53 protein-coding genes (1 of these 53 cut by a window edge) are annotated in these 56761 nt (G+C 71.7%); 36 read left to right on the top strand and 17 right to left on the bottom strand.

Translation table 11 applies throughout. The features are described 5' to 3' along the window. The first annotated feature begins 156 nt into the window (after positions 1-156). The 5 genes from ACZ4M3_RS04455 to ACZ4M3_RS04475 all read left to right on the top strand — a co-directional run bounded on the left by ACZ4M3_RS04455 (position 157) and on the right by ACZ4M3_RS04475 (position 5551). The gene (locus ACZ4M3_RS04455; protein ID WP_467730156.1) at positions 157-1803 is read left to right on the top strand and encodes a serine/threonine-protein kinase; all 1647 of its coding nucleotides are present in this window, start codon (positions 157-159) and stop codon (positions 1801-1803) included. 102 nt (positions 1804-1905) lie between these two features. Beyond that, positions 1906-3105 carry a cyclic dehypoxanthinyl futalosine synthase gene (gene mqnC, locus ACZ4M3_RS04460; protein ID WP_467730158.1) on the top strand — a complete coding sequence of 400 codons (1200 nt, stop codon included), beginning with the start codon at positions 1906-1908 and terminating at the stop codon, positions 3103-3105. A 66-nt stretch (positions 3106-3171) separates the two neighbouring features. After that, on the top strand, positions 3172-3816 hold the full coding sequence (locus ACZ4M3_RS04465; RefSeq protein ID WP_467730160.1) for an imidazolonepropionase-like domain-containing protein: 645 nt from the start codon (positions 3172-3174) through the stop codon (positions 3814-3816). Between the two features lie 89 nt (positions 3817-3905). Then, the gene (locus tag ACZ4M3_RS04470; protein WP_467730165.1) at positions 3906-4598 is read left to right on the top strand and encodes a demethylmenaquinone methyltransferase; all 693 of its coding nucleotides are present in this window, start codon (positions 3906-3908) and stop codon (positions 4596-4598) included. Positions 4599-4651: 53 nt separating this feature from the next. Further along, entirely contained in the window at positions 4652-5551 is a 900-nt protein-coding gene (locus ACZ4M3_RS04475; protein WP_467730793.1) for a glutaminase, read from the top strand. A gap of 79 nt (positions 5552-5630) precedes the next feature. Here ACZ4M3_RS04475 and ACZ4M3_RS04480 read toward each other — a convergent pair whose 3' ends face one another. Next, positions 5631-6170, bottom strand: coding sequence for a GNAT family N-acetyltransferase (locus ACZ4M3_RS04480; RefSeq protein ID WP_467730167.1), 540 nt, complete (start codon positions 6168-6170; stop codon positions 5631-5633). 109 nt (positions 6171-6279) lie between these two features. On the opposite strand from ACZ4M3_RS04480, the gene ACZ4M3_RS04485 reads away from it, so the two are divergent. Continuing rightward, the gene (locus tag ACZ4M3_RS04485) at positions 6280-7563 is read left to right on the top strand and encodes a geranylgeranyl reductase family protein (protein ID WP_467730794.1); all 1284 of its coding nucleotides are present in this window, start codon (positions 6280-6282) and stop codon (positions 7561-7563) included. Here the strand turns inward: ACZ4M3_RS04485 and ACZ4M3_RS04490 are convergent. Genes ACZ4M3_RS04490 through ACZ4M3_RS04510 form a run of 5 tightly spaced genes read right to left on the bottom strand, consistent with a single transcriptional unit; the run spans position 7560 to position 11902 of the window. Next, on the bottom strand, positions 7560-7877 hold the full coding sequence (locus ACZ4M3_RS04490) for a hypothetical protein (protein ID WP_467730168.1): 318 nt from the start codon (positions 7875-7877) through the stop codon (positions 7560-7562). The two genes, ACZ4M3_RS04485 and ACZ4M3_RS04490, sit on opposite strands and share 4 nt — an antisense overlap. 41 nt (positions 7878-7918) lie before the next feature. Next, positions 7919-9175, bottom strand: a complete 1257-nt coding sequence (locus ACZ4M3_RS04495; RefSeq protein ID WP_467730170.1) for an ABC transporter permease — start codon at positions 9173-9175, stop codon at positions 7919-7921. Continuing rightward, complete coding sequence (locus tag ACZ4M3_RS04500; RefSeq protein WP_467730172.1) at positions 9172-9900, bottom strand: ABC transporter ATP-binding protein; 729 nt, start codon at positions 9898-9900, stop codon at positions 9172-9174. Before ACZ4M3_RS04500 ends, ACZ4M3_RS04495 begins: the two co-directional genes overlap by 4 nt. Further along, positions 9897-11390, bottom strand: coding sequence for a peptidoglycan-binding protein (locus ACZ4M3_RS04505; protein WP_467730174.1), 1494 nt, complete (start codon positions 11388-11390; stop codon positions 9897-9899). Before ACZ4M3_RS04505 ends, ACZ4M3_RS04500 begins: the two co-directional genes overlap by 4 nt. A 26-nt stretch (positions 11391-11416) precedes the next feature. Further along, positions 11417-11902 carry a hypothetical protein gene (locus tag ACZ4M3_RS04510; protein ID WP_467730176.1) on the bottom strand — a complete coding sequence of 162 codons (486 nt, stop codon included), beginning with the start codon at positions 11900-11902 and terminating at the stop codon, positions 11417-11419. Between the two features lie 244 nt (positions 11903-12146). On the opposite strand from ACZ4M3_RS04510, the gene ACZ4M3_RS04515 reads away from it, so the two are divergent. Together ACZ4M3_RS04515 and ACZ4M3_RS04520 are read left to right on the top strand one after the other, a co-directional pair. Next, positions 12147-12554 (top strand): peptidase inhibitor family I36 protein, encoded by a 408-nt coding sequence (locus ACZ4M3_RS04515; protein ID WP_467730178.1) that lies wholly within the window; start codon positions 12147-12149, stop codon positions 12552-12554. Between the two features lie 77 nt (positions 12555-12631). After that, entirely contained in the window at positions 12632-13564 is a 933-nt protein-coding gene (locus ACZ4M3_RS04520) for a hypothetical protein (protein ID WP_467730180.1), read from the top strand. Between the two features lie 172 nt (positions 13565-13736). Here ACZ4M3_RS04520 and ACZ4M3_RS04525 read toward each other — a convergent pair whose 3' ends face one another. Next, positions 13737-14588 carry a C40 family peptidase gene (locus ACZ4M3_RS04525; protein ID WP_467730182.1) on the bottom strand — a complete coding sequence of 284 codons (852 nt, stop codon included), beginning with the start codon at positions 14586-14588 and terminating at the stop codon, positions 13737-13739. Positions 14589-15410: 822 nt separating this feature from the next. Between ACZ4M3_RS04525 and ACZ4M3_RS04530 the strand changes: the two genes are divergently transcribed. Genes ACZ4M3_RS04530 through nuoN form a run of 14 tightly spaced genes read left to right on the top strand, consistent with a single transcriptional unit; the run spans position 15411 to position 31336 of the window. After that, a complete protein-coding gene (locus ACZ4M3_RS04530) occupies positions 15411-15770 on the top strand; it encodes an NADH-quinone oxidoreductase subunit A (RefSeq protein WP_190182942.1) in 360 nt (119 codons plus the stop codon). Positions 15771-15785: 15 nt separating this feature from the next. Then, positions 15786-16340 carry a NuoB/complex I 20 kDa subunit family protein gene (locus ACZ4M3_RS04535; protein ID WP_007265818.1) on the top strand — a complete coding sequence of 185 codons (555 nt, stop codon included), beginning with the start codon at positions 15786-15788 and terminating at the stop codon, positions 16338-16340. Beyond that, positions 16337-17059 carry an NADH-quinone oxidoreductase subunit C gene (locus ACZ4M3_RS04540; protein WP_467730184.1) on the top strand — a complete coding sequence of 241 codons (723 nt, stop codon included), beginning with the start codon at positions 16337-16339 and terminating at the stop codon, positions 17057-17059. The genes ACZ4M3_RS04535 and ACZ4M3_RS04540 overlap by 4 nt, the downstream gene beginning before the upstream one ends. Next, positions 17059-18393 (top strand): NADH-quinone oxidoreductase subunit D, encoded by a 1335-nt coding sequence (locus ACZ4M3_RS04545; protein WP_467730186.1) that lies wholly within the window; start codon positions 17059-17061, stop codon positions 18391-18393. Before ACZ4M3_RS04540 ends, ACZ4M3_RS04545 begins: the two co-directional genes overlap by 1 nt. After that, complete coding sequence (gene nuoE, locus ACZ4M3_RS04550) at positions 18390-19127, top strand: NADH-quinone oxidoreductase subunit NuoE (RefSeq protein WP_467730188.1); 738 nt, start codon at positions 18390-18392, stop codon at positions 19125-19127. The genes ACZ4M3_RS04545 and nuoE overlap by 4 nt, the downstream gene beginning before the upstream one ends. Then, entirely contained in the window at positions 19127-20503 is a 1377-nt protein-coding gene (gene nuoF / locus ACZ4M3_RS04555) for an NADH-quinone oxidoreductase subunit NuoF (RefSeq protein WP_467730190.1), read from the top strand. The genes nuoE and nuoF overlap by 1 nt, the downstream gene beginning before the upstream one ends. Then, positions 20500-23007, top strand: a complete 2508-nt coding sequence (locus ACZ4M3_RS04560; protein ID WP_467730192.1) for an NADH-quinone oxidoreductase subunit G — start codon at positions 20500-20502, stop codon at positions 23005-23007. The genes nuoF and ACZ4M3_RS04560 overlap by 4 nt, the downstream gene beginning before the upstream one ends. Continuing rightward, entirely contained in the window at positions 23004-24368 is a 1365-nt protein-coding gene (gene nuoH, locus ACZ4M3_RS04565; RefSeq protein ID WP_467730194.1) for an NADH-quinone oxidoreductase subunit NuoH, read from the top strand. The genes ACZ4M3_RS04560 and nuoH overlap by 4 nt, the downstream gene beginning before the upstream one ends. After that, positions 24361-24993: an NADH-quinone oxidoreductase subunit NuoI gene (gene nuoI, locus ACZ4M3_RS04570; RefSeq protein WP_467730196.1), complete on the top strand. Its 633-nt coding sequence runs from the start codon at positions 24361-24363 to the stop codon at positions 24991-24993. The genes nuoH and nuoI overlap by 8 nt, the downstream gene beginning before the upstream one ends. Beyond that, positions 24990-25799: an NADH-quinone oxidoreductase subunit J gene (locus tag ACZ4M3_RS04575; protein WP_467730197.1), complete on the top strand. Its 810-nt coding sequence runs from the start codon at positions 24990-24992 to the stop codon at positions 25797-25799. The genes nuoI and ACZ4M3_RS04575 overlap by 4 nt, the downstream gene beginning before the upstream one ends. Beyond that, positions 25796-26095: an NADH-quinone oxidoreductase subunit NuoK gene (gene nuoK, locus ACZ4M3_RS04580; protein WP_112449176.1), complete on the top strand. Its 300-nt coding sequence runs from the start codon at positions 25796-25798 to the stop codon at positions 26093-26095. Before ACZ4M3_RS04575 ends, nuoK (ACZ4M3_RS04580) begins: the two co-directional genes overlap by 4 nt. Positions 26096-26107: 12 nt before the next feature. Then, positions 26108-28048, top strand: a complete 1941-nt coding sequence (nuoL, locus tag ACZ4M3_RS04585; RefSeq protein ID WP_467730199.1) for an NADH-quinone oxidoreductase subunit L — start codon at positions 26108-26110, stop codon at positions 28046-28048. A 1-nt stretch (position 28049) separates the two neighbouring features. Then, positions 28050-29684 carry an NADH-quinone oxidoreductase subunit M gene (locus ACZ4M3_RS04590; RefSeq protein ID WP_467730201.1) on the top strand — a complete coding sequence of 545 codons (1635 nt, stop codon included), beginning with the start codon at positions 28050-28052 and terminating at the stop codon, positions 29682-29684. A 26-nt stretch (positions 29685-29710) separates the two neighbouring features. After that, complete coding sequence (gene nuoN / locus ACZ4M3_RS04595; protein ID WP_467730795.1) at positions 29711-31336, top strand: NADH-quinone oxidoreductase subunit NuoN; 1626 nt, start codon at positions 29711-29713, stop codon at positions 31334-31336. Between the two features lie 94 nt (positions 31337-31430). On the opposite strand, the gene fahA is transcribed toward nuoN, so the two are convergent. Continuing rightward, complete coding sequence (gene fahA, locus ACZ4M3_RS04600; RefSeq protein WP_467730203.1) at positions 31431-32654, bottom strand: fumarylacetoacetase; 1224 nt, start codon at positions 32652-32654, stop codon at positions 31431-31433. A gap of 140 nt (positions 32655-32794) precedes the next feature. Here fahA and ACZ4M3_RS04605 point away from each other — a divergent pair, with 140 nt between their 5' ends. Further along, entirely contained in the window at positions 32795-33613 is an 819-nt protein-coding gene (locus tag ACZ4M3_RS04605) for an HAD family hydrolase (RefSeq protein ID WP_467730205.1), read from the top strand. A gap of 118 nt (positions 33614-33731) precedes the next feature. Here ACZ4M3_RS04605 and ACZ4M3_RS04610 read toward each other — a convergent pair whose 3' ends face one another. After that, the gene (locus ACZ4M3_RS04610) at positions 33732-35765 is read right to left on the bottom strand and encodes a CocE/NonD family hydrolase (RefSeq protein WP_467730207.1); all 2034 of its coding nucleotides are present in this window, start codon (positions 35763-35765) and stop codon (positions 33732-33734) included. A gap of 281 nt (positions 35766-36046) precedes the next feature. Here ACZ4M3_RS04610 and ACZ4M3_RS04615 point away from each other — a divergent pair, with 281 nt between their 5' ends. The 4 genes from ACZ4M3_RS04615 (at position 36047) to ACZ4M3_RS04630 (ending at position 39260) form a co-directional block, all read left to right on the top strand. Then, complete coding sequence (locus tag ACZ4M3_RS04615; protein WP_453355031.1) at positions 36047-37057, top strand: polyprenyl synthetase family protein; 1011 nt, start codon at positions 36047-36049, stop codon at positions 37055-37057. A 227-nt stretch (positions 37058-37284) separates the two neighbouring features. Then, the gene (locus ACZ4M3_RS04620) at positions 37285-38532 is read left to right on the top strand and encodes a LolA family protein (RefSeq protein ID WP_467730209.1); all 1248 of its coding nucleotides are present in this window, start codon (positions 37285-37287) and stop codon (positions 38530-38532) included. 111 nt (positions 38533-38643) lie between these two features. After that, positions 38644-38847 (top strand): hypothetical protein, encoded by a 204-nt coding sequence (locus ACZ4M3_RS04625; protein WP_229873387.1) that lies wholly within the window; start codon positions 38644-38646, stop codon positions 38845-38847. Further along, on the top strand, positions 38844-39260 hold the full coding sequence (locus ACZ4M3_RS04630) for a hypothetical protein (protein WP_467730211.1): 417 nt from the start codon (positions 38844-38846) through the stop codon (positions 39258-39260). Before ACZ4M3_RS04625 ends, ACZ4M3_RS04630 begins: the two co-directional genes overlap by 4 nt. Before the next feature lie 39 nt (positions 39261-39299). Here ACZ4M3_RS04630 and ACZ4M3_RS04635 read toward each other — a convergent pair whose 3' ends face one another. From ACZ4M3_RS04635 to ACZ4M3_RS04645, 3 genes are all read right to left on the bottom strand, one after another. Continuing rightward, positions 39300-40634 carry a M28 family metallopeptidase gene (locus ACZ4M3_RS04635; RefSeq protein ID WP_467730213.1) on the bottom strand — a complete coding sequence of 445 codons (1335 nt, stop codon included), beginning with the start codon at positions 40632-40634 and terminating at the stop codon, positions 39300-39302. 206 nt (positions 40635-40840) lie between these two features. Next, on the bottom strand, positions 40841-41914 hold the full coding sequence (gene rarD, locus ACZ4M3_RS04640; RefSeq protein ID WP_467730215.1) for an EamA family transporter RarD: 1074 nt from the start codon (positions 41912-41914) through the stop codon (positions 40841-40843). A gap of 133 nt (positions 41915-42047) precedes the next feature. Next, the gene (locus ACZ4M3_RS04645) at positions 42048-42905 is read right to left on the bottom strand and encodes an SDR family oxidoreductase (protein WP_467730217.1); all 858 of its coding nucleotides are present in this window, start codon (positions 42903-42905) and stop codon (positions 42048-42050) included. Between the two features lie 94 nt (positions 42906-42999). On the opposite strand from ACZ4M3_RS04645, the gene ACZ4M3_RS04650 reads away from it, so the two are divergent. Next, entirely contained in the window at positions 43000-43374 is a 375-nt protein-coding gene (locus tag ACZ4M3_RS04650) for a winged helix-turn-helix transcriptional regulator (RefSeq protein ID WP_467730219.1), read from the top strand. A gap of 32 nt (positions 43375-43406) precedes the next feature. Here the strand turns inward: ACZ4M3_RS04650 and ACZ4M3_RS04655 are convergent, their stop codons facing one another. The 5 genes from ACZ4M3_RS04655 to ACZ4M3_RS04675 form a co-directional block, all read right to left on the bottom strand. Then, entirely contained in the window at positions 43407-44480 is a 1074-nt protein-coding gene (locus ACZ4M3_RS04655) for a 2-oxoacid:ferredoxin oxidoreductase subunit beta (RefSeq protein WP_467730221.1), read from the bottom strand. Further along, positions 44473-46422 carry a 2-oxoacid:acceptor oxidoreductase subunit alpha gene (locus ACZ4M3_RS04660; protein ID WP_467730223.1) on the bottom strand — a complete coding sequence of 650 codons (1950 nt, stop codon included), beginning with the start codon at positions 46420-46422 and terminating at the stop codon, positions 44473-44475. Before ACZ4M3_RS04660 ends, ACZ4M3_RS04655 begins: the two co-directional genes overlap by 8 nt. A gap of 232 nt (positions 46423-46654) precedes the next feature. Next, complete coding sequence (locus ACZ4M3_RS04665) at positions 46655-47314, bottom strand: response regulator transcription factor (RefSeq protein WP_467730796.1); 660 nt, start codon at positions 47312-47314, stop codon at positions 46655-46657. A 167-nt stretch (positions 47315-47481) separates the two neighbouring features. Further along, positions 47482-48771 (bottom strand): sensor histidine kinase, encoded by a 1290-nt coding sequence (locus ACZ4M3_RS04670; RefSeq protein WP_467730225.1) that lies wholly within the window; start codon positions 48769-48771, stop codon positions 47482-47484. A 335-nt stretch (positions 48772-49106) separates the two neighbouring features. Beyond that, positions 49107-50309 (bottom strand): sensor histidine kinase, encoded by a 1203-nt coding sequence (locus ACZ4M3_RS04675; RefSeq protein WP_467730227.1) that lies wholly within the window; start codon positions 50307-50309, stop codon positions 49107-49109. Positions 50310-50465: 156 nt separating this feature from the next. On the opposite strand from ACZ4M3_RS04675, the gene ACZ4M3_RS04680 reads away from it, so the two are divergent. The 8 genes in view from ACZ4M3_RS04680 to ACZ4M3_RS04715 are tightly spaced (each overlapping or abutting the next) and all read left to right on the top strand, a layout consistent with a single transcriptional unit that may run on beyond the window. Beyond that, positions 50466-50873 carry an NADH-quinone oxidoreductase subunit A gene (locus tag ACZ4M3_RS04680; RefSeq protein ID WP_453356936.1) on the top strand — a complete coding sequence of 136 codons (408 nt, stop codon included), beginning with the start codon at positions 50466-50468 and terminating at the stop codon, positions 50871-50873. Further along, the gene (locus ACZ4M3_RS04685) at positions 50864-51487 is read left to right on the top strand and encodes an NADH-quinone oxidoreductase subunit B (RefSeq protein ID WP_467730229.1); all 624 of its coding nucleotides are present in this window, start codon (positions 50864-50866) and stop codon (positions 51485-51487) included. Before ACZ4M3_RS04680 ends, ACZ4M3_RS04685 begins: the two co-directional genes overlap by 10 nt. Further along, positions 51484-52533: an NADH-quinone oxidoreductase subunit C gene (locus tag ACZ4M3_RS04690; RefSeq protein WP_467730231.1), complete on the top strand. Its 1050-nt coding sequence runs from the start codon at positions 51484-51486 to the stop codon at positions 52531-52533. The genes ACZ4M3_RS04685 and ACZ4M3_RS04690 overlap by 4 nt, the downstream gene beginning before the upstream one ends. Next, positions 52530-53498, top strand: coding sequence for a complex I subunit 1/NuoH family protein (locus tag ACZ4M3_RS04695; protein WP_467730233.1), 969 nt, complete (start codon positions 52530-52532; stop codon positions 53496-53498). The genes ACZ4M3_RS04690 and ACZ4M3_RS04695 overlap by 4 nt, the downstream gene beginning before the upstream one ends. Further along, complete coding sequence (locus ACZ4M3_RS04700; RefSeq protein ID WP_467730235.1) at positions 53498-54103, top strand: NuoI/complex I 23 kDa subunit family protein; 606 nt, start codon at positions 53498-53500, stop codon at positions 54101-54103. Before ACZ4M3_RS04695 ends, ACZ4M3_RS04700 begins: the two co-directional genes overlap by 1 nt. Further along, positions 54100-54735 carry an NADH-quinone oxidoreductase subunit J family protein gene (locus ACZ4M3_RS04705; protein WP_467730237.1) on the top strand — a complete coding sequence of 212 codons (636 nt, stop codon included), beginning with the start codon at positions 54100-54102 and terminating at the stop codon, positions 54733-54735. Before ACZ4M3_RS04700 ends, ACZ4M3_RS04705 begins: the two co-directional genes overlap by 4 nt. Continuing rightward, positions 54735-55109: an NADH-quinone oxidoreductase subunit NuoK gene (gene nuoK, locus ACZ4M3_RS04710; RefSeq protein WP_190182971.1), complete on the top strand. Its 375-nt coding sequence runs from the start codon at positions 54735-54737 to the stop codon at positions 55107-55109. The genes ACZ4M3_RS04705 and nuoK (ACZ4M3_RS04710) overlap by 1 nt, the downstream gene beginning before the upstream one ends. Next, positions 55106-56761: the 5' portion of an NADH-quinone oxidoreductase subunit 5 family protein gene (locus ACZ4M3_RS04715; RefSeq protein WP_467730239.1), read on the top strand. Its footprint extends 351 nt past the window's final position; only the first 1656 of its 2007 coding nucleotides appear in the window; its start codon is at positions 55106-55108; the stop codon falls past the right edge of the window. The genes nuoK (ACZ4M3_RS04710) and ACZ4M3_RS04715 overlap by 4 nt, the downstream gene beginning before the upstream one ends.

Here is a 56761-nt window from a genome sequence, read left to right on the forward strand (position 1 = left end):
GCTGGAACAACACCCACAACTCATCCGGCACCAGCCGCTCAACAATCCCCACCACAGCCGACAGCTTACCCAATTCGCCAAATGAGATGGCTTCTAAGGTGCTCCTTGGCCACGCCGTAGGGGAACAGGCGAACACAGGGGACGGGGAGGGACGCGATGCAGCCGCTCGAAGCCGGTGACCCGCGGACCATCGGCGCGTACCGGCTGCTCGGCCGGCTGGGCGCGGGCGGGATGGGCCGGGTGTACCTCGGGCGGAGCGCGGGAGGCCGGACCGTCGCCGTCAAGGTCGTGCACCCGCAGTTCGCCGCCGACCCGGAGTTCCGCGCCCGGTTCCGCCGCGAGGTGGCGGCCGCGCGGCGGGTGGGCGGGGAGTGGACGGCGCCCGTGCTGGACGCCGACCCGGATGCGCAAGTGCCCTGGGTGGCGGCCGGTTACGTGGCGGGCCCCTCCCTGGACCGGGCGGTGGCCGCGCACGGCGCGCTGCCCGAGCCCTCGGTACGGGCCCTCGGCGAAGGGCTGGCCCGGGCCCTGGTGGCGGTGCACGCGCTGGGCCTCGTACACCGGGACGTGAAGCCGTCGAACGTGATGCTGACGTTGGAGGGGCCCGGACCGCGGCTGATCGACTTCGGGATCGCCCGGGCCACCGCCGGCACGGCGTCCCTCACCTCCACCGGGGTCTCCGTCGGCTCGCCGGGCTACATGGCGCCGGAACAGATCATCGGCGAGGGGATCACCGGCGCGGCGGACGTGTTCTCGCTCGGCGCGGTTCTGGCCTTCGCGGCGAGCGGGCGCCCGCCGTTCACCGGGGACCACTCGGCGGCGCTGCTCTACAAGGTGGTGCACGAGCCGCCGGAGCTCGACGGGGTCCCGCCCGGGGAGTTGCGCGAGCTCATCGAGGCCTGCCTGGCCAAGGCGCCCGCCGACCGCCCGGCCCCGGCGGCCGTCGCGGCGGCGCTGGACGGCGCCCTGCGCACGCCGGGCTGGCTGCCCGCGCCCCTGGTGGAGGAGGCGAGCCGGGCGGCGGTGGCGCTGCTGAACCTGGACTCCGAGGTGGAGGGCGGCGCGGTCTCGTACGGGCCCTACGGGCCGCCCGACGGCGGGGGTTCCCTCGACCACGCCGCGACCCGGACGGGCGGAGTCGGCGGCGGTGGCGCGCGCCGCGCCGCGGAACCCGCAGACGGCGGTGACGGTGACCACGGGCACGGGCACGGGCACGGTCACGGTCACGGGCAGCCCGGCCGTGGCCGCCGGGTCAGCTGCACGGTGGTCGTCACGGTGGCGGCCGTACTGGCGGCGCTGTCCGGCGGCCTGTACGGGCTGGGGCTGCTGCCCGGCGGGGGCGGGGAAGCCCACCGGCCGCCCGCCGGAAGCAAGCCGTCCGCCTCGCCGAGCCCGTCCGGCAGTCCGTCCGCAAGCCCGTCCGCGAGTCCGTCCGCCCGTACCCGCGACACGGTGCCGAAGGAGCTGATCGGCACGTGGAAGGGGGCGACCACCACCAACCTCGGGGCTCCCGGACAGTTCGAGATCACCATCAAGGGCGGCAAGACCGGCGAGGTGGTGGCCCGGGACAAGTCCGTCATCCCGCTCTTCGACACCGACTGCAGCGGCGACTGGAAGCTGGCCTCAGCCACCGACCGCTCCCTCGTCCTCGATACGGCGGGCGGCCCCAACCCCGCCCCCGGCATCTGCTCCAACGGCTCGGCCGACGAGCGCTTCACCCTCAACCCGAACGGAACCCTCCACTACAGGTCCGGCGACCGGGCGGCCGGAAACCCGGAGGGCGACCTCACCCGCAGCCCGTGACCCCGCGCCCCGGCGCCCCGGCCCTGGAGGCCGCCCGCGGACGGCCCTGGCGTAGGCTGGCTCGGTCCGGACCTTGACACACCGCCGAAAGGTGAAGCACCGGTGACCGACCAGGCCGCTCTCCAGTCTGTCCTCGACCGTGCCGCCGCAGGGGGCCGGATCACCAAGGAAGAGGCGCTCGACCTCTACCGGCACGCCCCGCTGCACGCGCTCGGCCAGGCCGCCGACGCCGCGCGCCGGCTGCGCTACGCGGGTACCGAGCACATCGCGACGTACATCATCGAGCGCAACATCAACTACACCAACGTGTGTGTCACCGCCTGCAAGTTCTGCGCCTTCTACGCGGCCCCCAAGGACACGAAGAAGGGCTGGTCCCGCGACCTCGACGACATCCTGCGCCGCTGCGCGGAGACCGTGGAACTCGGCGGCACCCAGATCATGTTCCAGGGCGGCCACCACCCGGACTACGGCGTCGAGTACTACGAGCACCACTTCTCCGCCATCAAGAAGGCGTTCCCGCAGCTGGTCATCCACTCCCTCGGCGCGTCCGAGGTCGACCACATGGCCCGGATCTCCGGGGTGAGCGCCGAAGAGGCCATCCGCCGCATCCACGCGGCCGGGCTCGACTCGTTCGCCGGCGCCGGCGCCGAGCTGCTGCCGGAGCGGCCGCGCACGGCGATCGCCCCGCTCAAGGAGTCCGGCGAGCGCTGGCTGGAGATCATGGAGATCGCCCACAAGCTGGGCGTCGAGTCCACCTCCACCATGCTGATGGGCACGGGCGAGACCAACGCCGAGCGCATCGAGCACATCGCGATGATCCGTGACACGCAGGACCGCACGGGCGGCTTCCGCGCGTTCATCCCGTACACGTACCAGCCCGAGAACAACCACCTCAAGGGCCGGACGCAGGCGACGGTCTTCGAGTACCTGCGGATGATCGCGATCGCGCGGCTCTTCCTCGACAACATCGCCCACATCCAGGGCTCCTGGCTGACCGTCGGCAAGGAGGCGGGCCAGCTGTCCCTGCACTACGGTGCGGACGACCTCGGCTCGATCATGCTGGAGGAGAACGTGGTCTCCTCGGCCGGTGCCAAGCACCGCTCGAACCGCCAGGAGATCATCGACCTGATCCGCAAGGCGGGCCGGGTCCCGGCGCAGCGCGCGACGACGTACGAGCACCTCCTCGTGCACGACGACCCGGCGAACGACCCGGTCGACGACCGAGTGGTGTCGCACATCTCCTCCACCGCCATCGCGGGCGGTACGGCGCACCCCGAGCTGAAGCTCATCTCCTCGAACTGACCGCCCGCCGGCCGCCTGCCAGCCGGCTGCCGACCGCCCACCACCGGACCGACGAACTGACCGCCCGTGCTGACGCTCCACACCGCCGAACTCCTCGTCCCCGGACCGGGCCGCGCCGCGCTGCCCGGCGGGGCGGTCCTCGTCGAGGGCGACCGGATCGCCCGCATCGGACCGTACGAGGAACTCGGCGCGGCCTTCGCGCACGCGCGGGTCCGCCGCTGGCCCGGGGTGCTGACCCCGGGGCTGCTGGTGCGCGGGGCGGACGAGCTGCTGGAGCGGACGTACTACCCGGACGACCCGTACGAGACCACGGAGCTCGGCACCGGCCCCATCAGCGGGGCCGAGGCGCTCGCCGGCCTGAAGATGACCGAGTCCCGCTGGGGCAACAGCGCCCGGCGGGCCACGCAGAAGCTGCTGGCCCGCGGGGTGGTGGCGGTGGCCGGGCGGCTGACGGTGCCGGCGGTGCGGACGGCGGTGGTGCGGTCGGGGCTGACGGTCCTGGCGCCGCTGCCGTACGGGGCTCCGCCGTCCCTGGACCCGCTGGCCGGACTCGCCGCCGCCGAGGAGGCGTTCCACGGGGTGCTGGAGGCGGACGCCCCCGCCCGGTTCGCGGTGTTCGCGGCGGCCGACGCGCGGGACCTGCTGGAGCAGGGCGCGACCAGCTGTGTGGCCACCGTCATCGGCGGCCGGCTGTTGCACCGCCGGCGCTGAGCCGGGCGCGGCGGCGCCGGGGCCGCCTGCGAGAATGGCCCGGTATCGACCGACCCGAGCCACACCGCACCCCCGAGGGGCCTACGCCAGTGACCCGCGCTTCCCTGGACAAGCAGCCGCACGAAGTCGCCTCCATGTTCGACGGTGTCGCGGCGAACTACGACCTCACCAACGACGTGCTCTCCCTCGGCCAGGCCCGGCTGTGGCGCAAGGAGGTCGCCAAGGCGGTCGCCGCGCGCCCCGGGCACAAGGTCCTCGACCTGGCCGCCGGTACGGCGACGTCCTCGCTGCCCTTCGCGGCGACCGGTGCGTACGTCGTCCCCTGCGACTTCTCCCTCGGGATGCTGCGCGAGGGCAAGAAGCGGCACGCCTGGCTGCCGCTGACCGCTGGTGACGCGACGCAGCTGCCGTTCCAGGACGACGTCTTCGACACCGTGACGATCTCCTTCGGGCTGCGCAACGTCCAGGACACCGATGCGGCGCTGCGCGAGCTGTACCGGGTGACGAAGCCGGGCGGCCAGGTGGTCATCTGCGAGTTCTCCCAGCCGACGTGGGCGCCGTTCCGCACGCTCTACACGGAGTACCTGATGCGCGCCCTGCCGCCGGTGGCCCGTGCGGTGTCCTCCAACCCCGACGCGTACGTGTACCTCGCCGAGTCGATCCGCGAGTGGCCGGACCAGCCCGCGCTCGCCGCGCTGCTGCAGAAGGCCGGCTGGTCGAAGGTGGCCTGGCGGAACCTGAGCGGCGGCATCGTGGCGCTGCACCGCGGTACCAAGGCGTAGCGGCGTACGGAGGAACGAACCCGGTGGACCCTGCACCTTTCGACTACCAGGCGGTGCTCGACCAGATCGCCCGGGACGTCGCGCCGCTGGTGGGCAGCGGCACCCCGGCCGAGTACATTCCGGCCCTCGCCTCGGTGGACCCGGCGCAGTTCGGGATGGCGCTGGTCACGATGGGCGGCAAGGTCTTCGGGGTGGGGGACTGGGAGCAGCCCTTCTCCACCCAGTCGATCACCAAGGTGTTCACGCTGGCCCTGGCGCTGGCGGCCGAGGGCGGCGACAGCCTGTGGGAGCGGGTGGGGCGGGAGCCGTCCGGCAACCCGTTCAACTCCCTCGTGCAACTGGAGTACGAGAACGGCATCCCGCGCAACCCGTTCATCAACGCCGGCGCCCTGGTCGTCACCGACCGGCTCCAGACGCTGACGGGCGACGCGAGCAGCGAACTGCTGAAGTTCCTGCGCGAGGAGAGCGGCAACCCGGACGTCGCCTTCGACGCCGAGGTGGCGGCCTCCGAGCACGAGCACGGCGACCGCAACGCGGCGCTGGCCCACTTCATGGCTTCGTACGGGAACATCGACAACCCCGTACCGACGCTGCTGGACCACTACTTCTGGCAGTGCTCCATCGAGATGAGCTGCGCCGACCTGGCCCGCGCCGGGCGGCTCCTGGCCCGGCACGGGCTGCGTGCGGACGGCTCGCGGCTGCTGACGCGCAGCGGGGCGAAGCAGATCAACGCGGTGATGCTGACCTGCGGGACGTACGACGCGGCGGGCGAGTTCGCCTACCGCGTCGGCCTGCCCGGCAAGAGCGGTGTCGGCGGGGGCATCGTCGCGGTCGTGCCCGGCCGGTGTTCCCTGGCGGTGTGGAGCCCGGGGCTGGACGCGCACGGCAACTCGGTGGCGGGGGTGGCGGCCCTCGACCGGTTCACCACCCTGACCGGCATGTCCGTCTTCTGACGCGGCCTTCACGCCGCCCGGCGCCGGGGGCCCGGCAGCTCAACCGGCCCGGGGGCCGGAAGGGGCCGCCCGCCTCCTCTCACTCCGCCCCGAGCGTCAGCTCGTAGCGGAGCCGCCGACGGGCTCGGTCCGGGACGTCGAAGGTCCCGGCCAGGGTCATGCCCAGGCGCTCCGCCACCGCCACGGACCGCGCGTTGTCCTCGTCGATCACCGCCACCACCCGCGGCAGGCCCACCTCCCGGAGCCGGTCCACGGTGGCCAGCGCGGCGGCGTAGGCGTACCCCTGGCCCCAGTGGGCGCGGCCCAGCCGCCAGCCGATCTCCGTCTCGCCGACCGGTCCCCACGGCTTCGTCTCGGGCCACGGCTGCGCCCCGGTGAAGCCGATCACCGCGCCGTCCGCGTCCAGCAGGGTCCACAGGCAGTAGCCGAGCCGGGCGTCGTGCATGCGCTGGCGGGCCGTGAACTCCTCGTACAGCGACAGCTCGGCGGGGCCGCCCAGGTACTCCATGACCTCCGGGTCGTCGAAGACGCCGTGCCAGCCGCGCGCGTCCTCGTCGGTCGGCACGCGCAGCCGTACGACGGGAAGTGGCCGGGTGGGCGAGGTGGTCGAGCCAGTCAACGGAGTAGCCCTTCTGATCGCGGTCTTTCCTGCTGCATAGACTGCACGTGTCCTGTGCCGTTGGGCACCCTTTATCGAGCCTTCGGGAGACCCCGCAGTGACCGAGGCAGTGACCGAGCCCCTCTCCGAACACTCCGCTGATGTGATCGTCGTCGGGGCCGGGCCCGCCGGCTCCACCACCGCCTACTACCTCGCCAAGGCGGGACTGGACGTCCTGCTGCTGGAGAAGACGGCCTTCCCGCGCGAGAAGGTGTGCGGCGACGGGCTGACCCCGCGCGCCACCAAGCAGCTGGTCTCCATGGGCATCGACATCTCCGAAGAGGCCGGCTGGCTGCGCAACAAGGGCCTGCGGATCATCGGCGGCGGGCAGCGGCTCCAGCTGGACTGGCCGGAACTCGCCTCCTTCCCGGACTACGGACTCGTCCGCAAGCGCGACGACTTCGACGAGACCCTGGCCCGGCAGGCACAGAAGGCGGGCGCGCGGCTGTACGAGCGCTGCAACGTCGGCGAGCCCGTCCGGGACCCGCGCACCGGCCACATCACCGGTGTGCAGGCGAAGCTGGGCGAGGAGAAGACGCCGGTCACCTTCAAGGCGCCGCTGGTCGTCGCGGCCGACGGCAACTCCTCGCGGCTGTCGCTGGCGATGGGCCTGCACCGGCGCGAGGACCGCCCGATGGGCGTGGCGGTGCGTACCTACTTCACCTCGCCGCGGCACGACGACGACTACCTGGAGTCCTGGCTGGAGCTGTGGGACCGGCGCGGCACGCAGGACCGGCTGCTGCCCGGCTACGGCTGGATCTTCGGCATGGGCGACGGCACGTCCAACGTGGGCCTCGGCATCCTCAACTCGTCCTCCGCGTTCAAGGAGCTGGACTGGCGCGAGGTCCTCAAGGCCTGGTGCGCGTCCATGCCGGAGGACTGGGGGTACACCCCGGAGAACATGACGCAGCCGATCCGCGGCGCGGCCCTGCCGATGGCCTTCAACCGGCAGCCGCACTACACCAAGGGCCTGCTGCTGGTCGGTGACGCGGGCGGGCTCGTCAACCCGTTCAACGGCGAGGGCATCGCCTATGCGATGGAGTCGGGCCAGATCGCGGCGGAGGTCATCGTCCAGGCCCACGCCCGCGCCACCCCGGCGCAGCGCGAGCTGGCCCTGCACAGCTACCCGAAGGTGCTCAAGGAGACGTACGGCGGCTACTACACGCTGGGCCGCGCGTTCGTGAAGCTGATCGGCAACCCGAAGGTGATGAAGGTCGCCGCGCAGCGCGGTCTGAGCCACCCGGTGCTGATGAGGTTCACCCTCAAGATGCTGGCCAACCTGACCGACCCGACGGGCGGCGACGCGATGGACCGCATCATCAACGGCCTCTCGAAGGTGGCTCCGAAGGCCTAGTCCGCGGAACCGGCGGGCCGGGCCGGAGGGTTTCCGGGGCGGCCCGCTTCGCGGTGGGCGAGGGCGGGGAGGTCCTCGTACGGGCTCGCGTGCACCGTGCGGACGCAGCGGGCCAGCAGGACCAGGGCCCACAGCAGCAGTACCCCGGAGGCCGTCCAGTCGAGGCCGAGCGTCACGGGGTGGCCCGGCTTCGCCCAGGGGCGGGTGGTGGTCAGCAACCAGCCGCCGAGGGCGAGGAGGGCGAGCCCGCCTGCGGCGGGGAGGGCGGTGGGATCGCCGCCGGGGCCGTGGCGTTCGTACGGCTCGGTGATCACGGACCACACCTCCTGGGGCGAATCGGGCGCTGCACCCCCCGCTATCTTCGCAGGGCTTCGGCCGGTTCGACACGGGCCGCCCGCCAGGCGGGATAGAGCCCGGCCAGCAGTCCGGTGACCAGCCCGGCGACCGGGGCGGCGACGACCGTGGCCGGGTGGATCACCGGGGTCCAGTCGCGGGCCAGCGAGACGGCGACCACGGTCAGTTCACCCGACGAGGTGCCCACCAGGCCGCCGAGTCCCCCGAGGGCGGCGGACTCGGTGAGGAACTGGGCCGAGACGTGCCGGCCCCGGGCGCCGAGCGCGCGGCGCAGCCCGATCTCCGCGGTCCGCTCCAGGACCGCGACGAGCGTGGTGTTGGCGATCCCGACGGCGCCGATGACCAGGCAGATCCCGGCGAGCAGCAGGAACAGCGTGCTCAGGTCCGAGGTGACGCCCGAGCGCAGCATCCGCGGGTCCGGGGGCGGTACGGCCTTCAGGTACTCGGGGTGGTCGGGGCGCAGCGCGAGCGGGGCCAGGCCGGCGACTTGGCGGGCGGCGCCGAGTTCGGTGGCGATGAGCATGCTCGCGCCGCCGGGTGCGGGCGGCCCCCACAGCTCCTCGGCGGTGGTCCGGGGCACGAGGACGGACAGCAGGTTCTCCGGCTTGCGCTCGACATCGGCGACGATGCCCGCCACGGTGAAGGGCTCCTGCCCGATGTAGAGCGCGGGGCGGGTGGCCAGGGTGGTGATCCCCAGGCGCTCGGCGACGCCACGGCCGATCAGCACCACGCGCTGGTGGCTCCGCTCGGCGAACTCGTCGTAGAGGCGCCCCTCCTGGAGGGTGGGCACCAGGGCGGCGACGGCCCCCGGCGATGCGGCGACGACGGGCACGGCGGCACCCGGACCGCCGGCGCCGGCGCCGGAAGGGAGGGCGCCGATGGCGGTGGCCGAGTCCAGCCGTACGGTCCACAGCAGCCCGGCACTGCGGATTCCCGCGACCTCGCGCAGCCGGTGCTCGGCGTCGGCGGGGAAGCCGGATCCGGCGAACTCGTCCTGCCGGGCGGCGACGTCCTCGACGGTCACCTCGGTGGCGGTGAGGACGTTGAACCGGCCGTCGATCTGCGAGGAGATGGTGGCGGTGAGTCCGAGGACGGCCACGAAACTGCCGACGCCGAGCACTGTCCCGAGCGCGGTGAGCACCGCCCGGCCGGGGCGGCGCAGCATGCCGGCGACGGCTTCGGACAGGGCGTCCCGGACGGCCAGCCGGGTCGGTTCGACGTGGGCTGTGGCTCGGGTGCCCGTGCGCTTCCCTCTCACGAGGTCACCCGCTCGCGCAGTGCACCGTCGCGTACGGTGACCGTCCGGCGGCCCCGGGCGGCCACCTCGCCGTCGTGGGTGATCACCATGACGGTCATCCCCGCCGTGTGCAGTTCGTCCAGCAGGGAGAGTACGGAGGCGGCGTTGACCGAGTCCAGATTGCCGGTCGGCTCGTCGCACAGCAGCAGCGAGGGCCGCCCGACGAGGGCGCGGGCGATCGCCACCCGCTGGCGCTCACCGCCGGACAGCCGGCCCGGCAGCGCGTCGGCCCGCTGCCCCAGGCCCACCTGCCGCAGGGCCTCTCGGGCCCGGGTGAGGCGCTCCGCACGGGGGACGGAGGTGTAGAGCATGGCCAGGGTGACGTTCTCCAGGGCGCTGCGGTGGGGCAGCAGGTGGAACGCCTGGAAGACGAAGCCGATGCGGCGTCCGCGCAGGGCGGTACGGGCACGGTCGGGCAGTCGGCCGGTATCGATCCCGTCGAGGAGGTAGCGGCCGGAGGTGGGGGTGTCGAGGAGTCCCGCGACGTTGAGGAAGGTGGACTTCCCCGACCCGGAGGGGCCGACGATGGTGAGGAACTCGCCGCGCCGCACGGTCAGGTCGCAGGACTTGAGGGCCTCCACGGGCGGCGGCCCGGGGTAGGTGAGCGCGACCTCGCGGAACTCGATGACGGGGGTGTCGGCGGAAGGCGTGTCGTGGCCGGGGCGGCGGGCGAACGGGAACCTCACCTGACGTTCTCCTCCCGGCCCTTGGGGGCGGCGCCGATGACGACCCTGGTTCCGGCGGCGAGGGCGTCGGCCCGCACCGGAGTCACGGCAACGTAGCCGTCGCCGCTGGTACCCGCCCGGACCTCGATACGGCGCTGCGTGCCGTCGGCGGCCACGGCGGTGACGACCGTACGGCCGTCCGCGCCGCCGGAGACGGCGGTGACGGGGACCACGAGGGCCGCCCCGTCGGTCGAGGCGGACTCGATGGTCAGCCGCACGTCCTGCCCGGTGAGACCGGCGGGCAGCGGCTGGTCGGCGCGGACCACCATCCGGTAGCCGAGGTCGCCGCCGCTGTTCTTGCCGCCGACTCCTCCCTGTGCGCCGCCCTGGCCGCCCGGATCCGGCTGCCGTCCCGCCGGTTGGCCCGTCGACCGCTCCGTGGCGACCAGCACCACCCTGCCCCGGACATCGGTGCCGGTGGTCTCGGAGGAGATCACCACGGCCATTCCGGCGCGCAGTAGCTGCTTCCTGTCGTCCTTGAGGTAGGTCTCGACGACGAGTTCCCCGGCAGAGAGCGTGAGCACCGGTCCGGACACCGGCGAGCCGATTCGGGCGCCGACGGCGCTGACGCGGGCCGGGAAGGTACTCAGGAACACGGTCTCGGCGGCGGGCAGCATCGGCCCGTCCGCCGCTTCGGCCGCGGCCAGCCCGGCGCGCGCGTCGGTGAGGGCCTGGCGGGCGCGCGCGAGGGCCCGGCCGGTGTCGCCACCCGCGCCGGGAGCCGGGGTTGCGGAGCGATCCGCTTTGCCGCCCGCTCCCGCGACCGGATCCCGGGCGTCCTCCAGGGCCCACTCGGCGGACCGTACGGCCTCCCGCGCGGCCTTGAGCCCTTCGCCGCGGTCGGCCACGGCGGGCAGCGGGTCGTAGCCGATCGCCCGGTAGCGGGCGGCGAGCGCGGCCTTCGTGCCCGCGCCGAAGACTCCCTTCGGGTCGGAGCCGGTGCCGTGCCCGAGGTCGCGCAGCGCCTGCTGCAACTGGGCGACGTCGTCGCCGGTGGCGCCCGGCTTGAGGTCGCGGTAGACGGGCAGGGCCCCCTTGAGGGCGAACACGGGCCGTCCGGACACCTCGGTCAGCAGTTGCCCGGCGGTGACCGCGTCCCCGGCCCGGAGCGGCAGTTTCGTCACGACGGGCGCTCCGGCGCCCTCGCCGGAGCGGGGCTGGGGGGTCACGTCGACGCTCTGGCCGGCAACGACGGCCCCCCGCACCACCACGGTCTGGGCCAGCACCCGCCGCTCGACCTCCGCGGTCAGCGGCCCCTGCGCGGGCGGCCCGGTCTCCGCGGCCACCTGCGCAGGGGACTTCACCAGCACGGTGGCCAGCAGCCCCCCGACCGCCATCAGCGCCGCCCCGCCGATGACCCCGAGCACGACCCGCCGCCCCCGCCCGATCCCGCCGGAGCCCGGTACGTCCTGTTCGGCCGGGGCCGCGCCGCCCCGGTCGTCTGCGATCACGTCCCACACGGCTTCCCCCCGCGCGCTCACCCGCCGAGCACGCCGTCGCCGCCGGAGCCCTTGGGGCGCCTGCACTTGCCGACCGCGTCGGAGTACTTGGTCCGCAGCTCGGCCGCCTGTTCCGGGCTCACTGCCCGGTCGTCGTACGTACCCGTCACCGGATCCGGGTCCGGGTACCAGGAGACGCCCTCGGCGCGCAGGCACCTGGCCTCCTCCCGCGCGGCGGCAAGGGTTTCGGCGCTGACGGGCGGGGCCGGAACCCTGGGCGGGACCTTGTCCTCGCAGGCCTTCTCGGCGGCCGGGAGGTTGTCGTGCGGCTTGGCCTTGTCCACGCGCGGTGCACCGGAGTCGGTGCGGACGATCTGCACGCCGTGGTCCTTGAGGCAGTCGTAGTACGCGACCTCCTCTTTGGTGGGCGGGGGGCTGTCGCTCGCCGAGGGTTCTTTTCCACTGGAACAGGCGCTGAGCGCGAGAGCCAGGGTGAGGACTATGACGGGCACGTGCTTGCGCATGAAGGGCGCTTCCCTCGGGATGGGGACGTGGAAGAAGGCGCTGCAGACAGAAATGACATGCGAACGCGATTCGTGATCATAGGGAGGGTTCCGGCAATGAACAAGGCCCGTCCGAAAAGAGGGAGATGACTGTCCGTCGGCTGGAATTCGGCTTGTGTCCGAGAGCTGCCTGCACTTAACTCTCGCTGGCCACAAGACCGTTTCCGATCGAGTGTTGTCTCTTCCTACGGTGAGGAATGTACGAATGACTGAATACCGGAGAGTACTGCGTTTCGCGGCCGCACCCGCCGTGATTGCGGGCGCCCTGCTGGTCGCGACGGCCTCGCCCGCCTCGGCGTGGGTGCACGACGGATACCTGGAGCAGTTCGAGTTCGGGCTGTACTGGGACGCGGGCAGCCGGGGATGTGTCTTCGACAGCAACAACGACGATCCCAGCCTCACCAATGACTACTTCACCGGCCCGTCGGGCTGTGGTGGCCGCGGTAAGAACGTGAACGACAACACGTACTCCTACAAAAACCTGGACATCAACGGATTCCACGTCTACACGGACATCAACTACAGCGGAATTGTGGGTTCCATTCCGGCCGGTTACACCGGCGACGCGTCCGCGAACTTCAAGAACTCGATCAGCTCCCTCAGCTGGTACTGAGCGGCTGGTTTCCGGAGGAATGGCTGATGTCTCCCGCCACGCGCCGCACAGCGCAAGCCGCCGCTGCGCTGACGGCAGTGATCGCACTTCTGGGAGGATGTGCGGACGACGGTGGGGCCAGGGGAAAGGACGGCGGCGAACCCGCTTTGGGTCCGGTCGCCGCGAACCCCGCCACCTCTTCGATCTCCCTTCCGCTGGACGCCTACACCGACTCGGCCGCGGAGACCGGCCGGATGGACGGCGTGCAGGACCGGCTGACCGCACAGTGCATGGCCCGGTACGGATTCGCGTACCAGGCATCGCCGAGGCCGACGGCAGCCGGAGCTGAGGCGGGGGCGGCGGATCAGGACCGGCACCGGAGCCTGTTCGGCGTGACGGATCCGGCGCAGGCGGCAGCCCACGGCTATGACGGCGCCTCGGGAGCAGTACGCCCGGCGAAGCCGGATCCGCCGCAGCTCAGCGAGAGCGGATCCGCCGTGTTCTTCGGAACCAGGCCGGGCGAGAAGGCTCCGGCCGGCCCGGACCCGAAGACCCAGGAGGAGGCCGACCACGCGGACAGCGGGGTCACGGTCGGCGGGCAGCGGGTCCCTGCGGGCGGCTGCCTGCGCGAGGGGTACCGCAAGCTGTACGCACCGACGAGGGACAGCGTCGACCTGCTCTTCGCCTTCGGGCTGGCCTCCGAGGCGCACACCCGGTCGCAGAAGGACACCCGGGTGGTCGCCGCGCTCAAGGGCTGGTCCGACTGCATGGGGAAGGCCGGCTACGGCGCAGTCGCGACGCCGTACGAGGTGATCGGCAAACTGGGCCTGGAGAGCGACCCGGCGGGGCCCAGGGCGGTCGCGGTCGCCAACGCGGACGTCGCCTGCAAGCGCCAGGTGAATCTCGTCGGGATCTGGGCCGCGGTCGAGAAGGCCTATCAGGAGCGGCTCGCCGAGGAGCACGCCGAGACGCTCGCGCTGTACAAGCGGCAGCGCGACGCCCGCTTCAAGCTCGCGGCCTCGCTCGTCTGACGTCCCCTCGGCGGGAGTTCGGACGAAAGCGGACAACGTATGCGAAAGGGCCGGTACTCCACCCCCGAGCGGGGGAGTACCGGCCCTTCCGTACGACGCGGGGCGCCGCGGAGGGCCCGCGGAGGCCGCTGAGGGCGGCTCAGGAGGCCTGCGGGGTCCCTCGGGGCCCGCGTCAGAGCACGCGGACGGCGCCGGTCGGCATGTCGTAGCTCAGGCTGCGCTCGACGATGCCCGTGCTCGGGTTCTGCGCGCCGATGAACTTGCCGCCGCCGACGTACAGGGCGACGTGGTACGCGTCGCCGCGCGGGCCCCAGTACAGGATGTCGCCCGGCTGGAGGTTGCTCAGCGACACCGAGGTGCCCTCGGCGGACTGGTCCTGGGACATGCGCGGCAGGGAGATGCCGGCCTGGCGGTAGGCGGCCTGCACGAGGCCGGAGCAGTCGTACGAGGACGGGCCGGTGCCGCCCATGACGTACGCCTTGCCGACCTGCTTGCGGGCGAAGTTGAGGATGGCGGAGGCGGATCCGGTGGCCGGTGCGGTGACCGTGCCCTCGCCGTCGTCGGCGGAGGTGCCGGCGGACGCGGAGGCGGTCTGCAGGGTCGAGCGGGAGGAGCTGCGGGTGGCGCGCTCGGCCTCGGCCTTGCGGTCCGCCTCCTCCTTCGCCGTCTTCTCGGCCTTCTGCTGGGCCTCTTCCTTGGCCTGCTTGGCCTCGGCGGCGGCGCCGCTGCGGGCGCTCTCCTCCTGGGCGTTCAGCTCGCCGGTGACGGCCGCTTCGACGGCCGCGACCCGGGTGGTCTCTGCTGCGGTGGTGACCGCGGAGGCGACGTCGGCGGTCAGGTCCAGGCTCAGGACCGGCATTTCGAGCGTCGTCTCGGCCACGGGCTCGGCGGACGGGGACGCGCTCGCGGTGCCGGCCATGGCGAGGGTGCTGAGGACGCCACCGGCAACTCCGGCGCGGACCGCGAGCTTCGAGGCGCTGCGGCGGGGCTTCCGGTGGCTGGGTATGTGAGCGGTGTGGGACATGGGACAACCGCTATCAGGGCGCAGCGGTTGGCTTCAAGAAACGTGGTGTGCGCCACAGTTGCCCGAGAAGCGGCTTAACCGGGCGCGTCGCGCGGCATATTGACGCCGTAACGGGCGAATCGGACACGCCCTCACAAGCCTGTGATCATGGGGTTTCTCTAATAAGTCCGAATTGAACCGCGCCTACCATCCCGCCCGACAGATGGCCAAGCCCTCTTTCGGCGGGGCGGATTCCGAGTGGCGCAGGTCACAGTTGCCTACCGCTGTGCGGGCGCTGTGGCCGGTCCGTGACCGAGCCGTGAGGTTCCCGTGGGGTTCGTGAACGGATGCACACCCGCCGGGTTCCGGTGATCTTCCCCCGTTTCGCCCGGTGTCCGCTCGTGCACCCCGCGTGTACACCTCGCCGCCGCCCTCGACTGCCCCTCGCGTCCACTCCGGTCCGCGGCGCCTCCCCCGGGTGGGCGACGCGGATTCCTTTATCACCGGGTCCGCTCAGTGGCCAATTTGCCTGCAATGGCCATCATTTGATAATGCAACCCGGCCCCGACCTGCGGTAACAGGGGCGGATGTCACCTTTGGTAGTCATCTGGATGCCTTGCGTATGAAGATCACCGCTCATCGGACTTCATGATCGTTCGTCGGGTGGTGGAGATCACAAACTCGTTGTTGCATCCCGTGTCGCAGATCACAGATCAGCAGGCATAAGATGCGCAGCAGTCCGGCTTGTGAACTGCCTCACATGAGCAAGATCTTCGCGAGGCGGGGCTCTTGGCGCCGGCACAGCGGTCCAACGGTCAAGGACGACTGGAAGGAGCGAGGAGCGTGAATGCGTACGCACCCATCCTCGTGCTCGGCGCCCTCGGCGCAGGGTTTGCGATCTTCTCCGTGGTCATGGCCACGCTGATCGGCCCAAAACGGTACAACCGGGCGAAGCTCGAAGCGTACGAGTGCGGCATCGAGCCCACTCCGATGCCGGCCGGCGGCGGCCGCTTCCCGATCAAGTACTACCTGACGGCGATGCTCTTCATCGTCTTCGACATCGAGATCGTCTTCCTCTACCCCTGGGCCGTCACCTTCGACTCCCTGGGGATCTTCGGGCTCGTCGAGATGCTGCTCTTCGTGCTCACCGTCTTCGTCGCCTACGCCTACGTCTGGCGCCGCGGCGGCCTGGAATGGGACTGAGGGGCTGAATTTTCCATGGGACTGGAAGAGAAGCTGCCGAGCGGCTTCCTGCTGACCACCGTCGAACAGGCCGCGGGCTGGGTGCGCAAGTCATCCGTCTTCCCGGCCACCTTCGGCCTGGCCTGCTGCGCCATCGAGATGATGACCACCGGAGCGGGCCGCTACGACCTCGCCCGCTTCGGCATGGAGGTCTTCCGCGGCTCCCCGCGCCAGGCCGACCTGATGATCGTGGCCGGCCGGGTCAGCCAGAAGATGGCGCCGGTGCTGCGGCAGGTGTACGACCAGATGCCCGCCCCGAAGTGGGTCATCTCCATGGGCGTCTGCGCCTCCTCGGGCGGCATGTTCAACAACTACGCGATCGTCCAGGGCGTCGACCACATCGTGCCCGTGGACATCTACCTGCCCGGCTGCCCGCCGCGCCCCGAGATGCTGATGGACGCGATCCTCAAGCTCCACCAGAAGATCCAGGGCTCGAAGCTCGGCGTGAACCGGGAAGAGGCGGCGCGCGAGGCGGAGGAGGCGGCCCTCAAGGCCCTCCCCACCATCGAGATGAAGGGGCTCCTGCGGTGAGCGACGACCCCGCCGTGGACAACGGCAACAACGTTCCCGCCCCCCGGGGCTCGGCCGGCCCCGAGGCGATCGGCGTCCGCAAGGGCATGTTCGGCGCGAACAACGGCGGCGACACCACCGGCTACGGCGGCCTGGTGCGCACCGTCGCGCTGCCCGGGGCGGCGAGCCGCCCCTACGGTTCGTACTTCGACGAGGTCGCCGACGAACTCGAAGGCGCCCTGGAGGAACAGGACCTGGTCCCCGAGAACGCCATCGAGAAGACGGTGGTCGACCGGGGCGAGCTGACCTTCCACATCGCCCGCGAGCACCTCGTCCGGGTGGCCGCCACCCTGCGCGACGACCCGGCGCTGCGCTTCGAGCTGTGCACCGGGGTCTCCGGCGTGCACTTCCCGCACGACAAGGGACGCGAGCTGCACGCCGTCTACCACCTGCGGTCGATCACCCACGGCCGGGTCCTGCGGCTGGAGGTCTCGGTCCCGGAGAGCGACCCGCACGTCCCGTCGCTCGTCTCCGTCTACCCGACCAACGACTGGCACGAGCGCGAGACGTACGACTTCTTCGGCCTGGTCTTCGACGGGCACCCCGCCCTCACGCGGATCATGATGCCGGACGACTGGCAGGGGTTCCCGCAGCGCAAGGACTACCCGCTCGGCGGCATCCCCGTCGAGTACAAGGGCGCCCAGATCCCGGCTCCCGACCAGCGGAGGTCGTACAGCTGATGAACACGCCGAACGCATCGCAGCACGCGTCCGCCCGCGAGACCACCGAGGGCACCGTCTACACCGTCACCGGCGGCGACTGGGACGAGGTCGTCCAGTCGGCGGCCCGCGCGGACGACGAGCGGATCGTCGTCAACATGGGCCCGCAGCACCCGTCGACCCACGGCGTGCTCCGGCTGATCCTGGAGATCGACGGCGAGACGGTCACCGAGGCCCGCTGCGGCATCGGGTACCTGCACACCGGCATCGAGAAGAACCTCGAATTCCGGAACTGGACGCAGGGCACCACCTTCGTTACGCGCATGGACTACCTGACGCCGTTCTTCAACGAGACGGCGTACTGCCTGGGCGTCGAGAAGCTGCTCGGCATCACCGACCAGGTCCCGGACCGCGCCACCGTCATCCGCGTCCTGCTGATGGAACTCAACCGGCTCTCCTCCCACCTGGTGTGCATCGCCACCGGCGGCATGGAGCTGGGCGCGACCACGATCATGATCTACGGCTTCCGCGACCGCGAGCTGATCCTCGACATCTTCGAGCTGATCACCGGCCTGCGCATGAACCACGCGTTCATCCGCCCCGGCGGCCTCGCCCAGGACCTGCCCCCCGGCGCCGTCGACCAGCTGCGCGACTTCGTGAAGACGATGAGGAAGAACCTGCCGGAGTACGACAAGCTCGCCACCGGCAACCCCATCTTCAAGGCCCGCATGCAGGACGTCGGCTACCTCGACCTGACCGGCTGCATGGCCCTGGGCGCCACCGGCCCGATCCTGCGCTCGGCCGGCCTGCCCCACGACCTGCGCAAGTCGGACCCGTACTGCGGCTACGAGGACTACGAGTTCGACGTGCCGACCGCCGAGAGCTGCGACTCCTACGGGCGGTTCCTGATCCGCCTGGAGGAGATGCGCCAGTCGCTGCGGATCGTCGAGCAGTGCCTGGAGCGGCTGGAGCCGGGCCCGGTGATGGTCGCCGACAAGAAGATCGCCTGGCCGGCCCAGCTCGCGATGGGCCCCGACGGCCTCGGCAACTCGCTCGACCACATCCGCACCATCATGGGCACCTCGATGGAGGCCCTCATCCACCACTTCAAGCTGGTGACCGAGGGCTTCCGCGTCCCCGCCGGGCAGGCGTACGCGGCCGTCGAGTCGCCCAAGGGCGAACTCGGCGTGCACGTCGTCTCCGACGGCGGGACCCGCCCCTACCGGGTCCACTTCCGCGACCCGTCCTTCACCAACCTCCAGGCCATGGCGGCGATGTGCGAGGGCGGCCAGGTCGCCGACGTCATCGTCGCCGTCGCCTCCATCGACCCCGTGATGGGAGGCGTCGACCGATGACAGACGTGTCGTTGGGCATGCCCCAGCTCCCGGCCCCCGACTACCCGGCGGAGGTCCGCGAGAGGCTGGCGGCCGACGCCGCCCGGATCATCGCCCGCTACCCCGACAGCCGCTCCGCGCTGCTTCCGCTGCTGCACCTGGTGCAGTCGGAGGAGGGCCACGTCACGCGCACCGGCATGCGGTTCTGCGCCGAGACGCTGGGCCTGACCACCGCCGAGGTGACGGCCGTCGCCACCTTCTACACGATGTACCGGCGCAAGCCGTCCGGCGACTACCAGGTGGGCGTCTGTACGAACACCCTGTGCGCGGTGATGGGCGGCGACGCCATCTTCGACGAGCTCAAGGAGCACCTGGGCGTCGGGAACGACGAGACCACCCCCGACGGCAAGGTCACCCTCGAACACATCGAGTGCAACGCTGCCTGCGACTACGCGCCCGTGGTGATGGTCAACTGGGAGTTCTTCGACAACCAGACCCCCGAGTCCGCGAAGGCGCTGGTGGACGACCTGCTGGCCGGCCGGCAGGTCGTGCCGACGCGGGGCGCGCCGCTGTGCACGTACAAGGAGACCGCCCGGATCCTGGCCGGGTTCCCGGACGAGCGCGAAGGCGCGGTGGAGGCGGGCGGCGGCGCCGGCCCCGCCTCGCTGATCGGCCTGCGCATCGCCCGCGGCGAATCCCCGCACACCCCGATCGTGCACCCGCGCGGCGAAGCGACCACCGAGGGAGGGGAGTGATGTCCGTGTCTTTCGAACTGAGCAACGGCGGCGGCTCCCGGCCGGAGTCCGGGGGAGGCACCAGCCCCGAGAAGCTCCTCGCGCCCGTCCTGTCGGCGTTCTGGGACGAGCCCGAATCATGGACGCTGGAGACCTACCGGCGCCACGAGGGGTACGAGGGCCTGCGCAAGGCGCTCGCGATGACGCCGGACGACCTCATCGCGTACGTGAAGGACTCCGGTCTGCGCGGACGCGGCGGCGCTGGCTTCCCCACCGGAATGAAGTGGCAGTTCATCCCGCAGGGCGACGGAAAGCCGCACTACCTCGTCGTGAACGCGGACGAGTCGGAACCGGGAACCTGCAAGGACATCCCCCTTCTCTTCGCCAATCCGCACTCCCTCATCGAGGGAATGGTCATCGCCTGCTACGCGATCCGGTCGGAGCACGCCTTCATCTACCTGCGCGGCGAGGTCGTACCGGTGCTGCGGCGCCTGCACGAGGCGGTGCGCGAGGCGTACGAGGCCGGTTACCTCGGGGAGAACATCCTCGGGAGCGGGCTGAAGCTCGACATCACGGTGCACGCGGGGGCGGGCGCGTACATCTGCGGTGAGGAGACGGCGCTGCTCGACTCCCTCGAAGGCCGGCGCGGTCAGCCCCGGCTGCGTCCCCCCTTCCCCGCTGTGGAGGGCCTCTACGCGTGCCCCACTGTCGTCAATAACGTCGAGTCCATCGCCTCGGTTCCCGCGATCCTGAACAAGGGCAAGGACTGGTTCAAGGCGATGGGCACCGAGAAGTCCCCCGGCTTCACGCTGTACTCGCTCTCCGGGCACGTCGCCGGCCCCGGCCAGTACGAGGCCCCGCTCGGCATCACCCTGCGCCAGCTCCTCGACATGAGCGGCGGGATGCGCCCCGGGCACCGGCTGAAGTTCTGGACCCCGGGCGGCTCCTCCACCCCGATGTTCACCGACGAACACCTCGACGTCCCGCTCGACTACGAGGGCGTCGGCGCGGCCGGCTCGATGCTCGGCACCAAGGCGCTCCAGTGCTTCGACGAGACCACCTGCGTGGTCCGCGCGGTGACCCGGTGGACCGAGTTCTACGCCCACGAGTCCTGCGGCAAGTGCACGCCCTGCCGCGAAGGCACGTACTGGCTCGTGCAGCTGCTGCGCGACATCGAGGCCGGCAAGGGCGTGATGAGCGACCTCGACAAGCTGAACGACATCGCCGACAACATCAACGGCAAGTCGTTCTGCGCCCTCGGCGACGGCGCCGCCAGCCCGATCTTCTCCTCGCTCAAGTACTTCCGCGAGGAGTACGAGCAGCACATCACGGGCAAGGGCTGCCCCTTCGACCCCAAGAAGTCGACCCTCTGGGCTGACACGGAGGTGAACGCATGACCGTCACCACTAACGCCCCGGCGGGCGGCGGCGGGGCGGCGGTTCCGCCCGAGGACCTGATCTCGCTGACCATCGACGGCATCGAACTGTCCGTCCCCAAGGGGACGCTGGTCATCCGGGCCGCCGAACAGCTCGGCATCGAGATCCCCCGGTTCTGCGACCACCCGCTCCTCGACCCCGTCGGCGCCTGCCGCCAGTGCATCGTGGAGGTGGAGGGCCAGCGCAAGCCGATGGCCTCCTGCACCATCACCTGCACCGACGGCATGGTCGTCAAGACGCAGCTGACGTCGCCGGTCGCCGACAAGTCCCAGCGCGGGGTGATGGAGCTGCTGCTCATCAACCACCCGCTGGACTGCCCGGTCTGCGACAAGGGCGGCGAGTGCCCGCTGCAGAACCAGGCCCTCTCGCACGGAAACGCCGAATCGCGTTTCGAGGGCAAGAAGCGGACGTACGAGAAGCCGGTCGCGATCTCCACCCAGGTACTGCTGGACCGCGAGCGGTGCGTGCTGTGCGCGCGCTGCACCCGCTTCTCCACCCAGGTGGCGGGCGACCCGATGATCGAGCTGCTGGAGCGCGGCGCCCTCCAGCAGGTCGGCACCGGCGAGGGCGACCCGTTCGAGTCGTACTTCTCCGGCAACACCATCCAGATCTGCCCGGTCGGCGCGCTGACCTCGGCCGAGTACCGGTTCCGCGCCCGCCCCTTCGACCTCGTCTCCTCCCCGAGCGTGTGCGAGCACTGCGCGGGCGGCTGCGCGACCCGGACCGACCACCGGCGCGGGAAGGTGCTGCGCCGCCTCGCCGCCGAGGACCCCGAGGTCAACGAGGAGTGGATCTGCGACAAGGGCCGCTTCGCGTTCCGCTACGCGCAGCGCCCGGACCGCCTGACCACCCCGCTGGTGCGCGGCTCCGACGGGGTGCTCGCCCCGGCGAGCTGGCCCGAGGCACTGGAGGCCGCCGCGAACGGGCTGGCCGCCGCGCGCGGCCGGGCCGGGGTGCTGACGGGCGGCCGGCTCACCGCCGAGGACGCCTACGCGTACGCCAAGTTCGCCCGCGTGGTGCTGGACACCAACGACATCGACTTCCGGGCACGGGTGCACAGCGCGGAGGAGGCCGAGTTCCTGGCCGCCACCGTGGCCGGCACCGGCAAGGACCTGTCGGGCGACGGGGTGACCTACGCCTCCCTGGAGGCCGCGCCCGCCGTGCTGCTGGCCGGCATCGAGTCCGAGGAGGAGGCCCCCGGGGTCTTCCTGCGGCTGCGCAAGGCCCACCGCAAGCACAAGCAGCGGACCTTCGGCCTCGCCCCGTTCGCCACCCGCGGCCTGGAGAAGACGGGCGGCACCCTGCTGGCCGCCGCCCCCGGAACCGAACCCGACTGGCTGAACGCACTGGCCTCGCGGACCGGCCTGGAGCAGGGCGGCCACGAGGCCGCCGAGGCGCTGCGCGAGCCCGGCGCCGTCATCGTCGTCGGGGAGCGCCTGGCCGGGGTGCCGGGTGCGCTGACCGCCGCCGTACGGGCGGCCGCCGCGACCGGCGCGCAGCTGGTGTGGATCCCGCGCCGGGCCGGGGAGCGGGCCGCCGTGGAGGCGGGCGCGCTGCCGTCGCTGCTGCCCGGCGCCCGCCCGGCCACCGACCCGCGGGCCCGTGAGGAGGTCGCGGCCGCCTGGGGGCTGGACGAACTCCCGCACCGCTACGGCCGCGACACCGGCCAGATCGTCGAGGCGGCCGCCGGACGCGAGCTGTCCGCGCTGCTCGTCGCGGGCGTCGAGGTCGGCGACCTGCCCGACCCGGCCCGCGCCCGGCTCGCGCTCCAGGAGGCGTTCGTGGTCTCCCTGGAGCTGCGGCCCGGTGAGGTCACCGACCACGCCGACGTGGTGTTCCCCGTCGCCGCCGTCGCCGAGAAGGCGGGCGCGTTCATCAACTGGGAGGGCCGGGTGCGGCCGTTCGAGGCGGCGCTCAAGCCCGACCAGATGACCCGCCGGCTCGCCCCCGCCGACCACCGCGTGCTGCACATGCTGGCCGACGCGGCGGACCGGCCGATCGCGCTGCCCGACGTACACGCCGTACGGCGGGAGCTCGGCCGGCTCGGCCCGTGGACCGGGGAGCGCGCCGCCGAGCAGAGCGCGGACACCGCGCCCGTGCCCCGGCCCGGCGTGGGCGAGGCGGTCCTCGCGGGCCACCGGCTGCTGCTGGACCAGGGCCGGCTGCAGGACGGCGACCCGGCCCTGGCCGGTACCCGGCACGAGGCGAGCGCCCGGCTGTCTGCGGCCACGGCCGCCGAGACGGGCGTCAAGGACGGGGACGTCCTCGCGGTCACCGGCCCGGCCGGGACCGTGGAACTGCCGCTGCGGATCACGCGGATGCCCGACCGGGTGGTCTGGCTCCCGCTGAACTCCACCGGCTCCGGCGTCCTCGCCGACAGCGGCGCCCGGCCGGGCGCCCTCGTACGCATCGGCCCGGCGCTCCCGGCCGGCGCCGGCGACAGCACAGCGGAGGTGGACGCGTGAACCCGGTACAGCTCGCCGCGGAGGACCTGTCCCTCTTCGGCAAGGACGTCTGGTGGCTCGTCGTCGTCAAGGCGGTGTTCTGCTTCGCCTTCCTGATGGTGACCGTGCTCTTCTCCATCGTCTGGGAGCGCAAGGTCGTCGCCTGGATGCAGCTGCGCATCGGGCCCAACCGGCACGGCCCCTGGGGCATGCTCCAGTCGCTCGCCGACGGCGTGAAGCTCATGCTCAAGGAAGACGTCATCGTCAAGCGGGCCGACAAGGTCGTGTACGTGCTGGCCCCGATCATCGCGGCGATCCCGGCCTTCATGGCCATCGCGGTGATCCCCTTCGGCCCCTCCGGCAACGAGGTCTCGATCTTCGGCCAGCGCACCACGATGCAGCTGACGGACCTGCCCATCGCGATGCTGTACGTGCTCGCGGTGGCCTCCGTCGGGATCTACGGCATCGTCCTCGCCGGCTGGTCCTCGGGCTCCACGTACCCGCTGCTCGGCGGCTTGCGCTCCTGCGCGCAGATGATCTCGTACGAGATCGCGATGGGAGCGGCGTTCGCCTCGGTGTTCCTCTACTCCGGGTCGATGTCGACCTCGAAGATCGTGGAGGCGCAGGCGGACCGCTGGTACATCGTCCTGCTGCCGGTCTCCTTCATCATCTACGTGATCACGATGGTCGGGGAGACGAACCGCGCCCCCTTCGACATGCCGGAGTCCGAGGGCGACCTGGTCGGCGGCTTCAACACCGAGTACTCCTCCATCAAGTTCGCGCTGTTCATGCTGGCGGAGTACGTCAACATGGTCACCGTCTCGGCGGTCTCGGTCACCCTCTTCCTCGGCGGCTGGCGGGCCCCCGCGCCGATCTCGACCTACTGGGAGGGCGCGAACCACGGCTGGTGGCCGATGCTCTGGTTCGTCATCAAGGTCCAGTTGCTGCTGTTCTTCTTCATCTGGCTGCGCGGCACGCTGCCGCGGGTGCGCTACGACCAGCTGATGAAGCTCGGCTGGAAGGTCCTCATCCCCGTCTCCGTGGTCTGGCTGATGCTGGTCGCCACCGTCCGGGCGCTGCGCAACGAGAACTACGAGTACCAGCAGATCGTGCTCTACGTCGGCGGCGCGGTCATCGCGGTCCTGCTCCTGTCGTTCGTCGCGGACCTCTTCCGCACCAAGCGCGAGGCCCGGGACGGCGCCGGCGAGGGCGCGGCGGACGAGCCGTTCGACCCGATGGCGGGCGGATTCCCCGTACCCCCCAAGCCCGGCCAGCGGCCGGCCCCCGTACCGCGCAGGCGGCCGCGCGGGCAACGGGAGCTGATTGTCAGTGGCGGGGCGAATACTGACAGTGACCGAGAGGAGGGTGGTGAGAATGTCTGACGCCGAGAACGAGAAGTGGCAGAACCCGGTGGCCGGCTTCGGCGTGACCTTCAAGGCCATGTTCAAGAAGCGCCTCACCGAGCAGTACCCGGAGCAGCACAAGACCACCGCGCCCCGCTTCCACGGGCGGCACCAGCTCAACCGCCATCCCGACGGTCTGGAGAAGTGCATCGGGTGCGAGCTGTGTGCCTGGGCCTGTCCGGCCGACGCGATCTACGTGGAGGGCGCGGACAACGCCGAGGAGGAGCGCTACTCCCCGGGTGAGCGGTACGGCGCGGTCTACCAGATCAACTACGCCCGCTGCATCCTGTGCGGGCTGTGCGTCGAGGCGTGCCCCACCCGGGCGCTGACGATGACGAACGAGTTCGAACTGGCCGACTCCAGCCGCGAATCGCTGATCTACACCAAGGAACAGCTGCTGGTGGGCCTGACCGAGGGCATGGTCGAGGCGCCCCACGAGATGTACCCGGGCACCGACGACCAGGACTACTACCGCGGTCTGGTGACGGGCGCGGCTCCGGGGACGGCCCGGCAGGTCGCGCGCTCCAAGGGCGAGGCCGCCGAGGGCGCGGCCCCCGAGGGCGCCGGTCAGGACGCGGCGGCACCCGAGGGGGTGCAGGCATGAGCGCGCTCGCCGCGGCCTCGGCCACCTCCACGGGTGAGGCCGTCCAGTTCTGGGTCCTCGGCACGGTCGCCGTCATCGGCGCGCTGTGCACGATCATGATGAAGAAGGCCGTGCACAGCGCGCTGTGCCTGGCCGGGACGATGATCATCCTGGCGGTCTTCTACCTCGCCAACGGGGCGTACTTCCTGGGTGTCGTCCAGGTGATCGTCTACACCGGCGCGATCATGATGCTGTTCCTCTTCGTGGTCATGCTCGTCGGCGTCACCGCGGCGGACTCGCTCACCGAAACCCTCAAGGGGCAGCGCTGGCTGGCCGCCCTGTGCGGGCTCGGCTTCGGGATCCTGCTGATCGCCGGCATCGCCAACGCCAAGCTCACCCACTTCAACGGCCTGGGCCGGGTCAACTCCGCCGGGCACGTCGAAGGACTCGCCGAACTGATCTTCACCCGGTACATCTTCGCCTTCGAGATCACCGGCGCCCTGCTGATCACCGCGGCCGTCGGCGCGATGGTGCTGACCCACCGCGAGCGCACCGAGCGGGCCGCCACCCAGCGCGAACTCGCCGAGCGGCGCGTGCGCGAGGGCGTCCAGCTCCCGCCGCTGCCCGCCCCCGGCGTGTACGCCCGGCACAACGCGGTGGACATCGCCGGCCTGCTGCCGGACGGCACCCCGTCCGAGCTCACCGTCAACAAGACGCTGCGGGCCCGCGGCCAGATCCGTGACGTGTCGGACGAGGCGCTGAACGACCTGAAGGCGCTGGAGCAGAAGTCGGCGGAGCGCCTCGGCCGAGAGGAGGCCTCGAAGTGAACCCGGTCAACTACCTGTACCTGTCCGCCCTGCTGTTCACCATCGGAGCGGCCGGCGTACTCATCCGCAAGAACGCGATCGTGCTGTTCATGTGCGTGGAGCTGATGCTCAACGCCTGCAACCTCGCCTTCGTCACCTTCTCCCGGATGCACGGCAACCTCGACGGTCAGATCATCGCGTTCTTCACGATGGTCGTCGCCGCCGCGGAGGTCGTGGTGGGCCTCGCGATCATCGTGTCGCTGTTCCGTACCCGCCACTCGGCCTCGGTCGACGACGCCAGCCTGATGAAGCTGTAAGGGGCCTTCACAGTGGAGAATCTGATTGCGCTGCTGGTGGCGGCGCCCCTGCTCGGAGCGGCGGTGCTGCTGTGCGGCGGCCGCCGCCTCGACAAGGCCGGCCACTGGCTCGGCACCCTCTTCGCCGCCGCCTCCTTCGGCATCGGCGTGGCCCTGTTCGCCGACATGCTGGGGCGCGGCGCCGAAGACCGGGCCGTGTACCAGCGGCTGTACAGCTGGATCCCGGTGGAGGGCTTCCAGGCGGACGTCGCCTTCCAGCTCGACCAGCTGTCGATGACCTTCGTGCTGCTGATCACCGGCGTCGGCACCCTCATCCACATCTACTCGATCGGGTACATGGAGCACGACGAGCGGCGCCGCCGCTTCTTCGGCTACCTGAACCTGTTCCTCGCGGCGATGCTGCTCCTGGTCCTCGCCGACAACTACCTCCTGCTGTACGTCGGGTGGGAGGGCGTGGGCCTGGCCTCGTACCTGCTCATCGGCTTCTGGCAGCACAAGCCCAGCGCGGCCACCGCCGCGAAGAAGGCCTTCCTGGTCAACCGGGTCGGCGACATGGGCCTGTCGATCGCGATCATGCTGATGTTCACCACCTTCGGGACCTTCGCCTTCGGGCCGGTGTTCGGCGCGGTGGACGGCGCGTCCGAGGGCAAGCTGACGGCGATCGCCCTGATGCTGCTGCTGGCCGCCTGCGGCAAGTCGGCCCAGGTGCCGCTCCAGTCCTGGCTCGGGGACGCCATGGAGGGTCCGACCCCGGTCTCGGCCCTGATCCACGCGGCGACCATGGTCACCGCCGGCGTGTACCTGATCACCCGCTCCGGGCCGGTCTTCAACGCCGCACCGGACGCGCAGACGGCGGTCGTCGTGGTCGGCGCGGTGACGCTGCTCTTCGGTGCGATCGTCGGTTGCGCGAAGGACGACATCAAGAAGGCCCTCGCCGGTTCCACGATGTCGCAGATCGGCTACATGGTCCTCGCGGCCGGCCTCGGGCCCATCGGGTACGTCTTCGCGATCATGCACCTGGTGACGCACGGCTTCTTCAAGGCGGGCCTCTTCCTCGGCGCCGGTTCCGTGATGCACGGGATGAACGACGAGGTGGACATGCGCAAGTACGGCGGCCTGCGGAAGTACATGCCGATCACCTTCGTCACCTTCGGCCTCGGCTACCTCGCCATCATCGGCTTCCCCGGCCTGTCGGGCTTCTGGTCCAAGGACAAGATCATCGAAGCCGCCTTCGCGAAGGGCGGTACCGAGGGCTGGATCCTGGGCGGAGTGGCCCTGCTGGGCGCCGCGATCACCGCCTTCTACATGACCCGCGTGATGCTGCTGACCTTCTTCGGCGAGAAGCGCTGGCAGCCCGCACCCGACGCGGACGCCGTGCCCAGCGCCGAGCCCGCGGCCGAACACCGGGCCGGGCAGCTGCCGCACCCGCACGAATCCCCGAAGGTCATGACCCTGCCGATGATCGTGCTGGCCTTCGGGTCCGTCTTCCTCGGCGGCCTGTTCAGCATCAACGAGGCGTTCGTGAAGTGGCTGGAGCCCGTGACCTCCTTCGAGCACGGGAACCCGCCGCTGGGTGCCGGGGCGATCACCGCCTCCACGGTCGTGGTCCTGCTGATCGGCGTGGGCCTGGCGTACGTGCAGTACGGCCGCAAGCCCGTCCCGGTGGTCGCCCCCCGGGGCAGCTGGCTCACCCGGGCGGCCCGGCGCGACCTGCTCCAGGACGACTTCAACCACGTCGTGCTGGTGCGCGGCGGGGAGCACCTGACCCGCTCCCTCGTGTACGTCGACCACAGCCTGGTCGACGGGGTGGTCAACGGGACGGCCGCCTCGGTCGGCGGACTGTCGGGCCGGCTGCGCAAGCTGCAGAACGGCTACGCCCGCAGCTACGCGGTCTCGATGTTCGGGGGCACGGCGATCCTCGTCGCCGCGACCCTGCTGATGAGGGCGGTGTGAGATGAGTTTCCCGCTTCTGACGGTGACGGCGGTCGTGCCCGCGGTCGGCGCGATCCTGACGGCGGCCGTCCCGGCCGCCCGCCGGGGCGCCGCCAAGTGGCTCGCGCTGCTCGTCTCCCTGGCGACCCTGGCGCTGGCCGTGCTCGTCGCGGTCCGCTTCGAGCCCGGTGGCGCCCGCTACCAGCTCACCGAATCCCACGCCTGGATCTCCGACTTCGGGGTCCGCTACGAGCTGGGCGTCGACGGCATCGGGGTGGCGCTGATCGCGCTCACGGCCGTACTGATGCCGTTCATCATCCTGGCCGGGTGGCACGACGCCGACCCCTTGGAGACCACGAGCCGGCGCTGGCGGCCGACCCAGGGCTTCTTCGCCCTGATCCTGCTGGTCGAGGCGATGGTGATCATCTCCTTCGAGGCCACCGACGTCTTCCTCTTCTACATCTTCTTCGAAGCCATGCTCATCCCGATGTACTTCCTCATCGGCGGCTTCGGGGACCGGGCCACCTCCTCCCGGCCGGCCACCGCCGCCGCGGGCACGGCCGAGGCGGCCACGGCCGATGAGAACGCGGCCGCGCAACGCTCGTACGCTGCGGTCAAGTTCCTCCTCTACAACCTCGCCGGCGGCCTGATCATGCTGGCCGCCGTCATCGGCCTCTACGTGGTCGCCGGGAACTTCTCCCTCCAGGAGATCACCGCCGCCCGCGCCGCGGGCACGCTCGACATGGCGACCAACACCGAACGGCTGCTGTTCCTCGGCTTCTTCTTCGCCTTCGCGGTGAAGGCCCCGCTGTGGCCGCTGCACACCTGGCTGCCGAACGCGATGGGCGAGGCCACCGCCCCGGTCGCCGTACTGATCACCGCCGTCGTCGACAAGGTCGGCACCTTCGCGATGCTCCGCTTCTGCCTCGGGCTGTTCCCCGAGGCCAGCAAGTGGGCCACGCCGGTGATCCTGGTCCTGGCCCTGGTAAGCATCGTCTACGGGGCGCTGCTCGCCGTCGGCCAGCGGGACATCAAGCGGCTGATCGCCTACGCCTCGATCTCGCACTTCGGCTTCATCATCATGGGCATCTTCGCGATGACCAGCCAGGGCCAGTCGGGCGCGACGCTGTACATGGTCAACCACGGGATCTCCACGGCTGCGCTGATGCTGGTCGCCGGATTCCTGATCTCGCGGCGCGGCTCGCGGCTCATCGCCGACTACGGCGGCGTGCAGAAGGTGGCCCCGGTGCTCGCCGGGACCTTCCTCATCGGCGGTCTCGCGACGCTGTCCCTGCCGGGGCTCGCGCCGTTCGTCAGCGAGTTCCTGGTCCTGGTGGGCACGTTCACCCGGTACCCGGTCGTCGGCATCATCGCCACCTTCGGCATCGTGCTGGCCGCGCTGTACACGCTGGTGCTCTACCAGCGCACGATGACCGGCCCGGTGAAGGAAGAGGTCCGCGCGATGCCGGACCTGCGGCTGCGGGAGGTCCTGGTGGTCGCCCCGCTGATCGCGTTGCTGATCGGGCTGGGCGTGTACCCGAAGCCGCTGACCGAGATCGTCAACCCGGCGGTCAAGCACACCATGTCGGACGTGAAGCAGACGGACCCCAAGCCCGAGGTCGCCGTCCAAGCGAAGAACGGGGAGGCGGCGAAGTGAGCACGCTGACTGCTGCCCAGGGCCTGATGACACTGGCGGCCGCGGACCCGGCCACCAAGATCCCGGCCCCGCACATCGAATACGCGCAGCTCGCGCCCACGCTGATCGTGGTGGGCGCGGCGGTCCTCGGCGTCCTCGTCGAGGCCTTCGTGACGCGCAAGTACCGCTACCACGTGCAGGTGTTCCTCGCCGTCGCCGCGCTGGCCGCGGCCTTCGCGGCGGTCGTCGGCCTCGCGGCCGGCGGGTACGGGAACTCCAAGGCGCACATCGCGGCCATGGGCGCGATCGCCGTGGACGGCCCGGCGCTGTTCCTCCAGGGCACCATCCTGCTGGCCTCGATCGTGGCCGTGTTCACCTTCGCGGAGCGGCGCCTGGATCCAGCCGCCCACGGGAACAGGGTGGACTCCTTCGCCGCGCAGGCGGCGTCGGTCCCCGGCAGCGACAGCGAGAAGGCGGCCGTCAAGGCCGGGTTCACCACCACCGAGGTCTTCCCGCTGGCCCTGTTCGCGATCTCCGGCATGCTGATCTTCCCGGCGGCCGACGACCTGCTGACGCTGTTCATCGCGCTGGAGGTCTTCTCCCTCCCGCTGTACCTGCTCTGCGCCGTCGCCCGCCGCCAGCGGCTGATGTCGCAGGAAGCGGCGGTCAAGTACTTCCTGCTGGGGGCGTTCTCCTCGGCGTTCCTGCTGTTCGGCATCGCCCTGCTCTACGGCTACGCCGGCTCCGTCTCGTACGCGGTGATCGCGGACGTGGTGGACGGAACGGTCTCGAAGATCGACCCGGCGCTGGCCTCCACCATGGGCAATGACGCGCTGCTGCTCATCGGCGGCGCGCTGGTCCTGATGGGCCTGCTGTTCAAGGTCGGCGCCGTCCCCTTCCACATGTGGACGCCGGACGTCTACCAGGGCGCCCCGACCCCGGTCACCGGCTTCATGGCGGCGGCGACCAAGGTCGCGGCGTTCGGCGCGCTGCTGCGCCTGCTGTACGTGGTGCTGCCGGGCCTGCGCTGGGACTGGCGGCCGGTGATGTGGGGCGTCGCGATCGTCACGATGCTGGCGGGCGCGGTGATCGCCGTGACCCAGACCGACGTCAAGCGGCTCCTGGCCTACTCCTCGATCGCGCACGCCGGTTTCATCCTGGCCGGTGTGATCGCCACCTCCGCCGCGGGCATCCAGTCGGTCCTGTTCTACCTGGGCGCGTACTCCTTCGTGACGATCGGCGCGTTCGCCGTGGTCACGCTGGTCCGGGACGCGGGCGGCGAGGCCACCCACCTGTCGAAGTGGGCGGGTCTGGGCCGCCGTTCGCCGCTGACCGCGGCGGTCTTCGCGGTGTTCCTGCTGGCCTTCGCGGGCATCCCGCTGACGTCCGGTTTCACCGGCAAGTTCGCCGTGTTCAAGGCGGCGGCGGAGGGCGGCGCCGGGATGCTGGTCGTGGTCGGTGTGATCTCGTCCGCGATCGCCGCGTTCTTCTACATCCGGGTGATCGTGCTGATGTTCTTCAGCGAGCCGAAGGCCGACGGCCCGACGGTGGCGGTGCCCTCGCCGCTGACGATGACCACGATCGCGGTCGGCGTGGCGGTGACCCTGGTCCTGGGCGTGGCGCCGCAGTACTTCCTGGACCTGGCGGGTCAGGCGAGTACGTTCGTGCGCTAGCGCGGGCGCGGCCGTAGCGAGGGCCCGGCTCCCCTGAGGGGGCCGGGCCCACGCGTTGACCGGGGTGGCGCGGTGGCCGCCACCGCGGCCGGGGTCAGCGGGCGGCGACGATGCGGCCGGTGACCTCGCCGAGGCCGACGCGGCTGCCCTGCGGGCCGGGCGCCCAGGCGGTGAGGGTGACGGTGTCGCCGTCCTCCAGGAAGGTGCGCTTGCCGTCGGCGAGCTCGATGGCGTCGCGGCCGTTCCAGGTCAGCTCCAGCAGGGAGCCGCGCTGGTCGGTTTCGGGACCGCTGACGGTCCCGGAGCCGTACACGTCACCGGTGCGCAGGGAGGCGCCGTTGACCGTCATGTGGGCCAGCTGCTGGGCGGCGGTCCAGTACATCGACGCGAACGGCGGCCGGGCCACCTCCTGCCCGTTGATGGAGACGGTGATGTGCAGGTCGAAGCCGCCGGGGCGGTCGGCGTCGGCGTCGTCCAGGTACGGCAGCAGCGGGAAGTCCCGGGCGGGCGGGGCCACCCGGGCGGCGTCCAGGGCCTCCAGCGGGGTGACCCAGGCGGAGACGGAGGTGGCGAAGGACTTGCCGAGGAACGGGCCGAGCGGCACGTACTCCCAGGCCTGGACGTCCCGCGCGGACCAGTCGTTGAGGAGGAACAGGCCGAAGACGTGGTCCTCGAACTCGCCCAGCGCGACCGGGCGGCCCAGCTCGGACGGGGTGCCGACGACGAAGCCGACCTCCGCCTCGATGTCGAGCTTGACGCTCGGGCCGAAGACGGGCACCGGGTCGCCGGGCGCCTTGCGCTGCCCGCTGGGGCGTACGACGTCGGTGCCGGAGACCACGACGGTGCCGGAGCGGCCGTGGTAACCGATCGGCAGGTGCTTCCAGTTGGGGGTGAGGGCGTCACCGTCCGGGCGGAAGATCTTCCCGACGTTCGTCGCGTGGTGCTCGCTCGCGTAGAAGTCGACGTAGTCGGCTACCTCGTACGGCAGGTGCAGGGTGACGGCGTCGAGCGGCGTCAGGTGCGGTTCGACCGCCCCGCGGTGGCCGGGGTCGGTCACCCAGGCGGTCAGCGCGCGCCGTACGTCGCGCCAGGTGGTGCGGCCCGCGGCGAGCAGCGGGTTCAGGGAGGGCCGGCCGAGCAGCCCGGCGTAGGGGGAACCGAGCGCGAGCGCGGCCGCTCCGGCGTCCAGGACGTACCCGCCGATCCGCACACCGACCCGGCGCCGGGGGTCCTCAGCGGTGGAGAACACGCCGTAGGGGAGGTTGTGCGGTCCGAACGGGTCGCCCTCGGGGACATCGAGGGGGCTCTGCTGGGGCATGGGTTGCTGCCTCGCTTTCGACGCGGTCCGGGGGTGTCCCGGGGGCTCGTTGACACGTTACGTGGCTGATGGGACGTGTGGGAGGCCGGATTCGGGCGCTATTTGTAGGACTTGTCCAAAGGGGTCCGTATCCTTGCGCCGTGACTTCCGCCCCGCCTTCGGCCCTCCCCTTCGCCTTGATCGCCACCGACCTGGACGGGACTCTGCTGCGCGCCGGGGACACCGTCTCGGCCCGCTCCCACACCGCCCTGGCGCGCGCCCGCGCCGCCGGGGCCGAACACATCATCGTGACCGGCCGCCCGGTCCCGCAGGTACGCCACGTCCTGGACGGCCTCGGGTACACGGGGCTCGCGGTGTGCGGGCAGGGCGCGCAGGTGTACGACGCGGCGCGCGGGCGCCTGTTGCACTCCGTGTGCATGGACCGCGGGCTGGCGGAGGTCGCCCTCGGCAAGATCGAGGCGGAGATCGGCGAGGTGTACGTGGCGGTCGACCAGGAGGGGGTGGACGCGGAGATGCTGATAGGGCCGGGCTACCGGATGCCGCACCCGCACTTGCCGACGGTCCGGGTGCGGCGCCGCGCGGACCTGTGGTCGGCGCCGATCAACAAGGTGCTGCTCCAGCACCCGGAGCTGGACGACGACGAACTGACCCGGGTCGCGCGGGGGGTGGTCGGGGACCTCGTCAACGTGACGATGGCGGGGGAGCACACGGTGGAGCTCCAGCCGCCGGGCATCGACAAGGCGAGCGGCCTGGCACGGGCGGCGGACGTCCTCGGGCTCGCCGCCTCGGCCACGATCGCCTTCGGCGACATGCCCAACGACGTGCCGATGTTCGGGTGGGCGGGGTACGGGGTGGCGATGGCGAACGCGCACCGGGAACTGGTGGCGGTGGCCGACGAGGTGACGTTGTCCAACGAGGCGGACGGCATCGCGGTGGTCCTGGAACGCCTGTTCCGCTGACCGCTGACCGCTGACCGCCGCTGCGGGTGCGGGTGCCTGCCAGTGCCTGCCGGTGCCTGCGGGTGCCTGCCCGTGGCCGGCTGCGCCGGCTCCGCTGGGCCGCCTCCCCCGGGGGCGGTCAGCCCGCCGTGCGCGGGAGGCGGCGTTCCCACGTCCGGTGGAAGACCACCTCGCCGCCCTCCCGGCACACCACCTCGTTGGACGTCAGGAACCCGCCCGCGTCGCAGGAGACCTCCGAGCGGGTCTCCACCGTGACCTCCCAGGCCGGTTCCGGCCGGTGCAGCCGGATCCGCCAGTCGGAGCGGGCCCGCGCGGACAGCGCGTCCGCCGACCGGATCTCGTACTCCTCCGCCGCGTCCTCCCCGTACTCCAGCCCGTCCGGGTACACCCGCGTCCCGCCGCGGCGGGGGTCGGCCTCCAGCCGCCAGGTCCCGCGCGCGACGTCCCGTACGACGACCCGCTCCGGCCGCGGCTCGTCCAGCGTCGCGGGGTACACGACCCCCAGCGGCTCCGCCTGTGCCGGCGCCTCGAAGACGATGCCGCCGTCCAGCGGGCCCGCCGTCCGCAACGGCAGCTCCAGTGTGCTGCCCGCCGGGTCGAGGGTCCAGCCCGCCTCCGAGCCGGCCCGCGGCCAGACCCACGGCCAGTACGCCGAGGACAGCGCCAGCCGGATCCGGTGGCCCGGCGGGAACGCGTACCCGATGCCGTTCAGCTCGAAGCCGACCTCCTCGTACGAGCCCACCGGCCAGGGCGCCGCCCGGTCCCGCCCGCCGCGCGCCGACAGGTTCAGCGCACCGCGCGTGACCAGCGTCGAGGCCCCGTCCGGCCCGACGTCGCAGAGCCGGGCGATCACCTGCCCGTACGGGACGTCCATCCGCAGCCGCAGCGTCACCCGCGCCCGGCCCAGCACCTCCACCGGCTCGCCCGGCGCCACCTGGAACTCGAAGCACGCCGACTTCGCGTCCTCCTCGCGCTGGTCCGGCGGCAGGTCCGCGTCGTGGCCGGCGGGCCGGAACCGCCCGGCGTCCAGGCCGGTGTGCTGCGGGGAGGCGACCGCCACCGGCGCGCCCTGGAGCCCGTAGGAGACCGGCACGACCGAGGGCGAGGGCCAGGCGGCGTCGCCGGTCCAGCGGCCCTCCATCTGCTCGTACACGGTGGCCGGCGGGTGCGACTCGCTGATCCAGCAGCGCAGCAGTGGCTCGTCCATCACCCCGTTGGCCGCACCCTTGAGCCAGTGGTCCCACCAGCGCAGGGTCTCCTGGAGGAAGCCGATCGCCGGGCCCGGCGGCAGCCCCTGGTCGGGGTACTGGTGCGACCAGGGGCCGATCAGCCCGCGGACCCGGCCCCGCGGCAGGTGCTCGACCAGGCGCAGCACGGTGTCCCGGGAGGGGTCGTGCCAGCCGCCGACCGCCAGGACGGCCGCCCGGATGCTCCCGTGGTCCTCCGGGCCGCTGCCCTGCTTCCAGTAGGCGTCGCGGGTCTGGTGCGCGAGCCAGGTGTGGACCGGCGGTTCCACGGCCTCCAGGCGGGTGAGCCACTGCTCCCGCCAGCCGTCGCCGGCGTACCGGGGGTCCGGGGGGAGTGCGGCCAGGGCCAGCATCCGCGCCGCCCGCGCGTGCATGTCCTCGGCCAGGACGGAGCCGCCCAGGTAGTGCCCGCCGTTGTCGTAGGGGTCGTCGGTGCAGCAGACCGCGACGACGGCCTTGAGCGCCGGCGGGGCGAGGGCGGCGATCCGGAGCCCGGTGGAGCCGCCCCGGCAGATCCCGGACATGCCGACCGCCCCCGTGCACCACGGCTGCGCCGCGAGCCACTCGACCACCGCGACGCCGTCGGCGAGTTCCCGCGCGTCGTACGCGTCGCCCGGCACGCCGCCGCTGCACCCGTGGCCGCGCACGTCCACCCGTACGGAGGCGTAGCCGTGGCCCGCGTACCAGGGGTGGCGCTGCCGGTCGCGCGCGGCGGTCCGGTCGGTGAGCCGGTACGGGAGGTATTCGAGCAGGGCCGGCACCGGCTCGTCGGTGACCGGGCGCCAGATCCGGGCGTACAGTCCCACCCCTCCCCCAGAGCCTTCGGCCTGGGAGGTGCCCCCAGGCATCGGGATCCGGACATCCTCGCGGCTGGTCTCGTAGGGGAAGTCGGTACGGATGATCATGCGGAACCGCCTTGGTGAACGGGGGCCGGCCAGGGGTGGCGCCGCCTCCGGATCCGTCCGTTCGGCTATGTCAGTGACAGTTCTGGATGAAACGCAATCTGCGGGTTGTTTCGGCTCCTGATGAACATACCGGTGTGTATCGGGCGGTGCGCGCGTGGCGGCGGGGCAGGCGCTCTGGGTGATCGAAAACAGACCGGATACGCTGGCTTGAGTGATGGCAGCGACACATCGACAATCCATGTGATCGTCAAGGTGATCGTCAGCAGACAGGAGTACCCCTCGTGACCGTCGTCGGGCCGTTCGGACTGAGCGTGCGGGACCAGGCTCTTGAGACCGATGTCCAGGCCGGACTGGCCGCTGTCGAGGCGGGTCTGCTGGAGGCCACCAAGAGCGAAGTCCCCTTCATCACCGAGGCCGCGCAGCACCTGGTGCGGGCCGGAGGCAAGCGGTTCCGGCCCCTGCTGGTGCTGCTCGCGTCCCGGTTCGGAGACCCGTACGCGCCCGGGATCGTGCCGTCCGCGGTGGTCGTGGAACTCACCCACCTGGCCACCCTGTACCACGACGATGTCATGGACGAGGCGGACGTCCGCCGCGGGGTGGAGAGCGCCAACACCCGCTGGGGCAACTCGGTGGCGGTCCTGACGGGTGACTTCCTCTTCGCCCGCGCCTCGCACATCCTGGCCGACCTGGGACCCGAGGCCGTACGCATCCAGGCGGAGGCCTTCGAGCGGCTGGTGACCGGCCAGATCCTGGAGACGGCCGGCCCGCGCGACGGCCGCGACCCCGTCGCCCACTACCTCGACGTCATGGCCGGCAAGACCGGCTCGCTGATCGCCGTATCCGGCCGGTTCGGCGCGCTGATGGCCGGCGCCGACGAGTCCGTGGTCGACATCCTGACCCAGTACGGCGAGCGGCTCGGCATCGCCTTCCAGCTCGCCGACGACGTCCTCGACATCGCCTCCGACTCCCACGAGTCCGGCAAGACCCCGGGCACCGACCTGCGCGAGGGCATCCCCACCCTGCCCGTCCTGCGCCTGCGCGAGATGGCGGAGCGGGACCGCGACCCCGACGACCTGGACCTGGTACGGCTCCTGGACGGCGACCTGAGCGACGACGCGCGGCACGCCGAGGCCCTGGCCCGGCTGCGGGTGCACCCGGCGCTGGAGCAGGCCCGCCGCGACACCGTCCGCTACGCGCAGGACGCGCGGGCCACGCTCGCCCCGCTCCCGGAGTGCTTCGCCAAGTCGGCTCTGGAGGAGCTGTGCGACGCGGTGGTCCACCGCGCGGGCTAAGTGGGTCTTCCGAGTCCTGGTGGCTCCTTCGACGGGCCCGGCATCCCCTACCGGCAGGGGATGCCGGGCCCGTGTCGTGTCATCCCTGGGTTGTACGCCCAGTTGAGTCCGGGGAGTGACGCCTTCGGCCCCTGTCCTTTGGTCAGATAGAGGCACATCCCCACCAGATCGGGTGAGAGTGGCGGCCGGGGGTGGACGCGACGCATCTACGGAGGCAGGCAGACAAGATGGCAACGAACACGAAGACCCGCAAGGCCGCTCGGTACGCCGTACCGGTCGCGGTGTTCGGCGTGGCGGCCGCGACCATCGCGATGGTCCCGGCCTTCGCCAACGCCGGGAACCCGGACCTGCCCAAGGTGACCGCCCAGCAGCTCATCGAGAAGATCGCGGCCTCGGACGTGCAGCAGCTCTCCGGCAGCGCCAAGATCAGCACGGATCTGGGTCTGCCCACCCTCGCGGGCGGCCTGCTCGCCGGCCGCGCCGGCGGTGTCACGGGCGGCTCGGCCGACCCGCAGGACAAGGTCGCCCAGCTGGCGAACGGTACGCACACGTTCCGCGTCGCGGCCGACGGGCCGGACCGGCAGAAGCTCACCTTCCTCGACGGCAAGGACGAGTACAGCCTGACCCACAACGGCAAGGACGTGTGGGGGTACGACAGCAAGTCCAACGAGGTCTTCCACGAGAAGGACGTCCAGTCCGGACCGGGCGTCGAGCGCAAGGCGGGCGGGCGGATGCCGGCCTCGCCGCAGGAGATGGCGCAGGAGGCCCTCAAGGCCGCCGGTCCCACCACCGACGTCAGCGTGGGCGACACCGCCCAGGTGGCCGGGCGGGACGCCTACCAGCTGGTGCTCAAGCCCAAGCAGGCCGGCTCCACGGTCGGCTCGGTGCAGATCGCCGTGGACGCCAAGAACGGCGTGCCGCTGCGCGTGCAGCTGCTGTCCAGCCAGGGCGGCAAGCCGATCGTGGACGCGGGCTTCACCAAGGTGGACTTCGCCAAGCCGGCCGCCGACACCTTCGCCTTCACCGCGCCCAAGGGCGCGAAGGTGACCGAGGGGACGGACGGGCACGGCAAGGACGGCAAGGGCGACGCCAAGGACGGCCAGGGCGGCGTCCACGGCAAGGAGTGGAAGGGCCTGGAGTCCTTCCCCGGCCTGGACGGCCTGACGGGCGGGGCGGCCGGCGCCGGGAAGGGCGACGTGAAGGTGCTGGGCGAGGGCTGGGCCTCGGTCGCGCAGATCTCCGTACCCGGGGGCAAGGGCCTCAAGGACGCCGAGGGAGCGGCCAACGGCAAGGACGCCCCGAAGGAGGCCAAGCAGTTCCTCGACTCCCTCGGGGACAAGGTCACCGGCTCGTTCGGCTCGGGCCGGATCTTCTCCACCCGCCTGGTCAACGCCCTGATCACGGACGACGGCAAGGTCTACGTCGGCGCGGTCACCAAGGACACGCTGGTGAAGACGGCCAACTCCGCCAAGTAACCGCACGCCAAGTAACCGCACGACGCGCGAGGGTGGCCCGGGACTGTGTCCCGGGCCACCCTCGTGCCGTTCCCCTCCTGCGTACAGCGCGGTCGCTGTACCGTGGAGGACATGTCGAGACACGTCACCATCCGCCTGGACGAAGAGTTCCACGAGCGCCTCAAGGCGCGCGCGGCGGCACTGGGTACGACGGTCACCGCGCTGATCACCGAGGTCACCGAACGCGAACTGGACGAGGACCGCAAGTCGTTCCTGTCCGGCATAGACGAGTTCGCCGACCACTGGGGCTACTTCCAGGAGCGGTTCGGCCATTGAAGATCACCATGGAGTGGGCCTGGACCGCCCTGGCCCATCATCTGCCCTCGGATCCCGCCGTGTGGGACCCCTCCGGGGTGGCCGCCGCGGTCGCCCGGCACCAGAACGACCTCGTGCTGGTGCCCGAACAGCCCGCCCCGGACACCGCGTGGCGGGCCGCTGCGTTTCTGCACACCCTCGCAGTGTGCCCGGCGCTGGAATCCCCGATGAACGAGTTCTACGCGGCCGCCGCCACCCGCTCGTACCTGCGCGTCGCGGGGGCGAAGCAGCTGCCCTCGCCGGAGGAGCTCGGGGATCTGGTGGAGGCGGCGAAGGGCGGCCGCGCGGACGTCGGGACGGTCGCCGAGGAGCTGCGCGCCCTGATCCGGGAGCCGCTCCCGGCCTCGCTGCGGGCCCGGGGCGAGGACGCGTAGCGGAGCCGGGGCGGCCCTGTGCCGTTCCCCCGCGCCCGGTCAGAAGGTGATCCGCCAGCTGTCGATGTAGCCGGTGTCCCGTGCGGCCACGTCCTTGACCTGGAGCTTCCACACGCCGTTGGCCACCTCGCCCGACGCGTTCACCGTGTACGAGGCGATGACGTTGTCGGCCGAGTCCGAGTCGGAGTTCTTGAGCCGGTACGCCGTACCGTCCGGGGCGATGAGGTCGATCACCAGGTCACCGCGGTAGGTGTGGACGATGTTCACGTCGACCTTGGTGGTCGCGGGTGCGTTGCCCGCGACGCCCGAGACCGTGATCGGCGAGGTCACCGCCGGGGCGGGGGAGTCCGGGACGGCCACGTCCGCGGTGTTCTCGAAGGACGGGCCCGGCGGCACCGTGGCGGCCGCGCCGAGGGTCCACACCGCGTAGGCGATGGCGTCGGAATTGCGGTCCAGCGCGGTGTCGTCGATGTTCGCGGAGGTGTCGCAGGAGGCGTGGTAGCAGCGGTCGAAGGCCAGACCGGAGGTTCCGCCCCACTTCTGCGCCTGGGCGGCGGTCTTCGTGTAGTCGGCGCCGGAGAACAGGCCGCCGACCGGTATGCCCGCGTTCTTGAACGGTGCGTGGTCGGAGCGGCCGTCGCCCTCGGTCTCTATCTCCGTGGGGATGTTCCGGCCCGCGAAGTAGGTCTTGAAGGTCTGCTCGATCGTCGGGTCGTCGTCGTAGACGAAGTAGCCCGGGTTCGGTGAGCCGATCATGTCGAAGTTCAGGTAGCCGGAGATCTTCGACCGTTCGGCGCTCGGCAGGCTGTTGACGTAGTACTTCGAGCCGACCATGCCGAGCTCCTCGGCGCCCCACCAGCCGAACCGCAGGTGCTTGGTGGGCTGCAACTGGGCACGCGAAACGGCGAGGGCGGTCTCCAGTACGGCGGCGCTGCCCGAGCCGTTGTCGTTGATGCCGGGACCGGCGTTCACCGAGTCCAGGTGGGAGCCGGCCATCAGCACCGAGTTGGGGTCGCCGCCCGGCCAGTCGGCGATCAGGTTGTAGCCGGTGGCGCCGCTGGAGGTGAAGCTCTGCAGGGTCGTGGTGAACCCGGCCGCGTCCAGCTTTGCCTTCGCGTAGTCGATCGACGCCTTGTAGCCGGACTTGCCGTGGGCGCGGTTGCCGCCGTTGTTGGTGGCGATGGTCTGGAGCTGGGCCAGGTGCGCCTTCACGTTGGCCACCGGGATGTCGGGCGGGGTCGGCGCCGCCGTGACCGCCGTGCGGGACGCGGCCGGTGCGGCGAGGGCGGCGGGGGTCGTTGCCGCGTACAGTCCCGCGGCCGTGACCGCGAGGGCGGTCGCGGCGGCAAGGCGCCGGGAGACGGACAAGCTCATGTGGGGGCTCCGGATTCCGTTGGGGATGAGACGGAACGGGTGGGGATCGAGCAGGTGAGCGTGCGTATGTCAGTGCGAGCCCGATGCTCAGTGAGTAAGTGACGGTCCGTCAAGAGCGCAATCCGGTCAGCGGCGTCCGGTGAACGGACGATCCCCGGCACGGTGGTCCGTGCCGGGGATCGGTGGTGAGGTGCGGGAGCCGGGCGTTACGCAGGCTCGCGGGTCGGCGCCACGGCCGCGGGCGGCGCGCCGGCGGCGGTCGCGTCGGGGGCTTCGGCGATCGCGCCCGCGGCCGCCGGCGCGGGGATGCCCGCGCTCGCGGGGGCAGCGCCCGGCGCGGGGATGCCCGTGACCGGAGCGGCCTCCGTCGCCGCGGCCGCGTCCAGCCTGGCCCGGTTCCGCCGCGCGGTCCGCAGCGCCTCCCAGGTCAGGATCACCAGCGCCGCCCAGACCAGCGAGAACCCGGCCCACCGCTCGGGCGGCATCGCCTCGTGGAAGTAGACGACCCCCAGCCCGAACTGGAACACCGGCGCCAGGTACTGGAGCAGCCCCAGGGTGGAGAGCGGTACCCGGATCGCCGCGGCCCCGAAGCAGATCAGCGGGAGCGCCGTCACCAGGCCCGTGGAAGCGAGCAGCGCGGAGTGGCCGAGGTCCTGCGGGCTGAAGGTCGACTCGCCCCGCACCCCCAGCCACACCAGGTAGGCCAGGGCGGGCGGGAACAGCAGCGCGGTCTCGGCGGTCAGCGACTCCAGGCCGCCCATGTTGAGCTTCTTCTTGATCAGCCCGTACGTGGCGAAGGAGAAGGCCAGCACCAGCGAGATCCACGGCGGACGCCCGTATCCGACGGCGAGGACCACCACGGCGGCGAAGCCGATGCCGACGGCCGCCCACTGCGCGCGGCGCAGCCGCTCGCCCAGGACCAGGACGCCGAGGGCGATGGTGACGAGCGGGTTGATGAAGTAGCCGAGGCTGGCCTCGACCACTTGGCCGTGGTTGACCGCCCAGATGTACAGGCCCCAGTTCACGCTGATCACGGACGCGGCCAGCGCCGTCAGCGCGAGCTTGCGCGGCTGTCGCACCAGCTCGGCGATCCAGCCCCAGCGGCGCAGCGCCAGGAGTGCGACTCCGACCACGGCCAGGGACCACACCATGCGGTGGGCGAGGATCTCGATCGCCCCGGAAGGCTTGAGGAGCGGCCAGAAGAGGGGGACCAGCCCCCACATCCCGTATGCGCCGAATCCGTAGAGCAAACCCGTGCGCTGCTCGTTGTTTGCCTTCACGGGCCCTCCAGTGCGACTTCCGGCCAATCTCACAACCTCACGACCGTAGCGCCGCAATGCCCCGATGTCATGCCCGTCAGCTGGAGATACTCATGACACGTTCGAGCCCTTGTGTGGCCGGAGCCGAGCGGACTCAGGCCAGGGCCGAGGCGATCGCCTGCGCCACGGGAGTCGTCGGCCGCCCGATCAGCCGGGACAGCTCGCCGCTCGCGCCGGCCAGCCGGCCGCGGGATATCGCCGCGTCCACATCGACCAGGAGCGCAGCGAACCCCTCGGGGACTCCGGCGCCGGTGAGGACGTCCAGGTGCGCGTCGGCCGCGACCGCCGCGTACGAGACCTCCCGGCCGGACTGCTTCGCCACCTCGGCCGCGTACTCCTCCAGGCTCCAGGCGGTGTCGCCGGAGAGTTCGTAGACCCGGTTCAGGTGCCCCTCGCCGGTCAGCACCGCCGCGGCGGCGGCCGCGTAGTCGGCGCGCGCGGCGGAGGCGATCCGGCCCTCGCCGGCGCTGCCCACGACCGCGCCGTGCTCCAGGACGACGGGGAGCTGGGCGGTGTAGTTCTCGTGGTACCAGCCGTTGCGGAGGAAGGTGTAGGGCAGCCCGGAGTCCAGGATCGCCTGCTCGGTGACCTTGTGCTCGGCCGCCAGGTCGAAGTCCGCCTCGGGCCCCCCGAGGATCCCGGTGTAGGCGAGCTGGGCGACGCCCGCCGCCTTCGCCGCCTCGATCACGGCGGTGTGCTGCGGGACGCGCCGCCCGACCTCGCTGCCGGAGATCAGCAGCACCCGGTCGCCCGCGGCGAACGCGCCGGTGAGGCTCGCCGGGTCGTCGTAGTCGGCGACGCGGACGCCGATGCCCCGCGCGGCGAGGTCGGCGGCCTTCTCCTCGTTCCGGACGACGACGGCGATCCGGTCGGCGGGGACCTGCGACAGCAGTTCCGCCACGACCAGGCGGCCGAGGGCTCCGGTGGCTCCGGTGACGACGATGCGGTTCATGGTGGGCTCTCCTTCGTACGGCGTTCGCTTCTTCCACTACCGTAAAGAGAGCGCTAACTATCCGGAAGTACCCACTTCAAAGTAAGGTACTGGTATGGGAGTAAGTGAGCCGGTCAGCCTGAAAGCCCCGATGTGCCCCTCGCGCGGGGTACTGGAACACGTCACCAGCCGGTGGGGCGTCCTCGTCCTGGTGGCCCTGGCCGAGCGGCCGTACCGGTTCGCCGAGCTGCGCCGGGAGGTGGGCGGCGTCAGCGAGAAGATGCTCGCCCAGACCCTGCGGACCCTGGAGCGCGACGGCTTCCTGCTGCGCCACGCCCACCCGGTGATACCGCCGCGCGTCGACTACTCGCTCACCGGCCTCGGCCGCGAGGCGGCCGAGCAGGTCCGGGCGCTCGCGCGTTGGACCGAGCGGCGGACCGCGGACGTCCAGGCGGCCCGCGCCCGCTACGACGAAGCCCGGACCCCCTGACCGGATCCGGGCTCCTCGCAGCGGGCGGCGGTTCAGCCCACGACCGTCCAGGTGTCGTTGCCGGTGAGCAGGGCGCCGAGGTCGCCCTTGCCGCGCTGGTCGACGGCGGTGTCGAGCTGGTCGGCCATGAGCGTGTCGTAGACCGGCCGGTCGATGTCGCGGAAGACGCCGATGGGCGTCCGGTGGAGCGTGTCGGGATCGGCGAGGCGGGACAGCGCGAAGGCCGTCGTGGGGCTCGCCGCGTGCGCGTCGTGGACCACGATCCGCGCCTCGTTCTCCGGCGTGACGGTGACGACCTCCAGGTCACCGGTGGTCTGGTTGCGGACCACTCCCTTGTGGCCGTCGGCGCCGAACCGGATCGGCTGCCCGTGTTCGAGGCGGATGACGGCCTCCTGGGCCTGCTGCTGGTCCTTGAGGACCTCGAAGGCGCCGTCGTTGAAGATGTTGCAGTTCTGGTAGATCTCGATGAGGGCGGTGCCCTGGTGGCCGGCCGCCTGGCGCAGCACCTCGGTGAGGTGCTTGCGGTCGGAGTCGACGGTGCGGGCGACGAAGGAGGCCTCGGCGCCGAGGGCGAGGGAGACCGGGTTGAAGGGGGCGTCCAGGGAGCCCATCGGGGTGGACTTGGTGATCTTGCCGACCTCCGAGGTGGGCGAGTACTGCCCCTTGGTCAGACCGTAGATCCGGTTGTTGAAGAGCAGGATCTTCAGATTGACGTTCCGGCGCAGGGCGTGGATCAGGTGGTTGCCGCCGATGGACAGGGCGTCCCCGTCGCCGGTGACGACCCACACCGACAGGTCGCGGCGGGAGGTGGCCAGGCCGGTGGCGATGGCGGGCGCACGGCCGTGGATGGAGTGCATCCCGTAGGTGTTCATGTAATAGGGGAAGCGGGACGAGCAGCCGATGCCGGAGACGAAGACGATGTTCTCCTTCGCCAGCCCCAGCTCGGGCATGAAGCCCTGCACGGCGGCGAGGACGGCGTAGTCTCCGCAGCCCGGACACCAGCGGACCTCCTGGTCCGACTTGAAGTCCTTCATCGACTGCTTGGCCTGGGCCTTGGGCACCAGCGACAGCAGCGACGGGGTCGGCGCGTCGGTCAGGTCAGTCATTGATGGCCTCCTTGAGGACCTTCGCGAGCTGTTCCGCCTTGAACGGCATTCCGTTGACCTGGTTGTACGACTGGGCGTCCACCAGGTACTTCGCCCGGATCAAGGTGGCCAGCTGCCCGAGGTTCATCTCCGGCACCACGACCTTCTCGTACCGCTTGACGACCTCGCCGAGATTGGCCGGGAAGGGGTTGAGGTGGCGCAGATGCGTCTGGGCGACGGGCAGCCCCTCGGCGCGCAGCCGGCGGACGGCGGCGGTGATGGGGCCGTACGTGGAGCCCCAGCCCAGGACGAGCGTGCGGGCCCCGTCCGGGTCGTCTACCTCCAGGTCCGGGACCGTGATCCCGTCGATCTTGGCCTGGCGGGTGCGGACCATGAAGTCGTGGTTGGCCGGGTCGTAGGAGATGTTGCCCGAGCCGTCCTGCTTCTCGATGCCGCCGATCCGGTGTTCGAGGCCGGGGGTGCCGGGCAGGGCCCAGGGCCGGGCCAGGGTTTCCGGGTCCCGCTTGTAGGGCCAGAACACCTCGGTGCCGTCGGCGAGGGTGTGGTTGGGTCCGGTGGCGAACCGGGTGCGCAGGTCGGGCAGGTCGTCGACCTCCGGGATCCGCCAGGGCTCCGAGCCGTTGGCGAGGTAGCCGTCGGAGAGCAGGAAGACCGGCGTGCGGTAGGTCAGCGCGATCCGCGCCGCGTCCAGCGCCGCGTCGAAACAGTCCGCCGGGGTGCGGGGCGCGACGATCGGCACCGGGGCCTCACCGTTGCGCCCGAACATGGCCTGGAGCAGATCGGCCTGCTCCGTCTTGGTCGGCAGGCCCGTGGAGGGGCCGCCGCGCTGGATGTCCACGACCAGCAGCGGCAGCTCCAGGGAGACCGCGAGGCCGATCGTCTCGGACTTCAGCGCGACACCGGGGCCGGAGGTGGTCGTCACCGCCAGGGCGCCGCCGAAGGCCGCGCCCAGCGCCGCGCCGATGCCGGCGATCTCGTCCTCCGCCTGGAAGGTCCGCACGCCGAAGTTCTTGTGCTTGCTCAGCTCGTGCAGGATGTCCGAGGCCGGGGTGATCGGGTACGAGCCCAGGTAGAGCGGCAGATCCGCCTGCCGGCCCGCCGCGACGAGCCCGTACGCGAGGGCCAGGTTCCCGGAGATGTTGCGGTAGGTGCCGGCCGGGAAGGCCCGGGTGGCCGGGGCCACCTCGTAGGAGACGGCGAAGTCCTCGGTCGTCTCCCCGAAGTTCCAGCCCGCCCGGAAGGCCGTCACGTTCGCCTCGGCGATGTCCGGCTTCTTCGCGAACTTCTGCCGCAGGAAGTTCTCCGTACCCTCCGTCGGCCGGTGGTACATCCACGACAGCAGGCCCAGCGCGAACATGTTCTTGCTGCGCTCGGCCTCCTTCCGCGAGAGCCCGAAGTCCTTGAGCGCCTCCACCGTCAGTGTCGTGAGCGGCACCGGGTGGATGTTGTAGCCGGAGAGGGAGCCGTCCTCCAGCGGGGAGGTCTCGTAGCCCACCTTCGCCATCGGACGCTTGGTGAACTCGTCCGTATTGATGATGATCTCCGCGCCGCGCGGCACATCCGCGATGTTCGCCTTCAGCGCCGCCGGATTCATCGCCACCAGCACGTTCGGCGCGTCCCCGGGCGTCAGGATGTCGTGGTCCGCGAAATGCAGCTGGAACGACGAGACACCGGGGAGAGTGCCGGCAGGCGCCCTGATCTCGGCCGGGAAGTTCGGCAGGGTGGAGAGGTCGTTGCCGAACGACGCCGTCTCCGAGGTGAAGCGGTCACCGGTGAGCTGCATACCGTCACCCGAGTCACCCGCGAACCGGATGATCACCCGGTCGAGACGGCGGACCTCCTTGCCGTCCCCACCTGGCCGGGGCGGCGTGCGCTGCTCGCCGACCACGGTCTCTCCGGCCCCGTCGGCCTGCTCGGCCGGGCTACTGACCTGGCTGGTCACTGAACTGGACCTCCTTCGAGGCGGGCGTTCGCTCCCAAGGTCAACCCTACGTCCGTTGGGTCTTCCGTCCCTGGGTCGCCCGTATTCTGGACCGTCGTTTCGCGGACGGTCTGTCCGACAGACGCCGTGCTGTACGCGAATATGCCAAAAGGTCGGCGGTGCTGCCCTGGAGACCGGCTGGTGCGTCGGTGGCGGCGCGCCGGCCCGCCTTGACTGACAGGGTGTCAGTCGATCAGGACTTGAGGTAGGTGAGAACCGCCAGTACGCGCCGGTGATCCCCGTCACTGGGGGACAGGCCGAGCTTCATGAAGATGTTGCCGACGTGCTTCTCCACCGCCCCGTCGCTCACCACGAGCTGCTTGGCCACCGCCGAATTGGTGCGCCCCTCGGCCATCAGCCCCAGCACCTCGCGCTCGCGCGGAGTCAGGCCCGCGAGTACGTCCTGCTTCCGGCTGCGTCCGAGCAGCTGGGCGACCACCTCGGGGTCCAGGGCGGTGCCGCCCCGGGCCACCCGCACCACGGCGTCCAGGAACTCCCGCACCTCGGCCACCCGGTCCTTCAGAAGGTACCCCACCCCGGTACTGGAACCGGCCAGCAGTTCGGTGGCGTATTGCTCCTCCACGTACTGCGACAGCACCAGCACGCCTATCCCGGGGTGATCGCGGCGCAGCCGCACGGCGGCCCGGATCCCCTCGTCGGTGTGCGTCGGAGGCATCCGTACGTCGGCCACCACCACATCGGGCAACGCGCCCTCGTCGGCCAGCTCCGCCACCGTCTTGATCAGGGCTTCCGCGTCCCCGACGCCCGCCACGACGTCATGCCCCCGGTCGGTCAGCAGCCGGGTCAGGCCCTCACGCAGCAGCACTGAATCCTCGGCGATGACCACCCGCACCCTGTCTTCCACGACTCAGCAGCTCCCGCGTCACTCGTAAGCCGGAACCCCGCTGATCCACGGCTGAGCCAAGCATCCCAGCCCGATGGCCCGGAACAGGGCAGTCCGGGCCAAGTGGGTGCAGCGGGGAGCGCGGGTTTCGCGGCCGGCCTTCCGGGGCGGACGGCCTACGCGCGCCAGGGCAGCTCGGCGGTCACGGTGGTGCCGCCGCCGACGGGGGAGTCCACGACCAGTACCCCGTCCACCGCGTCCAGCCGCCCGGCGAGCCCCGCGAGCCCCGACCCGGCCCGCGCGTCCGCGCCGCCCCGGCCGTCATCGGACACCTGGAGCAGCAGCCGGTCCCCCGACCGCCACACGTCGACGCTCGCGGTACCGGCCCGGGCGTGCTTGCTGACGTTCTGCAGCAGCTCGGAGACCGTGAAGTACGCGATCCCCTCGACCGAGGCCGAAGGCCGCTCCGGCAGCTCCACCGCCACCTTCACCGGTACCGCGCAGCGCGAGGCCACCGAGGACAGCGCCGCGTCCAGCCCCCGGTCGGTGAGGACGGCCGGATGGATCCCGCGCGCGAGGTCCCGCAGCTCCTGGAGGGCGATCTTCACCTCGCCGTGCGCCTCGTCCACCATCCGGGCCGCGCCGTGCGGATCCCCGGCCAGCTTCTCCTTGGCCAGCCCCAGATCCATGGCCAGCGCCACCAGCCGGGCCTGCGCCCCGTCGTGCAGGTCGCGCTCGATGCGGCGCAGGTCGGCGGCGGCCGCATCCGCGACCGCGCCGCGGTCGGATTCCAGCTCGCTGACGCGGCTGTCCAGCCGGGACGGGCCGAGGAGGGCGGTCACGAGGACGCGGTCCACGGTGGTCAGGGCGCGGATCACCCACGGGGTGGCGAGGGTGAGGGCGAGGCCGCACAGGGCGGCGGCTGCGATGGCCGCGGGCGTGTCCAGGGTGAAGGAGTAGCTGTCGTTCTGGAAGACGACCAGCCCGGACTGCTGGGTGAAGGCCGGGAAGACCCAGAACCACAGCGGGTAGAGCAGCATGGACCACCCGCACACCCAGAACACCAGTGCCAGGGTGAACCCGAACACCGCCCAGGGGAAGTGGAGCACCGGGTACAGCACGTGCCGCCAGGCGCTCCCGCTCTTGAGTACGGCCCCCATCGCGGGGAACACCCCGGGCTTGCGGGCCCGGACCGGCGCCGGCTCCCCGACCTCCGCGCCCAGCAGCCCGCGCACCCGGGCCCGTTCCACCCGGCCGAACCCCCGGCCCATCGCGAGCACCCCGGCCAGCACGGGTACCCCGAGGAAGGTGACCAGCAGCCCCGCACCGAGGCCGAGCCCGGTGACGGTGAGCCCGAGGTACACCAGGCTCAGCGGGAACCCGGTGATCAGGTATCCGAACTCCCGCCAGGTCCGCCCCGCCACGGGCCTCCGCACCACTCGCCCGACCCCACTGCCCTGCCCCATGTCCCCGCCCTCCGTATCTCCCGAACTCCCCCTCCACCCTGCCGCGCTCCCCACCCCGCAACCATCCGGCCCGTGGGCCTCCTGAGCGGGGGGTTAACCCCACCCCCGGCCCGGCGCAACTCCAGCCCCGTGGGGGTCCCTCCCGGCGGTAGCTGGGGGAGTTTGAGGCGTGGGGTCCGGCAAACCCGGCCTCGCCGGCGTTTGAGGCGTGGGGCCCCCGGACGGAGTCTGGGGGAGGGTACGGGGCGGAACCCCGAAAGCCCGGCGCAGCCGGGGCCGCTCCGCGCAACGGCGCCGCACCGGCAAAGCCCGGGACCGGCGGAGCCCCCGGCCCGCTACACCGCGCGGTCGCGCCACGGCAGCTCCGCCGTCACCACCGTCCCCCCGCCCACCGGCGAGTCCACCAAGAACACCCCGTCCACCGCCCCCACCCGCTCCGCGAGCCCCGCCATCCCCGACCCACCCCCGGCCAGGGGACCGGCTCCGCCCCGCCCGTCGTCCGACACCCGGATCAGCAGCCGTCCCGCCCCCCGACCCCGCGTCCGGCCCCCCGTCCGCCACACCTCCACGCTCGCGCCCCGCGCCCGCGCATGCTTGCTCACGTTCTGCAGCAGCTCCGACACCACGAAGTACGCGATCCCCTCGATCGCCGCCGCCGGCCGCCCCGGCAGGTCCACCGCCACCTTCACCGGCACCAGGCACCGCGACGCCAACGACGACAGCGCCGCGTCGAGCCCCCGGTCCGTCAGCACCGCCGGATGGATCCCCCGCGCGAGGTCCCGCAGCTCCTGGAGGGCGATCTTCACCTCCCCGTGCGCCTCGTCCACCATCGCCGCCGCCGCGTCCGGGTCCTCCAGCAGCTTCTCCTTCGCCAGGCCCAGCCCCATGGCGAGCGCCACCAGCCGCGCCTGCGCCCCGTCGTGCAGATCCCGTTCGATGCGCCGCAGGTCGGCGGCGGCCGTGTCCACGACCACCCCCCGGCCGGACTCCAGCTCCGCGATGCGCCGCTCCAGCCCGTCGGACGGCGACAGCAGGCCCCGTACCATCGCCCGGTCCACGTTGGCCAGGCCGCGCACCAGCCACGGCAGCACCGGCCACAGCACGAACAGCCCGGCCAGCGCGATAATGGAGGTCAGCAGTCCCCACGGCAGCCGGATCGTCGCGTACAGCACGGTCCGCCACGCCACCGGATCCTTGATGCCCGTCCACAGCCAGGGGAAGAACCCGCCGGAGCGCTCCGGCCCGGGCAGCGGCGTCGGCTCGTCCACGCGTACTCCCAGCAGCCCCCGGGCCCGCGCGCGTTCCGGCTTCCCGAGCTGCCGCGCTCCCCACAGGCCGCACGCGAGCAACGGCAGTCCGACGACGGTCACGGACAGCACGCCCGTCGCCGCAATCATGACAACCGTGTAAACAAAACCGATCAACGCCACCGCCATATTGCTCAGCAGGTACGCGATCTCCTTCCACGTCGAGACGTCGAAGGCGCCCCGGAGGACGGGAGGGCGGTCGTCATCGGGGGTGCGGCTGCTCGCGGTCATGCGCCACAGCCTGCCAAGCGCGCACCCCGGATGCCATGGGGTGGCCCGCCCGCAGTGAACGGGGGATAACCCCACCCGCTGTGGCCCAGGCTCTAGACTCCCGTGCGTACCAGATCATCCAGATCGTCGACAGTGGCCGAGGAGCGAGGAACGGACGTGCCCGACCCAACGGTAGCGACCGTAAACGTGCTCGCGGCGGACTACTTCCGAAGCTATTCGGTCGTCGGACTGCTCGCCGTACTCGGCGTGCTCTTCGTCGCCGTCGCGTTCGGCGCCGGACGCCTGCTGCGGCCCGTGGTTCCCACCCCCGAGAAGCTGCTGACGTACGAGTGCGGCGTGGACCCGGTGGGCGAGGGCTGGGCCCACACCCAGGTCCGCTATTACGTCTACGCCTTCCTCTACGTCATCTTCGCCGTCGACTCGATCTTCCTCTTCCCGTGGGCGACGGTCTTCGCCGCCGCCGGTTACGGCGCCACGACGCTCGTGGAGATGTTCGTCTTCCTGGGCTTCCTGGCCGTCGGCCTGCTCTACGCGTACAAGAAGGGCGTCCTCGAATGGACGTGACACCGGACGTGACACCGGGCCTGACCCCGGCCGCGACCACCCCGGAGTTCCTCCCGGAGCCGAAGCGGCTGGGAGTGCTCTCCCGGCTGGCCCCCGAACCCATGAAGGTGGTCCTCAACTGGGGCCGCCGGTACAGCCTGTGGGTCTTCAACTTCGGCCTCGCCTGCTGCGCGATCGAGTTCATCGCCGCGTCGATGGCCCGGCACGACTTCATCCGGCTCGGCGTCATCCCGTTCGCGCCCGGCCCGCGCCAGGCCGACCTGATGATCGTCTCCGGGACCGTCACGGACAAGATGGCCCCGGCGGTCAAGCGGCTCTACGAGCAGATGCCCGAGCCGAAGTACGTCATCTCCTTCGGCGCCTGCTCCAACTGCGGGGGCCCCTACTGGGACTCTTACGCGGTGACGAAGGGCGTCGACCAGATCATCCCCGTCGACGTCTACGTCCCCGGCTGCCCGCCGCGTCCCGAGGCGCTGCTGCAGGGCATCCTCAAGCTCCAGGAGAAGATCGCCCGGGAGTCGCTCGCCGACCGCTACGCCACCGCCGGCTCGTCGGTCGCGCAGCTCACCAGCGGCCTGGTCGCGCCGCCCGCCGCCGAGGGGACGGGCCGGTGAACCTCTACGACACCCTGCCCGACGGCGCCCCGACGGTCTTCGGCGCCGAGGCCGTGGGGTCGTTCGCGTACGACGTCCTCACGGTCGACGTGCCCGTCGGCTCCTGGATCCCCGCGCTGGAGATCGCCCGCGACAAGCTGGGCTGCACCTACTTCGACTGGCTGAGCGCGGTGGACGAGCCGGGCACCGGCTTCCGGATCTGCGTGCACGTCGTCGCGCTGGAGGGCCACCGCGTACGCCGCCTGCTGCTGCGCACGACGGTTCCGCACGCGGCGCCGTCCCTGCCGTCGGCGGTCGCGGTGTACGCGGGCGCGGAATGGCACGAGCGGGAGACGTTCGAGATGTTCGGGGTGACCTTCACCGATCACCCGCACCTCGTGCCGCTGCTGCTGCCGGAGAACTTCGAGGGGCACCCGCTGCGCAAGGACTTCGTCCTGGCGGCGCGCGTGGCCAAGGCGTGGCCGGGTGCGAAGGAGCCGGGCGAGGCCCATGACCCCGACGCGCCGAAGCGGCGGCAGATGCTGCCGCCCGGCGTGCCCGACCCCAACGACTGGGGGCCGCTCAAGGGCCAGCTCCCGCCGGCCCCGGCCCGCCCGGCCCGCACCCCCCGCGCGGCCGCCGCCCGCGAGGGCGCCCCGGCCCGCCGTACCCGCTCGGTGTCGGAGGGCTCGGCGAGCCAGGCCACCCCGCCGGCCGAGGCCGCGCCGGAGACCCCGGCCCCGCGCCCGGCCCGCCGTACCCGCTCGGTGTCGGAGGGCTCGGCGAGCCAGGCCACCCCGCCGGCCGAGGCCGCGCCGGAGACGCCCGGCCCGGCGGCCCCGCCTGCCGAGGCCGCGCCAGGGGCGGCGACCCCCACCGCGAAACCGCCGGCCAGGCGAGACGCTCCGTGGCACGACCCGAAGCCCGCCTTCGACGACCCGGCCCCGCCGGAGCCCGCCGCAGGCGACCCGGCCCCGCCGGAGCCCGCCGCAGGCGAGCCGGATCCCGGGACCGACGGCCGGACCGACAAGACCACCCCCGACCACCACGATGGAGGCGACGCGTGAACGACGTACTCGACGTCGCCCTGCGCCTGGTCCTCGTCTTCGCCGTCTTCCTCGTGCTCCCGCTCGTGGTCGGGCAGACCGAGCACAAGGTCATGGCCCACATGCAGGGCCGCCTCGGCCCCATGTACGCCGGCGGCTTCCACGGCTGGGCCCAGCTCGTCGCCGACGGCGTGAAGTTCGCGCAGAAGGAAGACATCGTCCCGGCCAACGCCGACCGGCGGATCTTCCAGCTCGCCCCCGCCGTCGCGCTGCTCCCGTACCTGCTCGTCCTCGTCGTGATCCCGCTCGGCCCCGGCCAGGGCGCCGTCGGCCAGATCATCGACGCCGGACTCTTCTTCGCACTCGCCGTCATGGGCGTCGGCGTACTCGGCAGCCTGATGGCCGGCTGGGCGTCCGCCAACAAGTTCTCCCTGCTCGGCGGCCTGCGCACCGCCGCCCAACTGCTCGCCTACGAGCTGCCCATGCTGCTCGCGGCCGCCTCGGTCGCCATGGCCGCCGGGACGGTGTCCCTGCCCGGCATCCTCGACGCGTTCCAGTGGTGGTGGCTGCCCTGGCAGATCGTCGGCGCCGTCGTCTTCTTCACCGCCGGCCTCGCCGAACTCCAGCGGCCCCCCTTCGACATGCCCGTCGCCGACTCCGAGATCATCTTCGGCGCGTACACCGAGTACACCGGCCTGCGCTTCGCACTGTTCCTGCTCGCCGAGTACGCCGGCATCGTCGTCCTCTGCGCCCTGACCACCGTGCTCTTCCTCGGCGGCTGGCACGGCCCCTTCGGCGCCGAAGGCCTCGGCTGGGTCTGGACCCTCCTCAAGGTCGCGATCCTCGCTTTCGCGGTGATCTGGCTCCGCGTGAGCTACCCGCGGCTGCGCGAGGACCAGCTCCAGAAGCTCGCCTGGACCGTACTCATCCCCCTCGCGCTCGCCCAGATCGCGCTCACCGGCATCGTGAAGGTGGCGATCCAGTAATGCCCCCCATCCCCGGTTCCGGCCTCGCCAAGGGGCTGGCCGTCACCCTGCGCACGATGACGAAGCGCTCGCACACCGCCCAGTACCCCGAAGTGCAGCCCGAGCTCCCGCCCCGCTCGCGCGGGGTCATCGGCCTGTTCGAGGAGAACTGCACGGTCTGCATGCTGTGCGCCCGCGAGTGCCCCGACTGGTGCATCTACATCGACTCCCACAAGGAGACGGTGCCGGCCGCGGCCCCGGGCGGGCGCGAACGCAGCCGCAACGTCCTCGACCGCTTCGCCATCGACTTCTCCCTCTGCATGTACTGCGGCATCTGCATCGAGGTGTGCCCCTTCGACGCCCTGTTCTGGTCGCCGGAGTTCGAGTACGCGGAGACGGACATCCTGGAACTCACCCACGAGCGCGACAAGCTGCGCGAGTGGATGTGGACCGTGCCCGCCCCGCCCGCCCTCGACCCGGCCGCCGAGGAGCCGAAGGAGGTCGCCGCCGCACGCAAGGCGGTGGAGAAGGCCGAGGCAGCCGCCGCGGCGGCCGCCGCCGCGCCGAGCACCGCCGAGCCCGACTCCGGGCCGGCCACCGACAGCACGCCGGAGGCAGACGCGTGAGCCCCGCCGCCCACACCCTGGCCGCGACGGCGGGACCGGGCTTCCTGTCCCCGACCGGCGTCGAGATCGCCTTCGTCCTGGTCGGCCTCGCCACCCTCGGCGCGGCCGTCGTCACCGTCACGACCAAGCAGCTCGTGCACGCCGCCCTGTGGCTGGTCGTCGCGCTCGGCGGGATCGCCGTCGAGTACCTGCTGCTGACCGCCGAGTTCATCGCCTGGGTGCAGGTACTGATCTACCTCGGTTCCGTGGTCGTCCTCCTCCTCTTCGGGCTGATGCTCACCAAGGCCCCCATCGGCCCCTCCCCGGACGCCGATTCCCGCAACCGGCCGGTGGCCCTCGGCGTCGCCGCGGTCGCCGCCGCCGCGCTCGTCTGGGTCGTCGTCGACGCCTTCCGCACCACCTGGATCGACCTCGACGGACCCGTCCAGGGCTCGACCAAGGTCTCCGGCGAGATCCTCTTCCGGCACTGGGTGCTGCCCTTCGAGGCGCTGTCCGTCCTCCTCCTCGCTGCCCTGATCGGTGCCATCGTGCTCTCCCGCAGGACCGACCCGGCCGACCCGGACCCCCTCGCCGACAGCGCAACAGCGCCGCGCGCCGCAGCGACCCGCCGTACGGACGAGGGGCAGCGCTGATGCATCTCGCCTACCCCGCCGTGCTCGCGGCGCTGCTGTTCTGCACGGGCCTGTACGGAGTGCTAGCCCGCCGCAACGCCATCCTGGTCCTGATGTCCGTCGAGCTGATGCTCAACGCCGTCAACCTCAACCTGGTGGCCTTCGACGTCTGGCTGCGCGACACCCTGCACGCCGGCCAGGCCCTCACCCTCTTCACCATCGCCATCGCCGCCGCCGAGATCGGCATCGGCCTCGCGATCGTGCTGATGGTGTACCGCAACCGGGGCACCTCCGACATCGACCGGCTGCGCGACACCGCCGAAGGCCACGAGCCGCCCCCGGCCGCCCCCGACTCCTCCACCGCCGCGAACCAGCAGAGCGAGGTCACCGCGTGAGCACCACGACCCTCGCGGTCCTCGTCCCCCTCCTTCCCTTCCTCGGCGCGGTCGCCGGACTCCTCCTCGGCCGCACCGCCCCCGGCTTCGTGCGGCCGCTGGCCGTGCTGCCGGCCCTCGCCGCCGCCGTACTGGCCGTGCTCGTCGCCGTCCGCCAAGGCGGCGGCAACGCCATCGTCACCGCGACCGAGCTGACCCCGACCGGCTCCGTGCCGATCGAGCTCTCCCTCGACATCGACGGCTTCGCCGCGCTGGTCGCCGTCCTCGTCGCAGTGGTCGCCACCTGCGTGCAGCTCTACTCGACGGCCTACTTGCGCGATGACCCGCGCTACCCGTCGTACGCCGCTCTGGTCTCCCTGTTCACCTCCGCCATGCTGCTCGTCGTCTACTCCGGCGACCTGATGGTGCTGCTGGTCGGCTGGGAGGTCATGGGCATCTGCTCGTACTTCCTGGTCGGCCACTACTGGGAGACCGAGGCGGCCCGCTCCGCCTCCCTCAAGGCCTTCCTCGTCACCAAGCTCGGCGACGTGCCCTTCCTGATCGGCCTGTTCGCGCTCGCCGCCGACGCCGGCTCCTTCCAGATCACCAAGATCCTGGGCACCGTCGCCTCGGGCGGCCTGAGCCACCCGACGCTGATCGCGCTGCTCCTGCTGGCCGGAGTCGCGGGCAAGTCCGCGCAGTTCCCGCTGCACACCTGGCTCCCCGACGCCATGGCCGGCCCCACCCCGGTCTCCGCCCTGATCCACGCGGCCACGATGGTCGCCGCCGGCATCTACTTCGTCGCCCGCCTCCTCCCCGTCTTCGCGGCCTCCCGCGCCGCGCTGGTGGTGATGGCCGTCATGGCGGCCGTCACCATGATCGGCTCGGGCCTCGCCGCCCTGGCGCAGGACGACATCAAGCGCGTCCTCGCCTACTCCACCATCGGCCAGCTCGGCTACATGACCGGCGCCCTGGCCGTCGGCGACCGTGGCGCCGCCGTCTTCCACCTCCTGTCCCACGGCGCCTTCAAGGCGCTCCTCTTCCTCGGTGCGGGCGTCATCATCCACGCCGCCGGCACGAACTCCCTGGCCGCCATGTCCCGGATGGCCGGCCTGGCCAAGCGCATCCCCGACGCCTTCTGGACCATGACGATCGCGCTCCTCGCGCTCGCCGCGATCCCGCCCTTCGCCGGCTTCTTCTCCAAGGAAGCCGTCCTCGTCGCCGCGGAACACACCGCCGGCGGCCACTCGGAGTTCGCACCCAGCGCCGCCGGCTGGGTCGTACTGGTCGCCGGCGTGCTGACCGCGCTGCTCACCGCCGCCTACGCCACCCGCCTGTGGCTGATGGCCTTCCACGGCCGGGGCGCCGCCGCCCCCGACCACGGCAGGGAACCCTTCGCCATGACCGGCGTGCTGTGGCTGCTGGCCGTCCCGTCGATCGGCTTCGGCCTCGCCGCCGGACCGATCGCCGACTGGTTCGACGGCCGGCCGCTCACCCCGACGCTGACGACCTCCGTCCTCGGCACCGGCGCCGCGCTCATCGGCGCCCTGCTCACCTACGGCCTGTGGCAGCGCGCCACCGCCAAGGCCGCCGCCGGAGCGGGCCTGGCCGCGACCGGAGTCCCCGCCGCTGCCGCCGCCGCGGAGTCCGCCGCCGAGACCCCCGAGGTCGCC

It is taken from the genome of Streptomyces sp. NPDC026522 (assembly GCF_055567555.1).

Excerpts from the sequence above, each read along its gene's own strand:
- ACZ4M3_RS04670 (WP_467730225.1), bottom strand. The coding sequence starts at position 48,771 with ATGGGGCAGGGCAGTGGGGTCGGGCGAGTGGTGCGGAGGCCCGTGGCG.
- nuoN (WP_467730795.1), top strand. The coding sequence starts at position 29,711 with ATGACACTGGCGGCCGCGGACCCGGCCACCAAGATCCCGGCCCCGCAC.
- fahA (WP_467730203.1), bottom strand. The coding sequence starts at position 32,654 with ATGCCCCAGCAGAGCCCCCTCGATGTCCCCGAGGGCGACCCGTTCGGA.
- ACZ4M3_RS04545 (WP_467730186.1), top strand. The coding sequence starts at position 17,059 with ATGAACACGCCGAACGCATCGCAGCACGCGTCCGCCCGCGAGACCACC.
- ACZ4M3_RS04515 (WP_467730178.1), top strand. The coding sequence starts at position 12,147 with ATGACTGAATACCGGAGAGTACTGCGTTTCGCGGCCGCACCCGCCGTG.
- ACZ4M3_RS04650 (WP_467730219.1), top strand. The coding sequence starts at position 43,000 with ATGGGAGTAAGTGAGCCGGTCAGCCTGAAAGCCCCGATGTGCCCCTCG.
- ACZ4M3_RS04510 (WP_467730176.1), bottom strand. The coding sequence starts at position 11,902 with ATGCGCAAGCACGTGCCCGTCATAGTCCTCACCCTGGCTCTCGCGCTC.
- ACZ4M3_RS04645 (WP_467730217.1), bottom strand. The coding sequence starts at position 42,905 with ATGAACCGCATCGTCGTCACCGGAGCCACCGGAGCCCTCGGCCGCCTG.
- ACZ4M3_RS04700 (WP_467730235.1), top strand. The coding sequence starts at position 53,498 with ATGCCCCCCATCCCCGGTTCCGGCCTCGCCAAGGGGCTGGCCGTCACC.
- nuoF (WP_467730190.1), top strand. The coding sequence starts at position 19,127 with ATGTCCGTGTCTTTCGAACTGAGCAACGGCGGCGGCTCCCGGCCGGAG.
- ACZ4M3_RS04560 (WP_467730192.1), top strand. The coding sequence starts at position 20,500 with ATGACCGTCACCACTAACGCCCCGGCGGGCGGCGGCGGGGCGGCGGTT.
- ACZ4M3_RS04685 (WP_467730229.1), top strand. The coding sequence starts at position 50,864 with ATGGACGTGACACCGGACGTGACACCGGGCCTGACCCCGGCCGCGACC.
- nuoK (WP_190182971.1), top strand. The coding sequence starts at position 54,735 with ATGCATCTCGCCTACCCCGCCGTGCTCGCGGCGCTGCTGTTCTGCACG.
- ACZ4M3_RS04525 (WP_467730182.1), bottom strand. The coding sequence starts at position 14,588 with ATGTCCCACACCGCTCACATACCCAGCCACCGGAAGCCCCGCCGCAGC.
- nuoI (WP_467730196.1), top strand. The coding sequence starts at position 24,361 with ATGTCTGACGCCGAGAACGAGAAGTGGCAGAACCCGGTGGCCGGCTTC.
- ACZ4M3_RS04625 (WP_229873387.1), top strand. The coding sequence starts at position 38,644 with ATGTCGAGACACGTCACCATCCGCCTGGACGAAGAGTTCCACGAGCGC.
- ACZ4M3_RS04655 (WP_467730221.1), bottom strand. The coding sequence starts at position 44,480 with ATGACTGACCTGACCGACGCGCCGACCCCGTCGCTGCTGTCGCTGGTG.
- nuoE (WP_467730188.1), top strand. The coding sequence starts at position 18,390 with ATGACAGACGTGTCGTTGGGCATGCCCCAGCTCCCGGCCCCCGACTAC.
- ACZ4M3_RS04455 (WP_467730156.1), top strand. The coding sequence starts at position 157 with ATGCAGCCGCTCGAAGCCGGTGACCCGCGGACCATCGGCGCGTACCGG.
- ACZ4M3_RS04620 (WP_467730209.1), top strand. The coding sequence starts at position 37,285 with ATGGCAACGAACACGAAGACCCGCAAGGCCGCTCGGTACGCCGTACCG.
- ACZ4M3_RS04610 (WP_467730207.1), bottom strand. The coding sequence starts at position 35,765 with ATGATCATCCGTACCGACTTCCCCTACGAGACCAGCCGCGAGGATGTC.
- ACZ4M3_RS04575 (WP_467730197.1), top strand. The coding sequence starts at position 24,990 with ATGAGCGCGCTCGCCGCGGCCTCGGCCACCTCCACGGGTGAGGCCGTC.
- ACZ4M3_RS04535 (WP_007265818.1), top strand. The coding sequence starts at position 15,786 with ATGGGACTGGAAGAGAAGCTGCCGAGCGGCTTCCTGCTGACCACCGTC.
- ACZ4M3_RS04590 (WP_467730201.1), top strand. The coding sequence starts at position 28,050 with ATGAGTTTCCCGCTTCTGACGGTGACGGCGGTCGTGCCCGCGGTCGGC.
- ACZ4M3_RS04675 (WP_467730227.1), bottom strand. The coding sequence starts at position 50,309 with ATGACCGCGAGCAGCCGCACCCCCGATGACGACCGCCCTCCCGTCCTC.
- ACZ4M3_RS04635 (WP_467730213.1), bottom strand. The coding sequence starts at position 40,634 with ATGAGCTTGTCCGTCTCCCGGCGCCTTGCCGCCGCGACCGCCCTCGCG.